Raw genomic sequence first — 53734 nt, forward strand, 5'->3', positions numbered from 1 at the left:
ATTTCCGTCTTTGAGGCATCAGTCCCTCTCTCAGGACTGTCCCTTATATCCTTGTCTCAGTTTTGGGGTGCACTCCAGGAGTAGGGGAGTAGGGTCAATGCAATGGCCGTGTCCCGGCCAGCCGCCTTTTTCCTACTCCCCTATTCCCTTACTCCCCTATTCCCTACTTCAGCATCATCCGCTGCTGGTCGCGGTTCGCGGCATAGCTGCTCTTGTCATAGGCCGTCTGCGCCTGCAGCTCTTCCTTGGTGAAGTTGGTGTAGAGATATTTCTTGCCGTTCTTGTCGGTCATGAATTTGAGTTTGTCCATGCCGACCGCCACTTCCTTGGCGCCTATGCCGAGGAAGCCGCCGACGTCGATGACCACCGCGTCCGGCTTCTTGTCCGGCGTCAGCACGACATCGCCGATCGAGCCGATCTCGGCATCGTTGGCGCCATAGACGGTGGCGCCCTTGAGATCGTCGCCACGGATGTCGCCCATCGGCATCTCGGTCAGCGTCGACTTGTCGATGGACGCCGTCTTGGTCTGGTCGGCGGCGGCAGCGTCGTTGTCGGCAGGCTTGTTCTCGGCCGCGCTCGAAGCCGGCGGCGTCGCAGGCTTTGCCTCGGCCGTCGACTTGGCAGGCTCTGCCGGCTTGGCGCCCTTGTCGGAGGTCGTATCCGAAGACACCACCGCGGGCGTGGTCGCCGCAGGAGCGTTGTTCGCGGCCGTTGTCGTGCCGGGCGCCGGATCATAGGCCTTGCGGTTGAAGTCGGGCTGGGCCTGCAGCTCCTCCTTGGTGGTCTCGGCCACCAGCCAGCGGTTGCCGTCCTTCTCCGCCCATTTTGCCTTGGCGAAGTCATAGGTGACATTCTTCGTGCCGATGCCGAGGAAGCCGCCGACGCCGATCACCAGCCACTCGGCCTTGCCGTCCTTGGCAAGCACGATGTCCTTCACGTCGCCGATCTTCTGGGCATCGTCCGCGGTGCCGTTATAGACCGAGGCGCCCATGATGTTGGTGGCGAGATTGCCGTCCGCCTTCTTCACCGGTTCGGCGGGTGCGGCCGCCGGGGCCTGCGCCGTGGTCGTGTTGTTGGCGGGCTGCGTCGCGTCGGCCGGCTGCGCCGGCGCCGGATCATAAGGCTTGCGGTCGAACGCCGGCTGGGCGTTCAGCTCGTCCTTGCTGGTCTTGGCCACCAGCCAGCGGTCGCCATTCTTCTCGGCCCATTCCAGCTTGCCGTAGTCGAAGGCGACATCCTTCGAGCCGACGCCGAGAAAACCGCCGACCCCGATTATGGCCGACTTGGCCTTGCCGGCGGAATCAAAGACGATGTCGTCGACCTTGCCTATGTTCTGGGCGTCGTCGCCGGTGCCGTTATAGACCGACTCGCCGATGATATTGGTCATGAGCGCGCCGTCCGAGCGCACGACCGGAGCCGGATTGTCGGCTGCCGGGGCCTGTTGCGCCGGAGCGGGCGTCGTCTGTGCAAAAGCGCCGGTCGCGAGCAGCGTCGCGATCGCGGTCGTCGCAAAAAGAGTGCGGATCATCATAGTCTCTCCTCGTGCCTGATCTGTGCATGGCGCTCGCTCGGCCAGCCTCTGAACGGCGGGTCGGGGAGCGGCATTGTCGACAGGTTCACAACGTCGTGACCGGGGTCTTGTTCCAACAGCGCGCGCTTCCGGGCAGCCGATTCCTAAAACCTGCGGTGGAACCTTTGCCGGCGCATCCCCGTTTCAGCCAGTGGCTGAGGGGTCTGTCGGCTCGAAGCGACTTGAAGACACGGAGCGGGGTATGCGGTTTGCTGCAGTGCTGAACCAGGACGGCGGCACCTTGCGCACCATCGACATGGAAGCATTTTCCAAACAGCTGCGTCAGACACTCGAAGCGGCGGGACATTCGGTCGAGGTCGAAATCGTTGCCGGCCGCGATGTTGCTTCGGCGCTGGAAAAGGTTATCGCCAGGCGCAACATCGACATTGTTCTTGCCGGAGGCGGCGACGGCACGATTTCCACGGCGGCGTCCCTCCTCATGAACAAGAAGAAGGCCTTGGCCATCTTGCCCGCCGGCACGATGAACCTCTTCGCACGGGGCTTGGGCATTCCGCAGACACTCGAGGCGGCACTGCTATCCTTCGCCGAGGGCGAGGTGATCGCGGTCGATATGGCGAGCGCCAACGGCCAGCCTTTCGTGCATCAGTTCTCGGTCGGCATGCATGCCAAGATGGTTCAGCTGCGCGAGAAGATGGATTTCGGCTCGCGCCTTGGGAAGATGCAGGCATCCGTGCGCGCGGCATGGGTGGCGATCAAGAACCCGCCCGCCCTGAAAGTGAGCCTGAGCGTCGGCAAGGCGGAGATCGTCACCCGCACCACCGGCATCGGCATCTCCAACAATCTGTTTGGCGAAGGCCATCTTCCCTATGCCGACAACCCGGCCGGCGGCGTGCTTGGCATCTATGTCAGCGTCGCGCGCCGGCGCCATCATCTGGCAAAGCTTTTGCTCGATACGCTGCGCGGCAGGCTGCGCCAGAGCGCGCATGTCGAAGTGCATCAGGCAGGCAGGGCTGTGCTGAAGATCCACTCGCCCACCCGCAAGTTCAGCGCGGTGCTGGATGGCGAACTGATCAGGCTCGAGCGCGAAACAACGATCGAGATTCACCCGGGCGCGCTGAAAGTGCTCGTTCCGGCAAGCCATGCACAGGCAAAGGCCGCGTGATGGGGGATCAGCCGCCCTGGACGGATTTCTGGGCCGCGGGCGGTGCTTCCGGCACGGTCTGCTGCGTCGTCGGCGATTTGATCAGCTCGCCATAGATCTCGACCGCCCCCCACGCGATGAAGGCCAGCAACAGCCCTGCGATGAGAATTCTGAGCGCGTGCCAGCCCCAATGCCCCTGGCGTGCTTTGTCTTCGGGTACGATCTTGGTCACTCTTGGCCTCCATACTGCGCGGCGGCGGGCGCTTCGGAAACGATACGTTCGGGTAACGGAGGCTGTTCGGGAAAGTTCCGCATCGGGAGACGTGCCCGCCGCGGCCGATTGCGTGAGGCTTTGAGGGAAAGGTGACCAACAAGGCTGAAAGTTTGCCGACGGACGTCAGCCGCGTCGTCATCGATGCGGAACGGCTCGCCGTGCTTCAGGGCTTGGACGCCATGGACACGGCGACCGATCCGGACTTCGACCGTATCACCGGTCTTGCGGCGGCAATCGCCGAAGCGCCTGTCGCGCTGGTGAGCCTGGTCGACAGTGATCGCCAGTGGTTCAAGTCGCGCATCGGTCTCGACGAGACGGAGACGCCAACCAGCGTCTCTTGCCCATGCCATCGCTGCCGGCGACGATCCCATGGTGGTGACCGACGCCACGCTCGATCCGCGTTTCGCCGCCAATCCCCTGGTCACGGGCAAGCAGCACATCCGCTTCTATGCCGGGGTGCCAATGGCGGTGGCCGGCGCCCGGATCGGTACGCTCTGCGTGCTCGATCACGAGTCGAGACCGTTTCCGACCGAAAACGCCCTGAGGACATTGAAGACGCTTGCCGCCCTGGCTGCGAGCCTGTTCGCGCTGAAGGACGCCACCCGCAACGGCGCCATCGCCAAGGCGGAACTGGCGCGCGAGGAAAAGCGTCGCGCCATCGCACTCGACGCTGCCTCGCTGGCTAGCTGGGCGTGGGACGTACGCACCGACATGATCGACTGCGACACGCATCTGGCCGAGCTCTTCAACCTGCCGCCGTCGAAACGGCTGAAGGCGCGCGACATCCTGCGCGCCATCGACCCGCGCGACGTTCTACCAGACCGAGACGCGTTTCCGCGACGCGCTGAGCGGCAGCGACGACTATTTTGGCGAATACCGGGTTAAGGGTCTCCATCCACCCCGCTGGATCGCCACGCGCGGACGCGTGGTCGAACGCGACGGCGAGGGCAAGCCGACGCTGATCTTCGGCGTCAACTACGACATCACCGAGCGCAAGCTGGGCGACGAGCGGCAACGCCTCCCGCTGCGCGAGCTCAACCATCGCGTCAAGAACACGTTGGCGACCGTGCAGGCCCTGGCGACGCAGACGGTTCGTCACGCAGCCGAGTGAATTCCTGGAAGCCTTCGGCGCCAGGCTGCAGGCGCTCGGCGCCGCTCATAGCCTGCTGTCCGACCGCGAGTGGCGCGGCATCGGCATCGGCGAGTTGGCGCGCATCGAGGTCGGGGCTTTCGATACCGGCGACCAGCCGCGCATCGCGATCTCAGGTCCCGAGCTTCTGCTCTCGCCGGACCAGGCGGTGGGGCTGGGCTTGATCCTGCACGAACTCGCCAGCAACGCGCTGAAATACGGTTCGCTCTCGGTGCCGTCGGGCAAGGTAAACCTCGACTGGAAGGCGCAGGGTCGCAAGGGCGCGCGGCGCCTGGTGCTGACCTGGCGTGAAAGCGGCGGGCCCGAGGTCGAGCTCCCGATCGCCAGGGCTTTGGCTCGATCCTGATCCGCCGCAGCCTTGCCAAGGTCATCGACAGCGACGTCAACCACGAATTTCGCCCCGGCGGCGTCTTTGCCGGGATATCGATGCCGCTCGAGCCGTTCTTGAAGTAAGCGGTGTCGTGGCGTGAGCAGCCGAACGGTCTACGGCATGTCCTTCGGGTCATGCGTCGGTGGCGTGGGCTTGGCGTTCTCGCGATAGATGGCGTAGGCAACGACCGCCAGGGCGGGCGCGATGACGGCTCCCAGCCCGCCCTTGCTCTTCGCAAGCGCCGGAAGCAGGGCGAGTGCCGCGGTAACGCCCAGCGCCGTCATGTCGGCCTGCCGCCGTTTTGCGCGCCGCCTGCTGCGCATGCTCGTCGTCAGCTTGTGGATGACGAGGACGAGCCCGGCAAGCACCAGGAAGCCGATGCCGAAGCCGAGGCTGGTCGCCAGCGGTCCGTAGCGCGCCGCCAGCCAGATATAGGCGGCGCCGATGAGGAAGCCGACGCCGCACAGGGCAAAAACGGCGGCAAGTCCGTAAAGGATTGCCGTCGTCCGCGCCCTGTGCACAGCGGCCATGGCCTCGCCCGAGGCGAGGGCCGAGATCAGCGAGACAAGCGTCCCCATCTGGGGCTAGCGGCGGGAAAGCAGGGCGAAGAGAAAGCCGACGCCTGCCGCGATCGCCAGCGACGTCACCGGCTTCTCGCGCACTTTGGCGATCAGCTGTGCTTCGATATCCTCGGCACTTCCCCGCATGCTCTCGAACGCGGCTTCGCCCTGGGCGCGCAATTGCTCGACGCCGCCCGCGGCGGCGCGCCGGGCCGCGCCATAGCCGTGTTGGCCGGTCTTGGCGAGCTGCTCCGTCAGTTTCTGGATATCCGCCTTCAGCTGCTCGATATCAGCCTCGAGGTCGGCGGTGGTCGCTTGATCCGTTGCGGATTTGCCTGCGGCGGTTGCCATTCTCTAACTCCTTGCGTTTGCGTTGATTTCAACGCCCGTTCAGCGCCATAGTTCCGGTCGTCGCGAGCCTAAACGTCCTAGATCAGCGGCCTGCGGTCCTCGCCGAGCCCTTCCCAGCGGGCAAGCTTCTTCAACCCGTCATAGTCGATCACTTCACAGCCGCCATCTCGCCACATAACGAGCTTGCGGTCCATCAGCTTGCGGATCGTCTTGTTGGTATGGACCAGCGAGAGGCCGAGCGTGTCGGCGATGTGCTGTTGCGTGATCGGAATCTGCACCGGTGTCTTGCCGTTGAGTCCGGCGCTGCGCGCCCGACTGGCGATGAAGGCGATGAGGTAGGCCGCTCGTTCGAGCGCGGTGCGGCGGCCGATGCTGAGCAGGTTCTCGTCCAGCATGCGTTCCTCGCGCGACGCGATCCAGGTAATGTCATAGGCAAGGCCGGGATGGTTGCGATAGAGTTCCTGCAACTGGTCGCGTTCGAAAACGCACAGCAGCATCGGCGACAAGGCCTCGATGGAATGCTGCATCTCGCCCATCAGGCTGCCTTGCAGGCCGATGAGGTCGCCGGGCATGGAAAAATTGAGGATCTGCCGACGTCCGTCGGGCAGAAGCTTGTAGCGGAACGCCCAGCCGGACAGCACGGTGTAGAGATGCGCGCTGTGGCTGCCTTCGACCAGGACTGTCGCTCCCTTGTCGACCGCAAGTTCACCGCGCTTGAAGGTGCTGATGAATGACAATTCCTGCTTGTCGAACTCACGGAATGCCGGCAAGGGCCGCAACGGGCACTTTTCGCAAGGATATTGGCGGCTGGCAGCCGGACGTGCGTTTTGGCCGGACATTTCGACCCCTCTTCGAAATTCCTGCCCTTATGGGGCGCAAGGAAACGCTTGAGACCGGCAGGGGTTCCGCGAGGCCTGTATCCCATGTCTTTTTTAAATGACATCGGGTCCAATTCCGCGCATGAGTGCGGCCAGCCGAGGAGACACTGATAAGTGCCAGCACTGCTTGACGGACTGCGTATTCTCGTCCTGGAAGACGAATTCCTGATCGCGATGGATGTCGAGCAGCTTTGCCGCGACCACGGCGCCGCGGATGTGACGATCGTCCGGAAGATCGCCGAGGTCGAGGGAGAAGCGCTGCCTTCGCGCTTCGACGCGGCGGTCGTCGATCTCATGCTCGGCGGCGTCTCGACCCTGGATTTCGCCTCGCGGCTGCGCAGCGAGGGCGTGCCCTTCGTATTTGCCTCCGGCTATTCGGATTCGGACGAGGTCAAGGACTCGTTCCCGGATATCCGGCTGGTCGCCAAGCCCTACTCAGGCGACGATCTGATCGAAGCCGTGGCCATGGCCTGCGGCCGGGTCGCCCCGGCCTGACACCATCCTTGCAATCGGAATCATAACCGATCGGCTTACGCCGCGTTCGACCCTGTGACCTGCGCCGAGATCGCGTCGGGCCCGAACTCGTCCTCTCCGGAAATCTTGAGGATCTCCTGCAGCCTGGCGCGCGCCCGGCTGACCCGGCTCTTGATCGTGCCGACCGCGCAGCCGCAGATCTCGGCGGCTTCTTCATACGAGAAGCCCGAAGCGCCGATCAGGATGATGGCTTCGCGCTGGTCCTCGGGCAGTTGCTCGAGCGCGCCGCGGAAATCCTTGAGGTCGAGCTGGCCGTGCTGGGCCGGATGAACGGCAAGCCTTGCCGTCATGATGCCGTCGCTGTCCTGCACTTCACGGCCGCGCTTGCGCATCTGCGAATAGAATTCGTTGCGCAGGATGGTGAACAGCCAGGCCTTCAGATTGGTGCCCGGCTGGAAGCTTTCATGCTTGTCCCACGCCTTGACCAGCGTTTCCTGGACAAGGTCGTCGGCCCGGTCGGCATTCTGCGTCAGCGACACGGCAAAAGCCCGCAGGCTCGGGATCGCGCCGAGCAGCTCGGTCTTGAAGTTCTGGGATACCGCCGCCATGCCTCAGTCCTTTTTCTGGGCAGGTTCGGTTTGTTCCAGCTGGCTGAGCAACTGAGCGAAACGGTCCGGCACATGGTCCGAGACCAGCTCGTCATAATATTGCTTTAGCTTGCGCGCTATCTCGGAGTTTGCCCCAAGCGGATTGCCATCCCCGTTCCGATGCCGGCCTGCGGCATCAGCCATCTGTTTTTTCGTCATTTCTTTCATAATCGCCCTAGTTTCCAGCGCCTGAACCGCTCTTCGACTTCACACCACAACGCAAGCGGAACCGTCGTCTGGTTGCCCATCCCGAGACGCGAAACGCCCGCCTGCTAATTTAGTTCCACAGCCGGCGGAACTTTTTCCGAAAGCCGGCGTTGATTTTCCGGGGCGTGCAATCAGCGTGGGCCTCAAACGTGCAACGTCATCTGAGGGAGACGTCAATAATGAGTTTGTCCGCTACCATCGCTCCGCATCTTCCGTTCCTGCGCCGCTTCTCGCGGGCGGTATCGGGATCGCAGGAGAGCGGTGACGCGCTGGTCGCCGCGATGCTGGAAGCCATCATCGCCGACACCAATATTTTCCCCGAAGCCTCGAGCGACCGCATCGCGCTCTACAAGGTTTTCGCCAGATTGTTCACGTCCGTGGCCATCCGCGTGCCGCAGGAACAGGCGCAGACCGCCTGGGAGCAGCGGGCAGCAGCCAATCTGAACGCGCTCGCCCCCCTGCCGAGGCAGGCTTTCCTTCTGGTTGCCGTCGAAGGCTTCAGCGAGGACGAGGCGGCGGAAATCCTCGACGTCGACGAGGATGAGTTTTCGGAGCTGCTTGCCCAGGCGAGCAACGAAATTTCCCGCCAGGTCGCCACCGACGTGCTGATCATCGAGGACGAGCCGCTGATCGCCATGGACATCGAGGAGATGGTCGAAAGTCTCGGCCACCGCGTGGTCGGCACGGCGCGCACGCATGCCGAGGCGGTGGCCTTGTTCGGCAAGACGCGGCCGAAAATGGTCCTGGCCGACATCCAGCTCGCCGACGGCAGCTCGGGCATCGAGGCCGTGAACGAGATTTTGTCCTCGACGCCGGTGCCGGTGATCTTCATCACCGCCTTTCCGGAACGCCTGCTGACCGGCGAACGCCCCGAGCCGGCCTTCCTGGTCACCAAGCCTTTCAATCCCGACATGGTCAAGGCCCTGATCAGCCAGGCCCTGTTCTTCGACCGTCAGGCCAAAGCCGCCGCCTGATCCCTGTCGAAGTTTAGCCCGTCGAGCGTCATGCGAGGCCTTTGCGCCGCGCGTGACGCTTGGCTGCTTGCGGTCTGAAAAGCCCCTTCAAGGGGATCGTCTTTTTCGGCAAATGGTGGAACAAACGACACCGAGCCACGTTCTTTTCCCGACGCAAGAAGGAGACGCATCATGCTGTACTGGGCGCTCGTATTTCTCGTAGTTGCGATCATCGCCGGCGCGCTTGGGTTCGGCGGCATCGCCGGCACATCGGCAGGCATCGCGCAGATACTGTTCTTCATCTTCCTCGCCTTCCTGGTGATTTCGCTCATCGCGGGTCTCTTCAGGAGAGCCTGACCGCAACACTGGAAGCCGCACCCCTCAAACGGTTTCCAGCCACCGCCGGGCGGCGCCTTGAAAGAGCACCGTCCGGCGGACCGTTTTTGGCGGGTCGTTTTTGGAGAGCCCCGCGATTTCAGGACGTTGGCTCGCGCGGAACCAGTTGCGGATTGAGCCGTTCAAAGACGAAGTGCGGGAATATTTCCAATGCCTTCCGAGGGTCCCACGAAAGACAGGGCTGAAAAGCAGGACGGCGAAGTGATCGCGATGCATCCCGCGGAAAATGGAATGCAGCTGGGGCGGGCCCTGCTTCATGCTCTGCACAATGCCGGGATTTCGGTGCTTTACCAGGATCGGCAGATGAAGACGGTCTGGGCGCGCAACATGAGAGCGCCGTGGGCGTCCGAAACCGCCGACGGCAAGGATTTGCTTTCGCGGGCGCAGGCCGAACGCATACAAGCCGCCAAGCTCAAGGTGGTCGAATCCGGCAGCGCCGATCAGCTCGAGCTCAGCATTCCGGGAAGCCAGGGTGTCCGCTGGTTCCAGCTTTGGATCGATGCCGACCGCGGCGACGCCGGCGACGTCCTCGGCGTCGTCACCACCATGGTGGAGACGACGGAGCAGAAACGCCGCGAGCAGACGCTGAAGACATTGCTGCGCGAAGTCAGCCATCGATCGAAAAATCTCCTGGCCATCATCCAGAGCATCGCCACCCAGACCGGGCGCTATACGGAGACGCTCGGCGAGTTCCTGGCGCGGTTTCGTGGCCGGCTGCAATCGCTTGCGTCCTCGCAGGACCTGGTCACATCCTCCAACTGGCGAGGAGCGGCATTGCAGGAGCTCGTATCCGGCCAGGTCGGCCGCTACAGCAGCGATCTGGCCAACAGCCTGCGGTTCGTGGGTGAGAATCCCTATCTCAACCCCAACGCCGCCCTGCATATCGGCCTGGCGATGCATGAGCTGGCCGTGAATTCCGTGAGCTATGGCGCGCTGTCCCGGCCCGACGGCCATGTCGAGGTGCGCGCCAGGCTCGAGGCCGAAGACGCAAGCGCGCCCAACCTTTTATTGATCTGGACGGAGGCGGTCGGCGACGCGCCGCGCAACGAGAAGCGCTTCGGCAGCGTGGCGCTGGAACGTGTCGTGCCGATGTCGCTGAACGGCTCCGCGACGCTGGAGATCGGCAAGGACCGCATGGAATACCGCCTCACCGTCCCGCACGGGAATTTCGAGACGGATTGATAGCACCGCCGATGGCGCGAGAGCAATTGCAGGACAAATGTGAAACAGTCAGGCTTGGCGGCTTCGCCATAGCCAGGCTCGGCGGCTTCGTTCGCCGGATTCGGGTCGGAACGGAGCCTTGCCGGCAAAGGTTTTAACCGGCTGTTCACCATAAAGTCCGATCCTGTGCTCCCGGCTGACAATGCGCCGGAAACCCATCCGCGCCCGGCGCGCGACCTGGGAGACTGAACGATGGTTGCCGACATGAACAGGCTGGAGCAGGCCGCCCGCGTCTCGATGAGCGGGTTCCAGGATGCCGAGCCGGCGCCGGCGCCGCGGTCATCCCATCTTTCGCTCCGGCTGGGCGCGATCGCGCTTCTGGCGGCAGTGGCCTTGACCGCGGCCTGGCAATTGTTCTGACCCCGCATGCGGCTTTGACGCCAAGACTTTAGCGCCGCCATTTCGCGCCGAGCGCCTCAGGCTCGGGCCCCGGAACTTTTGTTCGCCGAGAATCGTTGTTTGCGGCGAGAGGTTTGGAGCCATGGAACACATCGTCGCATTGCTCTTCGTCGTCGGCTGTTCGAGCACGATGACCGACTGCCGGGAACTCGAGGTGCCGGTCAGCGTCTTTGAAACCGCACAGGCATGTGTTGCCGAAAGGCCGTTCGCCCTCGGCGACCTGCAGGGCCAGGCGCCCCGCATCATCGGCAAGTGCCTCGCCGTCGATCCGGCGCTGGAGGACGATTACGACCAGATCGTCTGGAACGTGAAGTCCGACGGCACGCTGGCCGCATCCCTTGAGGTTTCCCGCACACTTCTCGCGTCAAACCGCGAGCACCCCGAAAAAGACTATGTTAGGCAACAGTAAAATCGAGCAGGCAAAGCAGGTTTTTTCATGCTAAATGATTGCTGGCATTGCCAAAAGTGAGGACAAATTGAGGAGCAATTCTATGCGGAAGATAATCATTGCCATGGTTGCCGTGGTCGCTGTCAGCGGTTGCACAACGACCGAGCAGGACGTCGTCGGCGGCGGCCTGATCGGCGCCGGTGTGGGCGGCCTGGTCGGCGGCGGCAAGGGTGCGCTGATCGGCGCGGCCGTCGGTGCCGGGTCGGGCCTCCTGGTTCGCAACCTGCGCAACGGCTATTGCGTGTATCGCCACCGTGACGGCACGACCTACCGGGCCCGCTGCAACTAGTTCAGTACCGAAACCGGAGGCCGGCAGCCGGCCTCCGGTTCTTTGAGTCAGATCGCTGTTCCCCGCCACCAGCGAGTCTTGCGCCGCTCACACGGCCAGCGGGATTCTGATTTCCACCTTCAATCCGTCGGCGTGGTAGTCGCGCGCGATCGTGCCGCGCAATTCGCGTGTGACATTGATATCTATCAATTTGGTGCCGAAGCCGGTCTTGACCGGCGCTTCCAGTTCCTTCTGACCCGCTTCGCGCCAGTTCAGCACCAGCGTCCGCTCGCGGTCGCGGCCTTCGACGCTCCAGTCGACCTTGAGGGCGCCCACCGAATTGCCGGCCTCGCCATATTTGAGCGCGTTGGTGGCGAGCTCGTGAAAGGTCAACCCGAGCGCCTGCGTCGTCGTCTCGTCGAGCAGCACTTCCGGCCCTGACAACACGCCTTCGGGAAGGTCCTTGCCGAACACTTGCCCGAGCTCGATGCGCAGCAGGTCGCCGAGATCGGCCTTCTGCCAGCGCGAGCGCGTCAGCATGTCCTGGGATGCGGCCATGGCCTGGAGGCGCGCCGAGAATGAAGCCGAAAACTCCTTGACGTCGGTGGCTTGCGAGGCCGTCTGCCGCGCGATCGCCAGCACGCGTGTGATCGAATTCTTGATCCGGTGCTTCATCTCCTGCAGGATCAGGTCCTTTTCCAGCAGGCTCTTTTCGGTCGCCTCGTGCAGCGCCGATTTCGCGTCATAGGCACGCTCCTGGTAGCGCGCCACCAAGGCGATGGCGCCGGCGAGCAGCAGGCCGAACAGCCCGAGCATCACCGGAATGGCGCGCGAGGACGGCGGCTCGAAGGCGCTTGTCGGCCTGAGCAGCAAGGTCCATGGGCGGCCCGCCACGACAATATCGCGGCGTGCCAGAAGCTTCGCGCCGATACGTTCCTCCGGCGGAGCCTCCGAGCGGAAAAGCAGATTGCCGGCCTCGGGCTTGCCGTCATAGACCTCGATGTTGACCGGCAGCAGCGGCGAATGGCTGAGCGCGACCTGGAACAGGTCCTGAGCGCGGAAGGCGGCATAAAGAAAGCCGGCCGTGGTGGAGCGGCTTGCGTTGATCACCTCGGGCGCCGTTTCGACGTTCAGCCGCACGAAAACCAGGAACCCGGTGAAGGTCTGCGCCACGCCGGCGCCCTGACCGAGCTGGACCATGCCGCTCGCATGCTGCCGGTCGTCGGCCATCGCCTTTTCGATCGCTGCGCGCCGTACCGGCTCGGTGAACATGTCGAAGCCGATGATCGATTGGTTGGACGTATCGAGCGGCTCGAACAGCACGATCGGCGTGCGCCACTGCTCGGTCGTCGCGGGATAGATCGGGTGCGCCGACCCAAGGTCGTGCAGGATATCGCGTTCGACCGCCGCCTCGTCGCCGGTCTTGGCGAGCCTCAGGAAGCCGATGCCGCGCAGCCCCGCGAAATTGTCGTCGATGTCGAGCGCGGTGAAGAAGGCCTTGAATTCGCCACGGGTGATGTCGCCGTTGCGGGCGTCGAACAGCGCCTGCGTCGAACGCAGCAGCGACAGATGCAGGTCGATTCGGCTCTCGATGCGACCGAGCGCATCGTCGGCGGTGCCCTCGAACTTGATCCGAGCCGCCTCCTGCGTCGCGAAATAGGCGAACCCTGCCATCGTCAGGCTGATCAGCGCAACGGCGACAAAGGCAACGATCGGAAAGAGCTTCTTCAAATCTAAGATGCGGCCCGTGGACGGTCGCGACCTTTATGGGCAAGTCTCCGCGTCAACACAATGGCGCGGCCAAATCATCACCGGGGCTGGTACATCACGCAGTCGTCAATTAGCCGGCTATCTTTCTGGCTCAGGCCGCGATCTTCAGCGCGCCTGGACCCGGAATGGCGCCGGGCGGGCATTTGCCCAGGATGATCATGCCAAGCACCTCGTCCTGGGTGACGTCGGTCGTGCGCGCGGTGCCGACCACCTGGCCGTTCTTCATCACGCAGACCCGGTCGGCGAGCTCGAAAACGTCGTGGATGTCGTGGCTGATCAGGAAGATGCCGATGCCATCGGCCTTGAGCTGCTTGACCAGTTCGCCGACCTGCGCCGTCTCCTGCGGGCCGAGCGCCGCCGTCGGCTCGTCCATGATCAGGATGCGGGCATTGAACAGGATCGCGCGGGCGATCGCCACCGACTGCCGCTGTCCGCCCGACAGCTTGATCACCGGCTCCTTGAAGCGCTGGAAACGTGGATTGAGCCGGCCCATCACCTTGCGCGCCTCGGCTTCCATGGCGACGTCGTCCAGCGTGCCCCAGCCGGTCATCAGCTCGCGGCCGAGGAAGAGATTGGCGGCGGCATCGACATTGTCGGCCAGCGCCAGCGTCTGGTAGATCGTCTCGACGCCGTATTTCTTGGCGTCGCGCGGGTTGGAGATCGAAGCCTCCTCGCCATTGATGAAGATCTGCCCGCCGTCGCGCTTGTAGGCCCCCGACAGGATCTTGATCAGCGTCGACTTGCCGGCGCCGTTGTGGCCGAGCAGCGCCATCACTTCGCCGGGGAAAAGATCGACGGAGGCGTCATCGACGGCGCGGATGCCGCCGAAGGCGATCGAGATGCTGCGCATATCGACCAGCGGGACGCCGGCGGGAGCGGATTTTTCTGCCACGATCGTTCTCCTCAGACCCGCTTGCGATAGATGGTGTCGAGCCACACCGCGACGACCAGCACGGCGCCGACGACGATGCTCTGCAGCGGCGAATCGACGCCGAGCAGCACCATGCCGGACTGCAGCGACTGCATCAGCAGCGCGCCGAGCATGGCGCCGAGCACGGTGCCGGAACCGCCGGCGAGCGAGGTGCCGCCGATGACGGCCGCGGCGATGACCAGAAGTTCGTCCAGCGTCCCCAGCACGTTTGTCGAGGAGTTCTGCCTGGCCGACGAGATCGCCGCCGCGATCGTCGCCAGCACGCCCATGATCATGAACACCTTCATGGTGATCCAGCGCGTGTTGATGCCGGCAAGATTGGCCGCTTCCGGATTGCCGCCGATGGCAAAGACATAGCGGCCGAAGCGCGTGCGCTTGGTGACGAAGGTCATGATCAGGCCGACGGCGACAGCCATCAGCACAGGTATGGCGATGCCATGCGCGATGAACAGCCCGCCTTCGGGCACGGTGATGTTGTTGGCGGCGGCGTAGCGGTTCACGATACCGATCGGCCACGGATAGGAATTGGCGAGCCACACCGCGCCCAGGATGACCGCGCAGGTGACCGTGGCGAGCAGCGTCTCGGCCCAGACCGGACGCAGCGGGAAGCGGAAGCGCTTGCGCTGCACACGGCCGTTGAAATGCATGAAGATAACCGCCAGGCAGGCGACGATGCCGACCATCCAGCTCCATTTGGCGCCGATCGAGCCCGCCGGGCCGCCGCCCATCAGCTGGAACGTGGCGTCGAGCGGCGCCACCGTCTGACCGCTGGTGACCCACCACGCAGCGCCCCGCCACACCAGCAATCCGCCCAGCGTGACGATGAAGGCCGGCACTTCGAGATAGGCGATGATGAAGCCCTGGAAGGCGCCGATGATGAGGCCGAGCGCCAGGCCGATCAGCAATGCCAGAACCCAGATCCAGGGATTGCCCAGTTCAAGCCCGACGAAGCGAACCAGGAAATGCACCTGGGCAAAGCCCATGACCATGCCGATCACCCCCTCGGCCGATCCGACCGACAGGTCGATGTTGCGCATGACGATGACCAGCACCATGCCGGAGGCCATGATGGCCACGGCCGACGTCTGAACCGACAGGTTCCAGAGGTTGCGCGGCGTGAGGAAGGTGCGGCTGTCGAAGTCGAGCGGATTGACGCCAAGCCGCAGGCTGGAAATCACATGCAGCCCGATCCAGATCAGCAGCAGCGCGCCGATCATGCCGAGCATGCGGGTGTCGAGCTCGGTCGCCTTCAGGAACCGGGCGACAGCGCCGAGTTCCGACGCGCGCGCGGTGTCCGCCGGTTGCGTAGACGTCGTGTCGGTCATGATATCCTCCCGCCGGCCTGCCGTCTGGCGCGGATGCCGGAACTCAGCCTAGAAGCTACCCGCCTGAGGCGGAACCGCAAATCTTTTTGAGAAAACGCCGCGGCCTTCAGGCCGCGGCGCAAGGGCTTTGAACGATCGTCGGCAAAGCTTAGTTGCAGACCTTGACGCTGCCGGCGGGCACGCCCGCGCAGACTTCGTCCTTCTTGATCCAGCCGGCGTCGATGACGACGTTGAGATTGTCCTTGGTGATCGCGATCGGGGTCAGGAACAGCGACTTGACGGTGTTGCCGCCAGGCGTCGTGAAGTCCTTGGCGCCGGCGATATCGCCCATCTTCTTGCCACCGGCGAGCTGCGAGGCGATCTCGGCGGCGTTCTTGCCGAGCTCGCGCGCGTCTTTCCACACCGACACGGTCTGCGTGCCGAGCGCGATGCGGTTGAGCGCCGCGTGGTCGCCGTCCTGGCCGGAGACCGGAACGGTGCCGGCGAGACCCTGCGCCGTCAGCGCCGCGACGACGCCGCCGGCGGTGCCGTCATTGGCGGCCACGACCGCGTCGACCTTGTTGTCGTTGGCGGTCAGGAACTGCTCCATGTTCTTCTGCGCGTTGGCGGGCAGCCAGCCGTCGGTATAGGCCTCGCCGACATTCTTGATCTTGCCGCTGTCGATGGCTTCCTTCAGCACTTCCATGGAGCCCGAGAACAGGAAGTCGGCATTCGGATCCGAACCCGAGCCCTTGATGAAGACGTAGTTGCCCTCGGGCTTGGCCTTGAACACCTCGCGGGCCTGCATGCGGCCGACTTCCTTGTTGTCGAACGTCAGATAGAACACGTCCTTGTTCTCGATCAGGCGGTCGTAGCCGACGACCGGGATGCCCTCGTCGAGCGCCTTCTGCACCGCCGGGCCGATCGCCGAGGCATCCTGCGCCAGGATGATCAGCGAATTGGCGCCCTGCGAGATCAGGCTTTCGACGTCGGTCAGCTGCTTGCCCGGATTGGACTGCGCGTCGGCCGAGATATATTTGTCGCCGGCGGCCTCGATGGCGGCCTTCATCGCCGCTTCGTCGGTCTTCCAGCGCTCTTCCTGGAAATTCGACCACGAAACGCCGATCACCTTGTCCTTCGCCTCGGCGACCGAGGCCAGCGTCAGCGACATGGCAACGCCCGCCAGAATGGCGGCTGCGAATTTCTTCATGATATCCTCCCTGCGCCCCGTGTGGCGCGACCCAGACTGGCCCGAAGGCCGGCACAGAGGCTTTTTTTCGAGCCTCAAAAAAATAGTGATCCAGCAAAACGACGCTGTCAACTGCGATTCTGATGGGTTTTGATGGGTCCGAGCATTTTTTTCGACATCCGCAATAAATAATGACATGGACCTTGGCTTCTGCCAGTATCGCTGGCGTGTCACCGGTAGGCCATGGCATCATCATCACAAGGCCGCGATGACCGGGAGGACGTGCGAGGACAATGTCGGTCGGGATCCGCCACGACGATTTGCGCCGGCGCAACCGCGCCATGGTGATTTCGGCCGTGCGCCGCGCTGGCCAGCCCTCGCGGACGGAGATTGCCGCCACCACCGGGCTCAGCCACTCGACCATTTCGGCGATTTCCGCCGATCTGATCCATGAGGGCATTCTCACCGAAAGCAAGGCCAGCGAGCCGACGGCGTTGAAACGCGGCCGGCCGCAGATCGGCCTGGCGCAGAACCCCGAAGCCGCCGCGGTGCTGACCGTGGTGCTGTCGCTGAACTTCCTGTCGGTCGCCGTCATCGACTACGCCGGCCAGGTGATTGCCGAGGAACAGCAGCGCCTGGACACGCTTGTCATGCCCCGCGACGAGCTGATCGGCGAATGCGTTGCGATCGTCCGGCGCCGGCTGCAGGATCCCGACCTCGACCTGGGCAGCGTCGCCCGCATCGCCATGGGCATTCAAGGCATCACCGATTCCCATTCACGCGCCATGCTGTGGTCGCCGATCACGCCGCTGACCGACATTCCCTTCGCCGATATCCTCGAAAAGGAATTCGGCATCCCGGCCACAACGGAGAACGACTGCAACATGATGGCGGTGGCGCTGCAATGGCGCGATCCCGAGCGCTATCGCGACGACTTCATCGCCATCCTGCTCTCGCATGGCATCGGCATGGGGCTGGTGCTGAAAGGCGCGCTGTTCACCGGCACGCATTCCTCGGGCGGCGAGTTCGGCCACATGATCCATCGTCCGGGCGGCGCGCTTTGCCGCTGCGGCCGGCGCGGCTGCGTCGAGGCCTATGCCGGCAATTATGCGATCTGGCGCAGCGCCATGGGAATAAGCGAGGATGCCGCGCCAACCGACGTCGGCGACGCCGACATGCGCGCCCTTGCCGCAAAGGCCCGTCAGGAGGACGGCCCCGAACGGGAGGCTTATCGCCGGGCCGGCGAAGCGCTTGGCTTCGGTCTCGGCAGCCTGTTTGCCTTGATCGACCCGGCGCCCGTCGCCATGGTCGGCGTCAGCGCGGCCGCCTTCGACCTGATCGAGCCGGCACTGAGGGAGGCGATCGCCCAGACCGCCGGCGGCCAGCACTCCAAATCGATCTCCTTCGACACCGAGCCGAACGAACTGCCGCTGATCCGTGAAGGCTGCGCCATGCGCGCGCTGACCTTCGTCGACCAGGAGATTTTCGCGCCGGGAGGCCAGGCGCGAGCGGGCAAGCACGTCGCCTGATCAACCTTGATCGTTGGTTTCCGTGCGAAGCCCCCCGCAGCTTCGTCATTCCAGGGCGAAGCAGGAGCGAAGCTCCGTCGCGAAGACCCTGGAATCCATGCGCAGCGGAGCAGAATTCTGCACCGCCGCGGCGCGTCGACGTCACGGCATGGATCCTCGGGTCTGCGCCGCGTCGCTGCGCTCCTTGCTCCGCCCGTGGATGACGAAGCACAAGCGTCTCGGCTACTGACCAGCGTAGATGTTGGAAGTGCCTAGCTGTCAGGACTTCGGCGCGCCCCGAGACTAATCTTCCCTGATCGCGTAACCCGCGCCACGGATGGTGCGAATGACGTCGGGCATGCGGCCATTGTTGACCGCCTTGCGCAGGCGCCCGACATGCACGTCCACGGTGCGCTCGTCGATATAGATCGTCTCGCCCCAGACATTGTCGAGCAGCTGGCTGCGCGAGAACACGCGGCCGGGATGGCGCATCATGAATTCGAGCAGGCGGAACTCGGTCGGGCCGAGCCTGATCTCGCTCTTCTTGCGGTAGACGCGGTGCGATTCGCGGTCGAGCACGATGTCGCCGACCTTGAGCACGCTGGACAGCACCTCCGGCTTGGCGCGGCGCAGCAGCGCCTTGACGCGCGCCATGAACTCCGGCGTCGAGAACGGCTTGACCAGATAGTCGTCGGCGCCGGTCGAGAGGCCGCGCACGCGGTCGCTTTCCTCGCCGCGCGCCGTCAGCATGATGATCGGCAGCCGCTCGGTCTCGGGCCGCATCCTGAGACGCCGGCAGAGCTCGATGCCGGAAACCGCCGGCACCATCCAGTCGAGCACGAGCAGGTCGGGAACGTTTTCTTGCAGGCGGATTTCGGCCTCGTCGCCGCGGGTCACCACTTCAACCTGGTAACCCTCGGATTCGAGGTTGTAGCGGAGCAGCACCCCCAGCGGCTCCTCGTCCTCCACCACCATGATGCGTGGCGCGATCATCGGGGTAACCTTTTCCGTCAGGCCGCTGGCGCCGCCATTGCCGTCTCGTCCTGCTTCGGACGGTTGGCGGGCAATTGCGTGCCGGTCAGCACATAATAGGCGTTCTCGGCGATGTTGGTCACATGGTCGCCGATGCGCTCGAGATTCTTGGCGCAGAACAAAAGATGCGTGCAAGCGGTGATGTTGCGCGGGTCTTCCATCATGTAGGTCAACAGCTCGCGGAAGACGGACGTGTATTTGACGTCGATGCGCTCGTCGTCGTTGCGAAGCTTGGCCAGCGCCGTGGCATCGCCCGCCGTATATTCCTGGATCACGGCCTGGACCTGGATCAGCACCATCTGCGCCATGGAATCGATCGAATGCGTGAGGTCGCGCGGCGCGGCGCTGACGCCGACCGAACCGACGCGCTTGGCGATGTTCTTGGCGAGGTCGCCGATGCGCTCGAGGTCGCCCGCCATGCGGATCGAGCCGACCACGTGACGAAGATCGTCGGCCATCGGCTGCCGCTTGGCGATCAGCGTGATGGCGCGGTCGTCGAGCTCGCGCTGGCGCGCGTCCATGATGGCGTCGTCGGAGACGACGCGCTGCGCCAGCGCATTGTCGGTTTCGAGCAAGGCCCTGGTCGCGCCGCCGACCATGGAGCCGGCGAGATCGCCCATGTCGTTGATGAGCCGGCTGATCTGCCTCAAATCCTCGTCGAAGGAGGCGACGGTATGTTCGGCCATGATGATGTCCTCGTATGTACTCAGCCGAAGCGGCCGGTGATGTAGTCCTGCGTGCGCTTCTCGCGGGGCGAGGTGAAGATCTTCTCGGTCCGGTCGAACTCCACCAGCTCGCCGAGATACATGAACGCCGTCTGCCGCGACACGCGCGCCGCCTGCTGCATGTTGTGGGTGACGATGACGATCGTGTAGTCGGCCTGCAATTCGTCGATCAGCTCCTCGATCTTGGCCGTCGACAGAGGATCGAGCGCCGAAGCCGGCTCGTCGAGCAGGATGACCTCGGGCTTCACCGCCACGGTGCGGGCGATGCACAGGCGCTGCTGCTGGCCGCCGGAAAGGCTGAGCCCGCTGGCGTTGAGCTTGTCCTTGACCTCGCTCCAGAGCGCGGCGCGCTTCAGCGCCTGCTCGACGCGGCTGTCCATCTCGGCCTTGCTGATCTTCTCATAGAGCCTGACGCCGAAGGCGATGTTTTCGTAGATCGACATCGGGAACGGCGTCGGCTTCTGGAAAACCATGCCGATCTTGGTCCTGAGCAGGTTGAGGTCCTGCGAGCGGTCGAGGATGTTCTTGCCGTCGAGCAGCACCTGGCCCTCGGCGCTCTGCTTCGGATAGAGCTCGTAGATGCGGTTGAGCACCCGCAGCAGCGTCGACTTCCCGCAGCCCGACGGGCCGATGAAGGCCGTCACGCTGCGCTCCGGCAGGGACAGGTTGATGTCCTTCAGCGCCTTCGACTGGCCATAGTAGAAGTTGAGGTTCTTGACCTCGATCTTGGCCTTCTCGACGGTCGCGTCGGGTGCGTTCAGGTCGGTGGACAACATCGGTTTCATCTGTCCTCTCTGCGTCCGGTTAGGCTGCGGGCGATGATGCTCAGCCCGAGAACCGTCAGGGTGATTATGAGTGCGCCCGTCCAGGCCAGTTGCTGCCATTCCTCATAAGGGCTGAGAGCGAACTGGAAGATGGTCACCGGCAGGCTGGCCATCGGGGCATTGAGATTGCTCGACCAGAACTGGTTGTTGAGCGCGGTGAAGAGAAGCGGCGCCGTCTCGCCGGAGATGCGGGCGATCGCCAAAAGGATGCCGGTGACGATGCCCGACATTGCCGCGCGATAGGCGACCGAGCGGATCACCACCCAGCGCGGCGCGCCGATGGCGGTACCTGCTTCGCGCAGCGCGTTGGGCACCAGGTTCAGCATGTCCTCGGTGGTGCGCACCACGACGGGAATCACCAGGATCGACAGCGAGACGGCGCCGGCAATCGCCGAGAAATGCCCCATCGGCCGCACCATCAGCTCATAGACGAACAGGCCGATGATGATCGAGGGGGCCGACAACAGGATGTCGTTGATGAAGCGCACCACCGTGGTGAGCTTCGAGAAGCGTCCGTATTCGGCCATGTAGGTGCCGGCCAGCACGCCGATCGGCGTGCCGACGATTATGCCGATGACGGTCATCACGATGCTGCCGTAGATGGCGTTGAGCAGGCCGCCGGCATCGCCGGGCGGCGGCGTCATTTCAGTGAACACGGCCGGGTTCACCCCGGCGAGCCCCTTGTAGAGCAGGGCGCCGAGGATCAGCGCCAGCCAGGCGAGGCCGATGCCCGCCGCGACGACGCACAGCGCCATCATCACGGCATTCTTGCGTTTGCGGCCTTGGTGAAGCGATTGGGCAGTCGACATCGGTCAGGCTCCCGTGCGGCTATCGATGCGCAACAGCATGTAGCGTGCGAGCGCGAGGATGATGAAGGTGATGATGAACAGGATCAGGCCGAGCGACACCAGCGAGGATGTGTAGAGATCGCCGTCGGCTTCGGTGAATTCGTTGGCGATGGTCGCCGAGATCGTCGTGCCCGGCGCAAACAGCGAGGCGCTGATGCGGTGTGCGTTGCCGATGACGAAGGTGACGGCCATCGTCTCGCCGAGCGCGCGGCCGAGGCCGAGCATGACGCCGCCCATGATGCCGACGCGGGTATAGGGGATTGTCACGCGCCGGGTCACTTCCCAGGTCGTGCAGCCGATGCCGTAGGCCGATTCCTTCAGCACCGCCGGCACCGTGTCGAACACGTCCTTGGTGATCGAGGTGATGAAGGGCAGCACCATGATGGCGAGGATCAGCGACGAGGTCAGCAGGCCGATGCCGTAGGGCGGACCGGCAAACAGGCTGTTGAGGCCGGGGATGCCTTTGAAGAGCCAGATGACGAAGGGCTGCACCGTCGTCTGGAGGAACGGCGCGAAGACGAACAGGCCCCAGATGCCGTAGATGATCGAGGGAATGCCTGCGAGCAGCTCGACCGCAATGCCGATCGGGCGCCTGAGCGGGCGCGGGCAAAGCTCGGTCAGGAAAACGGCGATGCCGATGCCGATCGGCACGGCGATCAGTATGGCGATGGCCGAGGTGACGATGGTGCCGTAGATGGGCGCGAGCGCGCCGAAATTCTCGGTGACCGGGTTCCAGGATTCGGTGGTCAGGAAGGAGAAGCCGAACTTCGACATCGCCTCCCACGAGCCGGCGATCAGCGAGATCGCGACCCCGCCGAGCAGTACCAGCACGAGGATGGCGGAAAGGCGCGTGGCCGTCCGGAAGGCCATGTCGGTGAAGGCGAAGCGGCGTACTGTCGCTTCTCTGGTCCGCAGGGCGGACGATGTCGCGGCTTCGGAAACGGCTGTCATTTAGCCCCTCGCATTTCGAAAGAGACAGGAGGGCGCCAAAGACGCCCTCCTTATTCGCTAGGAATTACATGCCGGAGTAGAGCGGCTTGCCGCTCGCGTCGACGATGTCCTTGCCCCACATCTCCTCGACGCTCTTCACGACGGCGTCGGGCATCGGAACATAGTCCAGGCCGGCGGCCAGCTCGTCGCCCTTGGCATAGGACCAGGCGAAGAACTTGAGCGCTTCGGTCGTCGCCGCGGCGTCATCGGGCTTCTTGTAGACGAGGATCCAGGTGGCCGAGGTCATCGGCCAGGATTCGGCGCCGGTCTGGTTGGCCAGGATGACGCCGTAGCCCGGCTGCGAGCTCCAGTCGGCATTGGCCGCGGCGGCCGAGAACGCGGCGGCGGTCGGCTCGACCTTCTTGCCGTCCTTGTTGATCAGGTCGGTATAGGTGAGCTTGTTCTGCTTGGCATAGGCGTATTCGACGTAACCGATCGCGCCGCCGGTCTGCGAGACGTTGTTGGCGACGCCCTCATTGCCCTTGGCGCCGATGCCCACCGGCCATTCGAGCGCGGTGTTGACGCCGACCTTCGACTTCCAGTCGGCGCTGACGTCGGCCAGGTAGTAGCTGAAGTTGAACGTGGTGCCCGAGCCGTCCGAACGGTGCACGACGGCGATCGCCTGGTCGGGCAGCTTGGCGTCGGGGTTGAGCTTCTTGATCGCTTCGTCGTTCCAGTTGGTGATCTTGCCGACGAAGATGTCGGCCAGCGTCGGGCCGTCGAGCACCAGCTCGCCCGGCTTGATGCCTTCGAGGTTGACGACCGGAACGATGCCGCCCATCACCATCGGGAACTGCGCGAGCCCGGTGGAGTCGAGGTCCTCACCTTTCAGCGGCGCGTCGGAAGCGCCGAAGGTCACGGTCTTGGCCTTGATCTGCTTGATGCCGCCGCCGGAGCCGATCGACTGGTAGTTGAGACCGATGCCGGTCTCCTTCTTGTAGGCGTCGGCCCACTTCGCGTAGATCGGATAGGGGAAGGTGGCGCCGGCGCCGGAGATATCGGCTGCCATCGCGGCGGAGATGCTAAGGGTTGATGCCGCAGCCATTGCAATCGCAACGGCCGCCGAGCGGATGAAATGTCTCATGTGGCCTGCTCCTGTTCGGAAGATGGTCTTTCGGCACCCGTTCTATCGGCGCCCGGTGAGCGCAATAGCCTTCGATTATTACAGTCGCATGACAGTTTCGTGTCAGCCCGGTAACGCCCGAAGGGGGATGCCTGGAGAGGTCCGCGGCGGCCGCGAAGGACCGGCCGGAGTTTGCCGTGGGAATCAGCAACTTGTCTGACTTTTGAATCAAAAAAATATCCCGGCGGCCGGGTCACGGCCGCCGGGAAATAAAATCCGGACGAGAGCGCGTTGCCTGAACGCCAGAGCAGATCATGGCCTGGCCATCGCCGAAAACAGGTCCGTTGGGGTAGAGTCGACGCTGTTTCTTGTTGGCGGTCGCTGCTCCCGCCCGTAACCGAGGAGCGGAATCAATGTCATGATTGTCCGAGCTTGGCGTTTGCTTTGGTATGGTGCGATCGCACCATACGCATGCGTCAGCGTCATGCGCCCGCCTGCCGGCTAAATCCGCCCTGTCTCCTGGTTTCGCGCAATTCCGCACGAACGGCTATGGCGAAGGCGCCGAGCCTGACCGTTTCACACGTTTCCTGGAATTGCTCTAACCGGCGTTGCGCCGGGTCTCCACGTCCGCTCCCAGCCAGCGCTCGAGCTTTTCGAGCAGCGCGCGCGGGCTGATCGGCTTCGGCAGATAATCGTCCATGCCGGCTTCCAGGCAGCGTTCGCGGTCGCCCTTCAGCGCGTGCGCGGTGACGCCGACGATCGGTACATGCGTGCCCATGTCCTCCTCGAGCCGGCGGATGGCGCCCGTCGCCTCCAGGCCGTTCATTTCCGGCATCGACACATCCATCAGGATCATGCGCGGATTGAGCCTGCCGAAGGCGTCGAGCGCCTTGCGGCCGTTGCCGACGATCTCGAAGCGGTAGCCGGTTTCGCCGAGTATCTGGGTGAACACCAGCTGGTTCACCTCGTTGTCTTCGGCAACGAGGATGTCGAGCCCGCGCTCCGCATCGGCGGGGCGTGGACGCGCCCGCGCCGGCGGCGGCTGCAGCATGGCGCGGTCCGACGCCGCCCGCGCCGGCCCGGCTTGCGGGGGGCTGCCGGTGCCGACGGCGGGTTGCGCCGCGGCGCTGCTATGGCGATGGCGCTGGATGGTCGCGACCAGCGTTTCCAGGAGGACGGAGGAGCGCGCCGGCTTGATCAGCTGCGCATCGATGCCGAGATCGCGATAGGTCGTGTTGGCAAGCGACTGGTCGACCGAGGTCAGCATGATGATGGGCGTATGCGCCAGGCCCGCCGTGTTGCGCACGATGCGCGCCATCTCGGCGCCGGTCATGCCGGGCATCTGGTAGTCGAGCACGACGCAGTCGACCGGCACGCCATAGGCGGCGGCGGCGATCAGCACCTTCAGTCCCTCGGCGCCGCTTTCGGCCGCGCAGGAATCGAACGTCCACGACGCCATCTGCTCGCTCAGGATCGAACGGTTGACGGCATTGTCGTCGACGACGAGCACGCGCGCGCCGGTGACGTCGACCGGCGTGATGCGCTGTCCGCCTTGCTCGGCCCTGGGCAGCGTGACCGTGAACCAGAAGGTCGAACCCTTGCCCTCGGCGCTGTCGACGCCGATCTCGCCGCCCATCATCTCGACCAGCCGCGAAGTGATGGCAAGACCGAGCCCGGTGCCCTCATGCCGCCTGGTCGAGGAGGTGTCGACCTGGCTGAATTTCTCGAACACCAGCTTCAGCTTCTCTTCCGGAATGCCGATGCCGGTATCGGTCACGGAAATGGTGAGCTTCGTCCCCGCGGGAACCCGCTCACCCGTCACGTCGACCAGGACATGGCCCTCGTCGGTGAATTTCACGGCGTTGCCGAGCAGGTTGGTGACGATCTGCCTGACGCGGCCGACATCGCCGACGAACTGGCCGTCGAGCCCCGGCTGGACGCGCACGATGAGCTCGAGGTCCTTTTCCTTCGCGCGCGTCGATACCAGCGTCGCCACATCCTCGATCGCCTCGGCGAGATTGAAGGGTGCCGGGTCGAGCACCAGCTGGCCGGCGTCGATCTTGGAGAAGTCGAGGATGTCGTTGATGATGGTGAGCAGCGCGTTGCCGGATTTGACGATGATGTCGGTGAACGTCTTCTGCTTTGGATCGAGGTCCGACTTTGCCAAAAGCTCTGCCATTCCAAGGACCCCGTTCATCGGCGTGCGGATCTCGTGGCTCATATTGGCGAGGAATTCCGACTTGGCCCGGTCGGCGAGCACGGCGCGCCGGCGCGCCTCGCTGAGCTCGGCCTCGCGCTGCTTGAGCTCGGTGATGTCGGTGGTGGAGCCGATGAGATAGAGCGAGCCATCCGAGGCGATCATCGCGCCCTTGCGCGCGAACTGGTGCCTGACGCTGCCGTCCGGCATCGTCACCGTCTCTTCTATCTCCTGCGTCTCGCCGGTGCGCAGCACGGCAAGGTCGCTGGCGACGAAGGCTTCGCCATCCTCGCCGAAAATCTCGACATCGGTCTTGCCGACGGCTTCTTCCTTGCTGAAGCCGGTGAGATCGCACCAGCCCTTGTTGACGTAGAATTGCCTGAGGTCCGAGCGCTTGGCGTAGATCGACACCGGCACATTGTCGATGAGGCTGCGGAACACCTCGTTCTCGCTCATGCTCTGCCGGAGCGCCTGCTCGCGCGCCTTGACGTCGGTGATATCGGTGCTGGAGCCGACCAGGTGCACCGAGCCGTCGATCGCCACCAGCCGGCTCTTGCGCGTCATCAGCTGCCGCACGGTGCCGTCGCGGTGGGTGACGGCCTCCTCGACCTCGCGCCCGGCGCCGGTCGCCACGACGTCGGTGTCGTCATTGCTGAAGCCGTCCGCCTCTTCCGTCGCGAAAAGCGCGCGATCCGTCTTGCCGAGCACCTCGTCCTTGGCGAGGCCGGTCAGCGCGCACCAGGCCTTGTTGACGAATTCTATGCTGAGATCGTCGGCCTTGATGAAGGCGGCCACGGGCAGCTCGTCCATCACGTGCCGGTAGAGGTCGATCTGGCGCATGGAGTCGCGCAACGCCTTCTCGCGGACCTTGATGTCGGTGATATCGACGCGCACGCCGATGAACGTCCCGTCGTCGGTGCGCATGTCATAGACCTGGTACCAGCGCCCGTCGGCATTGAGGCGTTCGTAGGCGGAGCTTGGCAAGCGGTACCGCTCGAGCATGGCGTCAAGCCAGCGCTCGGTATCGACGCCATGCAGGCCGTCGATTTCGGTGTCGCCGCTCGAGCGGAAATAGCCGACCGAATGGCCGAGAGCCAACGCCTCGCGGAATGTGCGGCCCGGTTGCCAGGCCGGCTTCAGCGCCGGCAGCGTGTCCTGCAGCTTGCGGTTGGCGAAGACGAAGCGGTCGTCGCGATCGTAGATGATGACGCCGGCCGGCAGGGATTCCAGCACGGTGGCAAGGTTCCTGCGCGCGTCCTCGGCCTCGGTCTCGCGCTGTTTCATGTCGGTGATGTCGACATAGGAGATCAGCCGTTTGCCGCCGGGGAGAGGCGCCAGCGAGGCGATCAGCGTGCGGCCGTCCTTGCGCGGCAGCTGCCTGGACCCTGCGGTTCCAGCCCGGATTTCGGCCTCCCGTTCGGCCACATGGCCTTGCCAGGCCTGGTCCTCGCCGCCGAACGGATCGGCGTCACGGCTGGCTTCCATGAGGTCGCGAAAGCGACTGCCGGCCGGAGCGCGCTGCGGATCGATCTTCCAGAAATCGTAGAATGCGCGGTTGACCACCTCCGCCCGCAATTCGGCATCGAGAACGATGACGCCGATCGGCATCGAATCGACCATCAGCCTGAGATTGGCAAGCGCCTCCGAAGTGCCGGCCATATCGTGGACATCCTCGAGAAAGGCCCCGTTGCCCCGCATATCCGCCTTGTCGAGATTCCGCGCGCTGTCCGCCCCGACAGTCCCGTCCGTATCCGCCATTCCTACCCCCAAGGCCGAACCGTGCAGGTTCGTCGGCGGAATGTGCCCGACAAGCATTAACGATCCGCTAACCATAATGATTGCAACCGCCAGCCGCCCGGTGCCGTTGAGGCAGATTGCGATCTTCGCGCCGGCTGCGGTAATCCGCCCGTTGGCGGCCGAGGCAATGACGCATTATAAGGTGCCTGAGGTGTTGCTAATGTTTGGTCGAATCGCGGCTTTCGTCCTGTGCCCGGCGCTGCTTGCAGCGGGCGGCTGCGTGCGCAGCGACGACGGCACGGTGATCGTTCCAAGCCGTATGGACGTCAGGCGTGTCTGGGACCAGACGCCGCCGGGGACGGCCGCGCCGCGACAGGTCGAGTCGGACGTGTTTCCTCTGCCGCCGAGCGTGCCGCCGGGCCCAGCTGTACGGCGCTACCCAAAGCGCGTTTCGATGGCGCCATCCCTGAACCAGGACCTGCCCGACGCGTCTGCCGGCGAGCAGAGACCGCTGGCCTGCAGGAATGTCGGCGAAAACGGCAGGCGCTACCGGGTCGTCTGCGAGTAATTGTCGCCTGGTCGGCGCTGCCGGACACCCGCAAGGCGGGGGACGACGACCGGATCAATTCGCAGGGAAGAAGGCCGGCCCGACCACGCGCACCGGCTTTGCGTCGGCCGGCACAACCGACTCGGACTGCGCGATCGAGCTGGTCGCATCCGCTCCCGCGTCCTGGGCGCTGTTTGCTGGAATGTCCGAGACCGTCCCCGGACCCGACCCCAGATCCGGTCTCGTCGTCGGCAAGGGAATGATGGCGTTTTCCATGTTTCTCGGCGTCACCGTGCGCGCCCTGAGCTCAGCCACACGCTGGGAGTAGCGCTTGACGTCGCAGGCCTTGAACTCGGGGGCATCGCGATAGCGGAAGGCGGCTGGCAGTTCGGTGTAGGGCTTGCGCGTCTCGACCGCGACCATCTGGTCGGTCTCAAGGCTCGGATCGCTCAGTGTATAGAGATCGACATCCGCATCGTCGCAGATGTAGCGGCATTGATCGACCGTATCGTTGAGGTCTCCGGCTCGCGCGAATTGCGAATTCGGCGCAGGGAAGAAATAGCCGTCCGAGCGGCGAACGCAAAACAGCATCGCATTCCCGCTATAGGCCGGAGCGGAAGCCTCGGTGTTGGACGCCTGCTGCTGCGCCTGCTGCCGCTTGGGAGCCGCCTGACAGCCAAGCGCGACGTATCTCGCCTGCAATCCGGCGGAGTCGCGGCCGGAACTGCCGATGCTGGCGATCCGACGCTGCACGTCGGTCCGGTTCCGGATGAGATCCGCGCAGGCATTGAAGAAGCCTCCGGCAGCGCTGCTGGCGGTGCATCGGCGCTGCCTTTCCAGCCCCTGGATCGCGGCAAGCTGGCGCCTCAGTTGCGCAAGCTCGGGGCTCGCCGCGTCGCGGCCGCCGGACAGCATCTGGCTTCTCAGCGCCGAGCAAGAATCGGCATAGGAAACCTGCGTTATCGCCAAGATCGCCATGACCACCAGGCATGGTATCTTGAGAAACCGCAACCTCGCCATCGGGTGCCACCCCTGTTCGAAAAACGAGTTCGACTTAATCGATGCCGGCTAATTGAGAAGATACTTATGTATAGAAAGGTTAGCCAGAAACTTTCTTATAGGACATAAGTGTTATGCTCAATATTGTGAAGCAAATATTACGCTTTCATCTCAAGATTGAGACAGCAGTCGAAAAACCATTTTCAGGCCGGCCAAGGCCGCGCCGCGGCGCGATCACGGATCGCTGATGAAACCTTTGCCCGCTGACGGACGTTGTTGGCGTTGATGTGACCGCGCAGCGCAGAGGAGACCGAAGATGTCCATTCACTTCACCGTCTCTGGCCTGACCAGGAACCTGATCCATTCGCTTGGGCTGGATCATGAGCAGGCGCCGAGGCCCCTTACCCCCGAACAGAGCCTTCTCTTGGATTGTTACCTGGCCGGGCAGATCCCGGACTCCGCCTGGAGCGATTATGTCTTCGAGATGCCGGAGCTGGAAAAACACGCTGAGGTCAGGCGCGCACGCCGTTTGACCTGAAAGCAATTCCAGGAAAAGCGTGAGACGGTTGGGCTCTGCGCCTTCGCCGTCCTCTACTTCTTCGGCGAGTTGAATTGCAGCGTGAAGACATTGCCGGCTATGCCTTGCGCCAGCGATGGCGAAAGGCTGAGCGGCAGACAGTCGTTTAGGGCCTTGGTCGCCGCATCGACATAGGCCTTGCGCGCCTTGTCGTCGCCGCCGACATGAATGGCGGTTGTCCTCGGCGGCCCGATCAGCGTTCCGTCGCGTTTGAAGCTGAAGCTGAGCGTGGCCGAGGAATTGTCGGAATTGGCCGGCGGTGTCCAGCAGGCGAGCAAGGCGGCCCCTACCTCGTTCATGCTGTTGAGCGACGCGGCGGCCGAAGGAAAGGACACAATCGACAGCGCGCCCGCCATCATCAAAAGTCTTGCCATGTCCATCGCAGGCCCTCGTTGCCGTCGCTCAGCCGCCTGACGGTATCGTACGATCCATGACGAGGATGACAACAGGATTTCAACCTGCCCGCCGGCGCTGCAATCATACTGTCGTGATTGCCGCGCGATGGCCGCGAAAAAGCAAAAGGCCGGCACGGAGCCGACCTTTCCCTTGCCTCGTCATGGCGCCAGTACATCCGTGGTCGCGGCGAGGACTGCGACCAGTAGACAGGCCTTGGGTAAACGAAACCTTAACGCCGGCGGATTGCTAGGCCTTTGCCTGCGATTTCACATGGGCGATGTAGCCGCGCACGTCGCCGGCCGGCTCCGCATAGGCCTTGCCGAGCTTCTTCTCAAGCACCGCCATGTACTCCTTCGCCCATTTGGGCAGCGCGTAGTCGATGACCGCCAGGAATTCGAGCGTTGCCGCCAGCCTAATATCGGCGATCGACGGATTGTTGCCGCCGATGAACGGTTTGCCGTTGCGGAAGAAGGAGTGAAACACTTCGAGCGGCTCGGCGATCGCGGCCATCGCCGCCTTCTGCGCTTCCGACTTCCGGTCGGGATGGGCGTCGCTGTGACCGACCTCTCCGGCATATTGCGGGAAGCCGAGCGCCGGATACGTTGCGCGCGCGACATAAGGATAAAGTGTGCCGACCAGGTAGAACATGGCGCTGTCGATCATCGCCCGCTTTGCCGGCGCCTTCGGATAGAACTTCTCCAGCCCGTGCTTGTTGGCGAGATACTGCATGATCGCGCAGCTTTCCCACAGCACGCCGCGCGGCAGGCCCTTGTCCTCGATCATCGGCGTCAGATGCGCCGGATTGCGCGCCAGGAATTCCGGCGAGCGCGTGCTGCCCCAAGCGTCTGTTTCCGCGGTATCGAGCGCGGCCGCGCGCGCGAACACCCGCACCGTCATGTTGTTGACGCTCGGCCTCAGCATGCTGAGCTTCACGCCGGGTTTCTTAGCCGGCTTCGCTCTTGCTTTAGGCGCGGCCTTCGCGGTCGCCTTGGGCGCGGCTTTTGCCATCACCTTCGCCGCCGGTTTCTTCGTACTTTTGGTTGCAGCCTTTGCCATGTCGGTCCTCCCTCTGACCTGGTTAATATGGATTTTTCGGCGCCCTGCTCTCGGACAATGTTTCACGCGACCGCTCGATCAGCGCCTGGATGGCGTCCGCGAGATGGACTTCGGCGATGTTGTAGTCGCCGCGCGCCACACGGGTCTTGTGCGCCTCCATCAGCACGTCGGCATGGGTGAAGCCGGCCGGCGGCTCGAAGCGGTAGGAGGCAAGCTCGATCAACAGTCCGAGCGGATCCTCGAAATAGATCGAATCCATGAAGCCGCGATCCTTGACGCCGCTGTGCTTGATGCCGCGCTCGTCGAGCCGCGCGACCGCCTGCAGGAAGGTGACCCGCGACACCGAGAAGGCGATATGATGGACGCAGCCGACATCGGTCGGCGTCCGCCGCTTGACCGGGCCCCGACTCTCGTCGGTGAAGACGGTGATCAGGCGCCCGTCGCCCGGATCGAAATAGAGATGGCTCTCGCTCGCCTTGTCGAGATTGGGCTGCTCGAAGATGAAAGGCATGCCGAGCACGCCCTCCCAGAAGTCGATCGAGGTCTGGCGCCCGGCGCCGACCAGCGTGATGTGATGAACGCCTTGCGACTGCAGCTTCCGCATTGGCTCCTCCCGCCTGCGCTTGCGCCTTGCTGGCTGGCGGGTCCAGGTGCCTGGCCGTGCTTGGATCAGCCCTAGGCACGCGACCGCCGCCCTGTTCTCGTTGCGCTCCGCATTCCGCATCCTGTCGGATCGCGGCTAGAGCGTCGATGAGGGGATGCTAAATCAATCCGGGACGTTGCGCCAGAAGCATCGGCCCTTCACCGCGCTTGCGAGCCACCGCCGTCATCCGCGATGATGCGGATTGGTCGCTGCCGTCCGCTTTGGGTTCGGTTGATGATCGCGGCCAGGCATTCTCTCGATTCATGGCCCCAGTTCTGCCCCTTGCAGGCGAAGCCGATCCCCGGTCCGGGCGCGATGCGCTGCTCTTTGCCAGCGGTATTGACAGCAAGCGAACCCGGATCCCGCGCGGCTGACGAGGTAACGCTTGCCACCGAAGCGATAGCGATGGCTATCAGGCAGCAGCCGCATCCGATCAGGGCGGCCAGCCGCCCGGAGAACCTCCTCGGCGACTGCGGGGAACATCTGTCTGTCACGTTCATCTTACTCGTCCACGCGCAAGCGCCTCTGCGGGCGTCCCGACCGCTTAGGTCAGGATCCAAGCCACGGCCCTGCCCGTATCGGCCGGAACACCGCCGATTCCGGCGGATAGATGAGGCGAAATGGCGCCCAGGGGTACTTCCAGGATGTGCGCGATTGCCTTGAGGGTCTTGGTGGAGGCCGTCTTTCCGGAGCGCTCTATCTGCGACAGCATGCTCGGGGTTATTCCGGCTTGGGCGGCGAGTTGCCTTCCGCTCAGGCCGCGCAGGATCCTGACGGCGCGGACCGGGTTCTCGCCGGCGGCGATCCTGTCGAGGACACGCTTGGGCAACGGACTGTTGGGGGCAGGCTCTTCGAGGTCGGCCACGCCGGCCATCGCCGTCCGCTTGAGCACGCGGTACTGGGATTCCGGCAGCACGACCATGCGCTCCTTCGAGCCTGGGTGCTTGATGAATTGGACGTTTAGCTTCATGGCAACCTTCGGCCTATCTCCTTTGGCCGGGACGGGACATCTGTCGAAAGTCAGAGGCGATGATGACGAAAGTCATATTCGTTTGCGACCGGTCCGGGCTTACGTCAAAGTGGACCGCCGCGCCCCGTGGCTGTTTTTGTGGGAACGAATGATCGATATCGGCACGGAACTACTGCCGGCCGCGCAGGCGGAAGTCATCGGGCTTGCAGTTTTGCGGGCCGACAGGACGGTTCAGCAGAAAGTGGGGCGTCTGGTCGAGTGGCTCCCCGCCCTTGGAGCGGACTGCTGCCTGTGCACGCTGCTGGTCGGCATGGAGGCCGAGATGGCGGCCTTGTCCGAGGGACGCCGCGATCTGATCGCCTTGTCGGGCGTGCGGGCCGAATTGCCGGGGCTGGACCGTCCCGTCACCGCGGTCATCCTGTGGAATGGCGACCGATCGCACTACGTCGTGATCGCGATGCCCGACTTCACGGCGCGCCAGGCCGAGATCATGTTCGAGAGCGAGCGGCGCGCCAGGCGCTTGATGGAGCAGCAGCTCGAAGCCGCCAACTCCGAGGTACGCTTCGCCTCGCTGGCCCGCACCCGGCTCCGCCTGGCGCGCGATCTCCACGACACGCTCGTGCATTCGATCATCGCATTGCTGACGCAGATCCGGCTGACCAGGCATTTCCTGGCGACCGATCCCGCTCGTGTTTCGGACGGGCTCGCGGTTGCCGAGGAAGCCGCGATAAACGGCCTGGCGCGGTCACGCGATGCCATCGCCCGGCTCAGGATGCCCGACGACCTCGAACCGGGTTCGGATGTCGAAGAGATGCTGTCGGACTTTGCGCGGCGGACCGGCACCGAGGTCTCCATGCGGATCGATGACGGAGCCCGAGCCGGGTTGCACGACCACGCGACGACGATCCGGCGCATCGTCGGCGAGGCGTTGCGCAACGTCGAGGCGCACGCGAAGGCGCGGCTGGTCCGGTTCGACGCGGTCGTAGAGAGAACCGAAACTGGTGCAAGACTCATTGTCGATGTCCGCGACGACGGACGCGGCTTTGACGCGACCGTCCCCAAACAGGGGCATTTCGGGCTGATTGGAATGGCCGAATTTGCCGAGCTCGCCGGAGGACAATCCGCGGTGGAAAGCACGCCGGGGGCGGGTACGCTGGTTCGGACATCCCTTCCCCTGACCATGTCGGCGACGAACGCCCGGTCCGGCGCCGCGGGAGTGTAGAAAGATGACCGATCCGCGCCTGCGACCCGAAAGGATACGCGTGTTGATCGCCGAGGATCAGACATTGATCCGGGAAGGCCTTGCCACGCTCCTTGCCCAGCAGAACGACGATTTCGAAATCGTCGGCGCCGCCGCCGATGGCGAGCAGGCGATCGAGTTCGCGCGCCGGTATCGCCCGGACGTCGTTCTGATGGATCTGCAAATGCCGCGCGCCGACGGCGTCACGGCAACCCAGCGTATCCTGCGCGAATTCCCGGGCACCGGCATCGTCGTCCTGACCACGTTCGAGACCAACGACCTGATTTTCGAGGCCGTCAGCGCCGGAGCCAAGGCATATCTGTTGAAGGACTCCAGGATTGACGAGATCGCGGCGACGATCCGAACCGTGGCGAACGGCCAATCCGCGCTTTCACCCGGTGTTGCCGCGAAAATTCTCGAAGAATTCAAGCGATTGCGTCCGCGCCACGCTCCGGCGAGCGCGCCGGTCCGCGGCGACCTCACCGCGCGTGAGAATGAAATCCTCAAACTGATCGTCGAAGGCAAGAGCAATGGCGAGATCGGCGCCCAACTGCACTTGGCCGAGGGCACGATCAAGAACTACGTCAGCACGATCCTGGAGAAGTGCGGGGCCAAGAACCGGACCGAGCTCGCCATAAAAACGATAGGCTGAACGACCTTCCGCAATGAACGCGCATCTGCGCCCCTGGACTTCGTCACGCACCGGAACGGCGCGGCGATCGAACGCTCAAAAAAAGGCCCGCGGCTTCGGGGTTCAGGGGAAAAAGCCACGGCAAGTCTGGTTGCCTGAGTTCCCGCTCTTGGTGGCAGGTCGAGGGAGGCGCCGGTCGACGCGTCGCTGCGGCTCCCGACGGCTAGCTCTTTGCCCGATTGCGGGCTTCGATCTCACGGAACGCCAGCATGGTCAGGACCATCTCGGCGCTGCCGATCGATGGTCGAGGCGCAAGCAGGCGTAGGAGCGCGTTGAGCTGCTCGGCGTCCATTTCGGCCAAATGGCCCTTCACGGTCCGCATGGCCTCGTCGAGCTTCGTCAGCAATTCCGCAACGATCGTCATGTCCGAAGCCTTGCCCATGGTTCGCGCGGGCGACCTTGTTGAAAGCGGAACGCTGTGCTGGAAATTTCCGCTGATCGGCCTGGATTGGCTAGCGGATCGAGAAACGATGCAGGTGGAGCGCAATCGAGGCGGCCGGACCAGGGTCCGGCCGCCTCGAACAAATCCGTTATTTCCTCGCGAGCAGGTCGCGGATTTCGGTCAGAAGCTGCACGTCGGCCGCCGGCGGGGCCGCGGCGGCGGGCTTCTCGCGCTCCAGGCGCTTGCGCAGGTTGTTCACCGCCTTGACCATCAGGAAGATGATGAAAGCAAGGATCAGGAAGTTCAGCACGACGGTGATGAAGCTGCCATAGGCGAAAACCGCGCCCTCTTTCTTGGCGTCGGCCAGCGCGGCCGAGTGGACGTTCGAGGACAGTCCGAAGAAGTAATTGTTGAAGTCCAATCCGCCGAAGATCGCGCCGACGATCGGCATGATGATGTCGTTGACCAGGGAATCGACGATCTTGGAGAAGGCGGCGCCGATGATGACACCGACGGCCAAGTCCATCACATTGCCCTTGGAGATGAATTCCTGGAATTCTTTCAGCATCCCCATCTCCTGTTAGGGCGTTTCACCGTTTCACGGAAACGGCGAACCGCCCTATCTCCTTGTTTTGACGCAATTCCAGACGGAAGGTTACGGCGAAGACGCCGAACTTAACCGCACACGCTTTTCCTGGAATTGCTCTAGCCCATTTGCCTGTTTTGCGCCGTCAGGCGAAGACGCTCTCGCGCCTGAAATGCTTGACGAGCAGGTAGTAGAAGACCGCGCGATGTTTGTTGCGATTGGTCCGGCCGTACTGGTCGATGACCCTGGCGAGCCCCGAGTCCAGGCCGGCGTCTTCGGCCAGCCCCAGTCTTTTGACGAGAAAGTTCTTCTTGACCCGTTCCAGCTCCTCCTTGTCTGAGGCCGAGACGGTGGATGCATCCTTGTCGTAGATCGCCGGGCCGCAGCCCTTCGTCACCTTGGTCAGGAGATCCATGTCCGCCGTGAGGCCGCACTTCACCTTCAGGTCCGCCGCATATTTGCTGATCAGTTCGTCTTGCTTGCTCACACGCTTGTCCTCTCGTTTTCGGCTGAACGGCGACGCTGCCGTCGAGCCGCGCGGCCTGGTTGCCGCAAAGCCATGTCTGGATTGTCTTGCTGTTCGTCGGTGTCAGCCGCGGCCCGTCGCAAGCGCCCCGTCCGGGCTGGCCTGGTCGACGGCGGCCGGAAGATGCTGCGCCAGGGCGCCGGCCACCTGATCCAGCGGAATCCCGAACTGGCTCGCCAGTTGCTGAAGACGCTGGTCGCCAAGGGCCGCCTTGATCTCGTCGGGCGCGATCGGAAGATTTGCGGCGTTGGTGCTCAGCCAGGATTCGACGCGGTCGCCGAGACCCGACTTCTGCAGCATGGCAAGCACGCCCTGATAACCGCCGACGCTGGTCAGCGCATCGGCCAGGAGGTTCGAGCCTCCGCCCTGCTGCCCGCCCTGCAACGCGCTTTGCAGACTGTCCAAAAATCCCATCCGGAAACCTCCCGTCGAAAATCGCGCACGCCGTCGCGCTGCCGTTCAGACGTGGTGGTCTAGGCCGTTTCGTGGGGTCGCGACACCTGACGAAGGTCAGGACCGAAAATGACGAAGGTCATATTCGCCAGCGGCCGATCGCATTCAAACCGGGCATCGCTCCTGGCAAGGCGGCTTCGCGTCTTTCGCGGCATAGCGGGGGGCCGCTCGGCCCGGATCCGATGCGGCTCGAAGGACGACTGGCGTCAGCGCAGTCATTGCGATAGGTGACGATGGACATGACAGCGCAAATGCCACGCCCGACGTGTGACAGCCCGCGACTGCAACAAGTCGATTGCCTGTCACACGAATTAGGATTTGATATAACGGCCGTCACAGTATCAGTGAGCGTGGAAACCACGGGGAATGAAAATGAAAGCCGCCGAGCAAGCCGCAAAAGCCACGGATGGAGCCGCATCCGCGAACGGATCGGAAGCGACAATCCATCCCGAGGCGACGATCGATCAGGTTCGCAATCTCCTGTTCGGAGGCGCGCAGCGATCGCTCGAGACCAACCTTGCCGGCCTGCGCGAGGAAATGCAGGCCACCATCAAGCAGATCCAGGCGGACTTCGCGAAGGAACTCGCGACCCTGCAGGCGCATGTCCTGGAACTCGAGCGGGAGACCGAACAGAAGCGGCTCGCCTCGCAAAGGGACATCGGCGCCGCGATTTCGGACCTTGGAGCAACCATCAGCGGGCTAGGGTCCGGCCGCGCGGGAAAGTAGCATGACGTCCGCCGCCGGCCAGAACCGCGAGATCGAGCAGCTTAGAAAACTGCTCTTTCAAACGGAGGCGGCGCGTCTCGAGGCGCTGGGGGCGGACGTCGCCCTGCTTCAGCAATACATAGGCAACCCCGACCGTCTGGAAACGGCAACGGCCGACATCCTCGTCGCGGCGTTGGAGCGCGCCGAAGTCGTTCGGCCGCGCGAACTGGCGAACGTCATCGCGCCGTCCGTGGTTTCCGCGATCCGCAGCGAGATCAGGAACTCACGCGACCTCATGGTCGACGCGCTCTACCCGATCACGGGCAGGCTGGTCAGCGCGGCCGTGGCAAACGCTTTCAAGGAACTCGTGGCGCGGCTGGAACAGCGCCTCAATGCCCTGACATCGACGGAGCTTTGGATCGGGCGCATCAAGTCGCTGGCGACCGGCCGCCCGATCAGCGAGTTCGTTCTGGCTAACGCCAGTCCGCCGCGCGTCGACCGGCTGCTGATGATCGAGCGCGGCAACGGACGCCTCGTCGCGGATTGGAAGCGCGAAGCGACCTCCGACGAGCGGGCCGACCTGTTGAGCGCGATGGTCGCGGCGATCCTGGAGTTTTCCGTTCAGGCCCTCGCGGGAGAGGGCAACCTGCAGCAGCTCGATTTCGGCGGACGCGAGATCGTGCTTCGCGCCTCGCCCCGGTTCATCCTGGCTGCCGAGTGCATCGGTCCCCTTCGCCCCGTCGACGACGCCAGGATCAATTCGCTTTTCTTCGACACGATCGAGAATATGGATCGCGGCCTCGACTGCGACGCCGCCATGCTGGGGTCCCTGGCCGCCTCCATCGAAGCCGGTCCGGCCGCGGAGCCCAAATCGCGCCGGGGCGGAAAGGTCGTCCTATTCGTGCTCGCGGCTCTCGTCGCCGCCGGGCTGGCATGGCTGGCGAGCGTCTATTTGACCCGCACGATGCTGGAGCGGCGCACGAACGACGCGCTCGTGGAACTGGCCGGCAAGGAACCGTTGCTGGAAACATTTCCGCTGCATCTGGATTTTGACCACCGCAACCGCAGCGTCTCGGTCTCCGGCATGGAGCCAGGCCAGGTGCGGACGGCTCCGCTGATCGACGCCCTGGCCAAAGCCGCCGCGCCCTATCGGGTCGTCGGCCGGATCGGAGTCGTGCCGGGCACGGAACAGGTGGCGGCGCTCAACGCCGATATCGACGCCCTGCGGCAATCGGTGACCGGCCTCCAGGCGGGCATCGACGAAAACCGCCAGGCGATCGCCGAGCTGCGGCAATCTCTTGCCGGTCTGCGGAAGTCCACCGGCGAAACCAGCGAAGCGGTTGCCGGCCAGCGGCAGTCTCTCGCAGGCTTGCAGGCCCGCATCGATGAGACGCGCGGGCCGAACCAGGAAGAGCTGCAATCCCTTGCCGGCCTGCGGGCGGGCATCGACGAAACACGCGCGGCGCTCACCGAGGAAACAAAATCCAGGAACCAGCAATTTGATGCCATGCGGTCGATCGCCGACGGCCCCGCCGAGCGGCTCGAACGCTTCATGGCCGCGACGGCGATCTTCTTTGGCGACGCCGATGCCTTTGCCGACGACAACGAGGCCGGGCAACAGATCCGCGATCTGGCCGGCCTTCTTGCGGGCAACGACCTGAGGATCCGTGTCGTCGGGCACGCGGACGATACCGGAACGGAATCGACCAACCGCGCGGTCGCCCGCAAGAGGGCCGATCAGGTGGTGAGAGGATTGACCTCGCTCGGCATCGAACCGTCGCGGCTGTTCGTGGTTTCGCGCTCGTCATCGATGCCGATTTCCGACGTGCCGAGCGAAGGAAACCGCCGCGTCACCTTCGAAAATGTGTTCCGCGCCGAGCGCCCTCAATGATGCTCAGCGCAAAGGTCATGCTGCTTGGCGATATGGGTGTGGGCAAGACGTCCATCATGTACCGCCTCGTGCATGATCGTTTCGACGGCGAATACAAATCCACGCTCGGTGTCGAGGTGCTCAGCTACGATGTTCCGGCCGATCCGGTTCGCGGCGGCGACGCGGCGCGCCTCGTTCTGTGGGATACCGACGGCGATTTCGGGACCCGTATCTTCGACACCGTCTACGTCACCGGCGCGTCCGCCGCGATCGTCGTGTCGGACGTGACGCGCCCGCAAACCGTGACGCGCATGGTCGAGCTGGTGCGCAGCTTCGAGGCGAGATTTCCAGGCAGGCCATACAGGGCCCTCGTGAACAAGATCGATCTCGCCGAAGCCCCCGGCAGCGCCGAAGAGATCGGCCAGTTGCCGCGATCGAGCGTCACGTTCGTGAGCGCCAAGAACGGCGAGGGAATCGTCGATGCCTTTGCGGAGCTCGCCGAAACGATACGGCGTAGGCAGCTTTAGAGTGATCGGCGGCCCTGCCTTGCCGACAACAATATTGCCAAATCGTATCCCATAAGATACATATGCTCATGATCGAAGTCATCACGACCAATGTATTCGACGCATGGTTCGAGAGCCTTCGTGATCGCCGGGCGAAAGCCCGGATTCAGGCGCGCATCAGCCGTGTCGAGTTCGGAAACCTTGGCGACGCCAAGCTTTTTTTCGGCATTGGCGAGCTGCGCATCGACTAGGGGCCAGGCTACAGGATTTATTTTCTGAAACGCGCAGACGTCATCGTCATCCTTCTGTGCGGCGGCGATAAGGGCAGTCAGAATCGCGACATAAAGCGAGCGCTGTAAATCGCCAAGGAGGTTTAAAATGGCAATCACGACCAGCAAGTGGGACGCGGCCAAATTCCTCGACACAGAAGACGACATCGTCGCCTACCTCGATGCCGTCATGGAGGAAGGCGATCTCTCTTTCCTGTGCAAGGCGCTTGGCGATGTCGCCCGATCCAGAGGAATGACGGAAATCGCCAAGAAAACCGGCATGTCCCGCGAAAGCCTCTACAAGGCGCTCAGCGAAAAAGGGAACCCTTCCCTTTCCACCGTAGCGGCGGTCCTCGACGCCATGGGACTTCGTCTCTCCGTCGCGCCTCGCGACCAAACGCACGCTGCATGATGCCTGGCGTTCGTCGGACATTGCGAAGTAATTTGGAAGCTTGGTACGCCCAAGGGGAATCGAACCCCTGTTCCCGCCGTGAGAGGGCGGTGTCCTGACCGCTAGACGATGGGCGCGCTCAAGAACCGGCTACATAGGCTGGCGGCCGGGAAAAAGCAACTGGGGTTTCTGGCACCCGAACCACTTTACGGATTGGGTGTGTCAGCCCTGGCGTTTCGGCTCGATCAGGTCCCAGAGATTGCCGTAGAGATCGGCGAAGACCGCCACCGTGCCATAGGCCTCGAAGCGAGGCGCTTCGCGGAACTCGACACCCCTGCCGAGCATCGCCTGATGGTCGCGGGAAAAATCGTCGGTCTCGAGGAACAGGAAGACCCGGCCGCCCGTCTGGTTGCCGATGCGGCTTGCCTGCTCTTCGCCGGATGCTTCCGCCAGGAGCAACCGCGCGCCCTGGCCCTTCGCCGGCGCGACGGTGACCCAGCGCTTGCCGCCGCCGAGATCGACATCCTCGGTGAGCAAGAAGCCGAGCCGCTCGACATACCAGGCGATCGCCTCGTCGTAATTGCCGACGACGAGCGCGACGGTCGCGACGCTGCGGCGTTCGGCAAAGACGTTCATTGGTGCGGGCTCATTTGTTGCGGATCGCGAACTGGCCGATGATGCGGCGCTCGGCAATGTCGTAGACGAAGATCGAACGGCTGCCGTCCGCCAACTCGGCATCGATCGACAGGCGGTTGCCGGAGAGCGACTGGCTGACCACCTTGGCGCCCACGGGAAGCACGATGTCGCCCGACAGCGGCGCGCCGGCCGGAGCCTGGACATTTTCGGCGGGCGCTAAGCCGGCCACCGGCGCGTTGCGGGCTTTGTAGACAAGCGCCCCGATCACCACCATAAGGGCGAGGAACAGAAGGCCGAGATTGACGATCATGAAGCGGACGAGCTTGCGGCGCACGTTCTCGGCCGCGGGGTCGAGCGGCTTTTCCTCGTCTTCTTCGGCGATCGGCCGGGCCATGGCTAAGCAATCCGCAACGGGTTTCGATGAGCGCTCATAACGAAGAGGCCCCGATATTGATAGAGGACGAATTGGCGGACGAGGAATCCGGCGAAGCTGTCGTGCTCGAAGCCGGCGCCGATGCCGTCGGCCAGCGTCTCGACCAGTGGCTTGCCGCCCGGCTCGGGCCGGAACTCTCGCGCAACCGCGTGCAGGCGCTGATCCGCCAAGGCGCCGTCTCCATAGCCGGCAAGCCGGTGCTGGAGGCCAAGCGCAAGCTGGTCGCCGGTGACCGGATCGAAATCCTGGTGCCCGCGCCGGAGCCCGCCGCGCCGCAAGGCGAGGACATCCCCCTCGACATCCTCTACGAGGACGACGAGTTGATCGTCATCAACAAGCCTGCGGGACTGGTCGTCCATCCCGGCGCCGGCAATTGGACCGGCACGCTGGTCAATGCGCTGATCCATCATTGCGGCGACAGCCTGTCCGGCATCGGCGGCGTCAGGCGGCCGGGCATCGTCCACCGGCTGGACAAGGAGACCAGCGGCGTCATGGTCGTGGCCAAGACCGACCGCGCGCACAGGGCTCTGTCGGAGGCCTTTGCCGACCACGGCCGCACCGGCAATCTCGAACGCGCCTATCTGGCGCTGGTCTGGGGCATCCCGCAACGGCCTAACGGCACCATCGACGCCGCCTTGGGCCGCGCCGCCGACCGCGTGCGCCGCGCGGTGGTGCCGGAAAGCCGCGACGACGCGCGCCACGCCGTCACCCATTTCAGCGTCGTCGAGCGCTTCGGCGAAGGGCAGCAGGCTTTCGCCGCCGCAAGCCTGGTCGAATGCCGGCTGGAGACCGGCCGCACCCACCAGATCCGCGTCCACATGGCCCATATCGGCCACCCCGTGGTCGGCGACCCCGACTATGGGCTGGCCTTCCGCACCAAGGCCAACCGGCTGCCTGAGCCCTTGAAAAGCAAGGTCAAAGCCTTCCCCCGGCAAGCCCTGCACGCCTGGCTCCTTGAATTCGAGCACCCGACCACCCATCTAACGATGAGGTTCGAAGCGCCGATGCCGGGAGACATGGAGGAACTCGTCGGCGACTTCCGGAAACTTTGAACCCCACCCGCCACGAACAAGCTGCAAACCAGCCATCAAAAAACCTGACCGGCGTTGTTCACTTCAACGTGACAGACTGTTTAGCGTTGAACAAATGCCTGTCTTTTCTGGTTTTGTTCCTATATATTGAGGTTGTCTGCGGATGAGCCTTTTGGCATCCGCGACGAATGCCCGCCGCGTTTCGGGGGCATCCACTCCAAAGAGAGAGGGGCGCTATCATGGCCCAATCATTACCCAGTATCGTTTCCGGTGAAGGCGGTCTCGCCCGCTACCTGGAAGAAATCCGCCGCTTTCCGATGCTTCAGCCGCAGGAAGAGTACATGCTCGCGAAACGTTACGCCGAGCATCAGGACACCACGGCTGCCCATAAGCTCGTCACCAGCCACCTGAGGCTCGTCGCCAAGATCGCCATGGGCTATCGCGGCTACGGCCTGCCGATCGGCGAGGTGATTTCGGAAGGCAATGTCGGCCTCATGCAGGCCGTGAAGAAATTCGAACCGGAGCGTGGTTTCCGGCTTGCCACATATGCCATGTGGTGGATCAAGGCCTCGATCCAGGAATACATCCTGCGCTCGTGGAGCCTGGTCAAGATGGGCACCACCGCCAACCAGAAGCGTCTGTTCTTCAACCTGCGCAAGGTGAAGGGCAAGATCCAGGCGCTCGACGATGGCGACTTGAAGCCCGACCAGATCGCCGAGATTGCCACGCGCCTCAACGTTTCCGAGGCCGAAGTGGTGTCGATGAACCGCCGCCTGTCGGGCGACGCTTCGCTCAACGCCCCCATCCGGGCGAGCGAAGGCGAGTCCGGCGAATGGCAGGACTGGCTGGTCGACGACCACGAGAGCCAGGAAGAGATGCTGATCGAGCAGGACGAGCTGGAGAATCGGCGCGGCATGCTGTCGGGCGCGTTGTCGGTGCTCAACGATCGCGAACGGCGCATCTTCGAGGCCCGTCGTCTGGCCGAAGAGCCGCTGACGCTGGAAGAGCTGTCGGCCGAGTTCGACATCAGCCGCGAGCGCGTGCGCCAGATCGAGGTGCGCGCCTTCGAGAAGGTGCAGGACGCGGTCAAGGCCGCGGCCAAGCGCCAGATGCAGGCGCTGCGCACCATCGAAGCGCAGCCGGCGGCTTAACCGGCTCAAGGCAGAAATCAAAAGGCGGCGCTCCGGCGCCGCCTTTTTTGTTGTTTTCTTCAAATTTGGCTCCCGGTTAGGGCGTGCTGAGATTCAGGCTAGGCCGAGTCGAAAATGGTGGGTTTCGAGAACCGGAGCGGAGCGTACTTAAGTACGTGAGCACCGGAAGCGCAGAAACCCGCAGTTTGCAGACGGGCATCGCCTGAATATCGGCTCGCCCTAGGCCGAGGGCTGCTTGGTCTTCCTGAGATAAGGCAGCACCGTCTCGTACGCCCCGAAGCGCTTGATCGCGTCCTCGTTGGAGACGGCGGCGGTGATGATGACGTCGTCGCCTTGCTTCCAGTTGGCCGGCGTCGCCACCTGGTGCTTGGCGGTCAGCTGGATGGAATCGATGACGCGCAGGATCTCGTCGAAGTTGCGGCCCGTGGTCATCGGATAGGTCAGCACCAGCTTGATCTTCTTGTCGGGGCCGATGACATAGACCGAACGCACGGTGGCGTTGTCGGCCGGCGTGCGGCCCTCCGAGCTCTCGCCGGCGCCGCCTGGCAGCATCTCATAGAGCTTTGCGACATGGAGATCTTTGTCGCCGATCAGCGGATAGTTCACCGTGTGGCCGGTGGCGGTCTTGATATCGGCCTGCCACTTGTCGTGGCTCGACACCGGATCGACCGAGATGCCGATGATCTTGACGTTGCGCTTTTTGAAATCGCCTTCCAGGCCGGCCATGGTGCCGAGCTCGGTGGTGCAGACCGGGGTGAAATTCTTCGGATGGCTGAACAGCACCGCCCAGCCATCGCCGATCCAGTCGTGGAACTTGATGGTGCCCTGCGTGGTCTCGGCCGTGAAATCCGGCGCGACATCGTTGATACGAAGACTCATGACCTATCCCTACCCTTTTTTATGAAACGGTGGCCGGCGCGGCCGGCACGCGTTCTAAGCTAGCACCATCCCCGTATCGGTCAAACGCGGGGAGCCGTAGCCGAGGCCGCTGCAGGCGATTTTTTTTCGCGAGCGCCGGCAATCCGCGGCAGGATTTTCCACTTGCGAGAGGCAGAGACGCTCAGGCCTTCTTTATCGCCAGCGTCGCCGTGAGATCTTCCATGCGCTGCGCAAGCGCGCCGAGCGCGGTGGTGAGCACGCTGTCGCTCTTGTCGGCCTTGGTCAGCGCCTCGTCGCGCGTCTTGCGCAAGGTCAGCACCTCGCTCTCCATGCCCTTGACGCGCTTGGTGAGCTCCGAAAGCTCGTCCATCACCATGATGCCGGCCATGACGGTGAGCCTCTGGTCGCCGATCTCGCCGAACGAATCCTTCAGATGCGAGACATAGCGGTCGAAGCGCTCGGCAAGGTCGATCAGGTGCTCTTCCTGGCCCTCGTCGCAGGCCATGCGGTACTGCTTGCCATCGATGGAAACGGTGACCTGTGCCATTGCCTTACCTGTCCAGAACCGCGCGGATGGTTTCCATGGCGGTCACCAGCCGCCGCGACACTTCCTTGTTGGCGTCTTCGAGACGCTCGGCGCGCGATTCGGAATTGTCGAGCTCCTGCGCCAGGCGCGAACGGTCGGCGTTCATGCGCTGCACCTCGGCCTCGGCTTCCGAATAATCGCGCTCATGCTCGAGCTTCGCCGCAACGGCGTTTTCCAGCCCTTCCATGGCCTTGCCCAGCCTGGCGATGACTTCCTTGAGGGTCGTTTCCCCGGTCATGGCCTCGTCCTATGCCCTGCCCATCACCGAATCGCGCGCATTCAGAACGCGTTACCTCGGAAAGATTAGGCGCCGGGTGAAGGGCGCGTCAACAAAGCTCTCGCGACTGTCCCCCGCTATCGCTAATGTAGGGCGCTCGATGCCATCACAAGCCCGGCAAAATCCGTCCCGATTTGTTGACTAAAAGGCCGTGCCTGCTATGTGTCGCGCACCCTTTCCCTAGGGTTCTCCCAAGCCCAACCCGTTCCCGGAGGAAGCATGAGCTCGCGCGAACAACATGACCGGATGGCCAATGCGATCCGTTTTCTTTCCATGGATGCCGTCGAGAAGGCGAACTCCGGTCATCCAGGCCTGCCGATGGGCTGCGCCGACATCGCCACTGTGCTGTTCAGCCGTTTCCTGAAATTCGACGCCAAGGCGCCGCACTGGGCCGACCGCGACCGCTTCATCCTGTCGGCCGGCCACGGCTCGATGCTGCTCTATTCGCTCCTCTACCTCACCGGCTATGAGGACATGACGATCGACCAGATCAAGAATTTCCGCCAGCTCGGCTCCAAGACCGCCGGCCATCCCGAGTACGGCCATGCCGCCGGCATCGAGACCACCACCGGTCCGCTCGGCCAGGGCTTGGCCAATTCGGTCGGCTTCGCGCTCGGCGAGCGCATCATGAACGCCGCCTTCGGTAATGACCTCGTCAGCCACTACACCTATGTGCTGTGCGGTGACGGCTGCCTGATGGAGGGCGTTTCCCAGGAAGCCATCGCGCTGGCCGGGCATCTGAAGCTCAACAAGCTGATCGTCTTCTGGGACAACAACAACATCTCGATCGACGGCCCCGTTTCGCTGGCCGACAACACCGACCAGGTCGCCCGCTTCCAGGCCTCGGGCTGGAACGCCAGCCACATCGACGGCACCGATCCGGAAGCGATCGCCTACGCCATCGAGGCGGCGCGCCATTCCGACAAGCCGACGATGATCGCCTGTAAGACCACCATCGGCTTCGGCGCCCCGACCAAGGCTGGCACCAACAAGGCGCATGGCTCGCCATTGGGTGCCGACGAAATCGCCGGTGCGCGCAAATTCTTCAACTGGGAGTCGCCGCCCTTCGAGATTCCCGCCGACATCCTCGACGCCTGGCGTGCCATCGGCAAGGGCGGCGCCAAGCCGCGCGCCGACTGGGAAGGCCGTCTGGCCAAGGCCGAGCCGAAGCTGAAGGCCGAGTTCGAGCGCCGCCTTGCGGGCAAGCTGCCGTCGAACTTCGACGCCGTCATCGCCGACTACAAGAAGAAGCTCTCGGCCGACAAGCCGAAGGTCGCCACCCGCAAATCCTCGGAAATGGCGTTGGAAGTCATCAACGGCGCGGTTCCCGAAACCATCGGTGGCTCGGCCGACTTGACCGGCTCCAACAACACCAAGACCAGCCAGACCAAGAACATCACGCCCGACGATTACGGCCAGCGCTATGTCCACTATGGCATTCGCGAGCACGGCATGGCGGCGGCGATCAACGGGCTGACGCTGCATGGCGGCCTGATCGCCTATGGCGGCACCTTCCTGTGCTTCTCCGACTATGCCCGCCCCTCGATGCGCCTTGCCTCGCTGATGGGCATCCGCTCGATCTTCGTCATGACGCATGATTCGATCGGCCTCGGCGAGGACGGCCCGACCCACCAGCCGGTCGAGCATCTGGCCGCGCTTCGCGCCATCCCGAACCACAACGTCTTCCGGCCGGCCGACGCGGTCGAAACTACCGAATGCTGGCAGATCGCGCTCGAATCCGAAAAGACGCCCTCGACGCTGGCGCTGACCCGCCAGAACCTGCCGACCTTGCGCACCGAGCATTCGGCGAAGAACCTCTCCAGCCAGGGCGCCTACGAGCTGGCCGCCGCCAGCGGCGAAGCCGTGGTGACGATCTTCGCCACCGGCTCCGAGGTCGAGATCGCGCTCGGCGCGCGCGACCTGCTGGAAAAGCACGGCCATCCGACCCGCGTCGTCTCGGTGCCCTGCTTCGAGCTGTTCGACCAGCAGAGCGACGATTACCGCAAGAAGACGATCGGCAGCGCCAAGGTGAAGGTCGCGATCGAAGCCGGCATCCGCCAGGGCTGGGACCACCTGATCGGCACCGACGGCATCTTCGTCGGCATGCACGGCTTCGGCGCCTCGGGCACGATCGAGCAGCTCTATCCGCATTTCGGCATCACCGCCGACGCCGCGGCCAAGGCGGTCGAAGCCCGTCTGCACGGCAAATAGGATTGGCTCGGGCCCGGCAACGCCGATTGACGGTTTTGCCGGGCTGGACCAACCTAATCGATTTAGATGCGACCTTCTGCGGCTGGATTCTTGCGCCTTCCGCCGTTATGAAACTGCGGACCCATCCGCTTTCCAGCCCCCAAGGGAGAGAACAATGACCGTCAGAGTTGCCATCAACGGATTTGGCCGCATCGGCCGCAACATCCTGCGCGCCATCCACGAATCCGGCCGCAAGGACATCCAGGTCGTCGCCGTCAACGACCTCGGCCCGGTCGAGACCAACGCGCACCTCTTGCGCTACGACAGCGTGCATGGCCGCTTCCCGCATGAGGTGGCCGTCGACGGCGACCAGATCTCCGTCGGCAAGGAGAAGTTCAAGGTCACCGCGATCAAGGATCCGACCCAGCTGCCATGGAAGGAGCTGGGCATCGACATCGCGCTCGAATGCACCGGCATCTTCACTGCCCGCGACAAGGCCGCCGCGCATCTGACCGCTGGCGCCAAGCGCGTCATCGTCTCGGCCCCGGCCGAAGGCGCTGACTTGACCGTCGTCTACGGCATCAACCACGACAAGCTGACCAAGGACCACATCGTCATTTCGAACGCGTCCTGCACCACCAACTGCCTGGCGCCGCTGGCGGCCGTGCTGCACGAGACTGTCGGCATCGAGAAGGGCATGATGACGACGATCCACTCCTATACCGGCGACCAGCCGACGCTGGACACCATGCACAAAGATCTCTACCGCGCCCGCGCCGCGGCGCTGTCGCAGATCCCGACCTCGACGGGTGCCGCCAAGGCGATCGGCCTCGTGCTACCCGAGCTCAAGGGCAAGCTCGACGGCATTTCGATCCGCGTGCCGACCCCGAACGTCTCGGTCGTCGACTTCAAGTTCATCGCCAAGCGCTCGACCACCGCGCAGGAGATCAACGAAGCGGTCATCGCCGCCTCCAAGGGCAAGCTGAAGGGCGTGCTGTCGGTCACACATCACCCGAACGTGTCGATCGACTTCAACCACGATCCGCATTCCTCGATCGTCGCCCTCGACCAGACCAAGGTCATGGACGGCAATTTCGTCTCGGTCTTGTCCTGGTACGACAACGAATGGGGCTTCTCGAACCGCATGAGCGACACCGCCGTCGCCTTCGGCAAGACCATCGCCTGATCCGGCAGTTCCTTTTGATCGCGTGAAACGCCCGGCTTCGGCCGGGCGTTTTTCGTTTAGTCTCGGCCGTGCACCATTGAGATTAGCCGCAACACCAGTCGCTTCATCATTCTAGGGTGAAGCCCGTGGATGACGACGCAAAAGCGGCTCCTCCATTTTTCTGATATCGCCAGAACCCAAAAAACCACGCTGTCGCCTTGCACTGGTCATGTCTTCGCCCCACTCTCTGGTAAAGCGGGAAACAGTGGGGATTCTGGAGGGGCAATAACGGATGGAGCATGCGATCTATCTCGTGACGCTGGTCGGCACGACGCTCATTGTCGCCGCCGCGTTTTCGAGCTTGATCGCCTTCCGCTTCGGCGCTCCCTTGCTGCTGCTCTTCCTCTGCATCGGGCTTGCCACCGGCGTCGATGGCCTCGGCATCGAATTCGACAATGCCCGCCTTGCTTATTTTGCCGGCTCGCTGGCCTTGGCCATCATCCTGTTCGATTCCGGTTTCGGCACGCCGCTCAACGCGCTCAGGCAAGCGGCCGGGCCGGCGCTGTCGCTGGCCACGATCGGCGTCATCCTGACCACCGGCATCTTCAGCGTCGCCGCTTCCTATTTCCTCAAGCTCAGCTGGCTGGAGTCCTCCCTGCTTGGCGCCGCCGTCGCCTCCACCGACGCGGCCGCCGTGTTCTTCCTGCTGCGCGCCGGCGAGATCCATCTGCGCGAGCGCGTTCGCGCGACGCTCGAAGTGGAATCCGGCACCAACGACCCGATCGCCATCTTCCTCACCATCACCCTGGTCGAGATCATCGCCGCGCATGCCAACCCGGAAGCCAATGTGCTGGCAACCAACCTTCTGCTCGGCTTCCTCGCCAATATGGGACTCGGCGCCGTCGTCGGCGTGCTCGGCGGCTTTGGCATCGTGCGCCTTGTCGAGCGGCTGAATCTCGACCACGGCCTGTTGCCGATCTTCGTGCTGACGCTGTCGCTGATGGTGTTCGCGGCGGCCGGCGCCATCGGCGGCTCGGGCTTCCTCGCCGTCTATCTTGCCGGGCTGATCGCCGGCAATTCCGACATCCGCGCCGTCACCATCCTGAAGCGCTTCCAGGACGGCATGTCGTGGCTGGCGCAGATCATCATGTTCCTGATCCTCGGCCTGTTCGCCACGCCCTCGCAATTTCCGGCGATCCTGGTGCCGGCGATCCTGCTTGGCCTGTTCCTGATCTTCGTCGCCCGGCCTCTGGCCGTCTGGCTCTGCCTGATCCCGTTTCGCCTGCCGCGTCCCGAGGTCGCCTTCATCTCCTGGGTCGGCCTGCGCGGCGCGGTCTCGATCCTGCTCGCCATCACGCCGCTGCTCGGCGGGCTCGAGCATGGCCGCCTGATCTTCAACGCCGCCTTCATCATCGTGCTGGTATCGCTGGTGGTGCAGGGCTGGACCGTCGGTCCGCTGGCGCGGCGCCTTGGCCTGATCGTGCCAGCCCGTCTCGGGCCGCTGGACAAGGTGGAGCTCGAATTGCCGGGCTCGGCCCATCACGAGCTGCTTGCCTACCGCGTCGCACCTGGCAGCCCGGTGGCGCGCGGCGAGCGCGTCCCGCGCTGGGCGCGGCCCTCGCTGGTGCTGCGCGACGGGCGCTCGATGCGCTTCCAGGACATGGGCCGGCTCGCCGCCGGCGATCAGGTCTACATCTTCGTGCCGGACCGCTACCCGCGCCTGCTCGACAAGCTTTTCGCCAGCCGCGCCGTGGTCGATCCGGAGGATGCCGACTTCTTCGGCGCCTTCGCCGTCGATCCCGCCCGCTCCGCCGCGGAGCTGGAAGCGGCCTACGGGCCAGGCCTGACCGAGGCGGAACAGAAGCTCAGTGTTGCCGCGCTGGTTTCGGATCGGCTCGGCGGCCGCCCCGAATACGCCGACCGCGTGGTGATCGGCCCGATCGAGCTGATCGTGCGCGATGTCGACGAAAAAGGCAGGATCACCGGCCTCGGCCTGTCCTTCGAGCCGACCGCGCCGGTGGCGCGTGTGCCGGTCTTCATGAGCGCCGGCGAGATCGGCGACCGCCTGGCCGCCCTCATCCGCAACTGGCGCAGGCCGGCGGAACAACAGGCGGCAGGAGACGTGCCGATCGACACCGTGGCTCCCGGACCGCACGGGCAGAAGGCAACCGGCGAAGGCTGATGTCTCACGCCGACATCATTTTTGCGCGCGCGCCGTCAACGCGGCACTTGCATCGTCTTTCGCGCCGGGTATGGTCCCCGCGTTTTCGCTAAAAAGGAACGATAATGGCCGGCTTCAAGACACTCGATGATATCGGCGCCGTCAGCGGCAAGCGCGTGCTCGTGCGCGTCGACCTCAACGTTCCCGTCGCCGACGGCAAGGTGACTGACGCCACCCGCATCGAGCGCGTCGCGCCGACCATCGCCGAGCTCTCGAAAAAGGGCGCCAAGGTCATTCTGCTGGCGCATTTCGGCCGCCCCAAGGACGGCCCATCGACCGAGTTCTCGCTGGAGCCGATCGCCAAGGCCACGGCTGAAGTTCTCGGCCGCCCGGTCGGCTTCGCCGCTGACTGCGTCGGCGACAAGGCCGCGGATGCCGTCGCCGCGATGAAGGACGGCGATGTGCTGCTGTTCGAAAACACCCGCTTCTACAAGGCCGAGGAGAAGAACGAACCGGCCTTCACCGAAAAGCTCGCCGCCAATGGCGACATCTATGTCAACGACGCCTTTTCCGCCGCGCATCGGGCGCATGCCTCGACCGAGGGCCTGGCGCGTCATTTGCCGGCCTATGCGGGCCGCACCATGCAGGCGGAGCTCGACGCGCTGGAAAAGGGTCTCGGCAATCCGGTTCGGCCGGTGGTCGCCATCGTCGGCGGCGCCAAGGTCTCGAGCAAAATCGACCTGTTGATGAATCTGGTGAAGAAGGTCGACGCGCTGGTGATCGGCGGCGGCATGGCCAACACGTTCCTGGCAGCGCGCGGCACCGACGTCGGCAAGTCGCTCTGCGAGCATGATCTTGCCGGCACCGCCAAGCAGATCATGATTGAGGCGGCCGAAGCCGGCTGCGCCATCATCCTGCCCGCCGACGGCGTGATAGCCAGGGAATTCAAGGCGGGTGCGCCCAGCGAGACCGTCGCCATCTCGGACGTGCCGGCCGATGGCATGATCCTCGATGTCGGCGCAAAGACCGTGCAGAGCGTCAACGACTGGATCGACCGCGCCGCCACCTTGGTCTGGAACGGCCCGCTTGGCGCTTTCGAGATCGAGCCCTTCGACCGCGCCACGGTAGCGGCGGCCAAGCATGCGGCGGCCCGCACCAAGGCAGGCAAGCTGGTGTCGGTCGCCGGCGGCGGCGACACGGTGGCGGCGCTCAACCATGCCGGCGTCGCCGACGACTTTACCTATGTCTCGACCGCCGGCGGCGCCTTCCTCGAATGGATGGAAGGCAAGCCGCTGCCCGGCGTCGAGGTGCTCAAGCGGTAAACAGTCCGGGAGCGGTAAAAGCGCCCGGGACTTTCAATCGATTCACGCTTTCCGGGGTCATTCCTTTGGCAGTAATGTTCTGCTAGCGCGGAACAAACGCACCATAGGAGAGCACCCATGAGCGAACGTCTCGAAGACATTGCCGCTGCCATCGTGGCCGATGGCAAGGGCCTGCTGGCCGCCGATGAGAGCTCCGGCACCATCAAGAAACGCTTCGACGTCATCGGCGTCGAATCGACCGCCGACAACCGGCGCGACTATCGCGAGATGATGTTCCGCTCCAAGGAAGCGATGACAAAATACATCTCCGGCGTCATCCTCTATGACGAGACCATCCGCCAGAACGCCGCCGACGGCACGCCGCTGGTCGACATCATCAAGGCGGCCGGCGCCATCCCGGGCATCAAGGTCGACGCCGGCGCCAAGCCTCTCGCGGGCTTTCCCGGCGACACCATCACCGAGGGCCTGGATGGGCTGCGCGAGCGGCTCGCCGACTACTACAAGCTTGGCGCCCGCTTCGCCAAATGGCGCGCGGTGATCGACATCGACACCGTCAGGGGCGTGCCGTCGGCCAATTCGATCGCCTCGAACACCCATACGTTGGCCCGCTATGCCGCGCTTTGCCAGGAAGCCGGCATCGTGCCGATCGTCGAGCCGGAAGTGCTGATGGACGGCGCGCATTCCATCGATGTCTGCTACGACGTTTCGAAGGCGACGCTGGTCAAGCTCTATGACGAGCTCTATGCGGCGCGCGTCGTGCTGGAAGGCTCGATCCTGAAGCCGAACATGGTCATCTCCGGCAAGAAGTCCGGCAGGACCGACAGCCCCGAGGAAATCGCCGAGAAGACGATAAAGCTGTTCCGCGAAGTGGTCCCGGCGGCGGTGCCGGGCATCGCCTTCCTCTCCGGCGGCCAGGAGGACGAGGAGGCGACGGCCAACCTCAACGCCATCAATGCCATCGGCCCGCATCCGTGGAAGCTGACCTTCTCCTACGGCCGCGCGCTGCAGGCCGCGCCGCAGAAGGCATGGAGCGGCAAGGCCTCGAACGTCGCCGCCGGCCAGGCAGCCTTCACCCACCGCGCCCACATGAACCATCTGGCGGCGCTTGGAAAATGGCAGCCGGCGCTGGAAAAGGCCGCCTGACGCTACTCTCTTTCGTGTACCGAAAACCCGGGCCACCAGCCCGGGTTTTGTTTTTTGTGCGCCGCATTCCTACCTGATGCAGCGAAACAGCGGCTGCTGTGTCGGGTTGAGCCGATGTCGAACGTCCTTGGCAGGAGAGGACAGGAGATGGTCATGCAACGCAATGCCGTGGTTTCGCGCGAAGACTGGTTCGAGGCGCACAGAAAGCACCTCGAGCGCGAGAAGGAGCTGACAAAGCTCCGCGAAGTTATCGCCGCCGAGCGGCGGCAGTTGCCCTGGTTCAAGCTGCGCAAGGACTACGTCTTCGAAAGCGAAGCGGGACCGACGCGCCTTGGCGACCTGTTCGCAGGCAAGAGCCAGCTCATCGTCTATCATTTCATGATGGCTCCGGGTTGCGACCACCGTTGCCAGGGCTGCTCGTTCCTCGCCGACCATATCGACGGCGCCAACCAGCATCTGAAGCATCATGACGTATCGCTGGTCGTCGTCGCACGCGCGCCGCTGGCCGAGATCCTGCCTTACAGGCAGCGCATGGGCTGGAAGTTCGACTGGGTGTCGTCCTATGCG

At 64.0% G+C, this 53734-nt stretch carries 58 protein-coding genes, 1 tRNA gene and 2 pseudogenes (1 of these 61 cut by a window edge); 27 read left to right on the forward strand and 34 right to left on the reverse strand.

What is annotated here, in order from left to right:
• Positions 1 to 163: 163 nt before the first annotated feature.
• Positions 164 to 1528 (reverse strand): PRC-barrel domain-containing protein, encoded by a 1365-nt coding sequence (locus tag FJ471_RS14495; RefSeq protein ID WP_140804080.1) that lies wholly within the window; start codon positions 1526 to 1528, stop codon positions 164 to 166.
• 244 nt (positions 1529 to 1772) lie between these two features.
• Here FJ471_RS14495 and FJ471_RS14500 point away from each other — a divergent pair, with 244 nt between their 5' ends.
• The gene (locus tag FJ471_RS14500; RefSeq protein ID WP_140804082.1) at positions 1773 to 2693 is read left to right on the forward strand and encodes a diacylglycerol kinase family protein; all 921 of its coding nucleotides are present in this window, start codon (positions 1773 to 1775) and stop codon (positions 2691 to 2693) included.
• Between the two features lie 7 nt (positions 2694 to 2700).
• On the opposite strand, the gene FJ471_RS14505 is transcribed toward FJ471_RS14500, so the two are convergent.
• Positions 2701 to 2904, reverse strand: a complete 204-nt coding sequence (locus FJ471_RS14505) for a hypothetical protein (protein WP_140657984.1) — start codon at positions 2902 to 2904, stop codon at positions 2701 to 2703.
• A gap of 131 nt (positions 2905 to 3035) precedes the next feature.
• On the opposite strand from FJ471_RS14505, the pseudogene FJ471_RS35575 reads away from it, so the two are divergent.
• Positions 3036 to 4549: pseudogene (locus FJ471_RS35575) on the forward strand (HWE histidine kinase domain-containing protein).
• A gap of 30 nt (positions 4550 to 4579) precedes the next feature.
• On the opposite strand, the gene FJ471_RS14515 reads toward FJ471_RS35575, so the two are convergent.
• The 3 genes from FJ471_RS14515 to FJ471_RS14525 form a co-directional block, all read right to left on the reverse strand.
• Complete coding sequence (locus FJ471_RS14515) at positions 4580 to 5044, reverse strand: phage holin family protein (protein WP_140804084.1); 465 nt, start codon at positions 5042 to 5044, stop codon at positions 4580 to 4582.
• 6 nt (positions 5045 to 5050) lie between these two features.
• Entirely contained in the window at positions 5051 to 5377 is a 327-nt protein-coding gene (locus FJ471_RS14520) for a DUF883 family protein (protein ID WP_140804086.1), read from the reverse strand.
• 77 nt (positions 5378 to 5454) lie between these two features.
• Positions 5455 to 6216, reverse strand: a complete 762-nt coding sequence (locus FJ471_RS14525; RefSeq protein WP_140804088.1) for a Crp/Fnr family transcriptional regulator — start codon at positions 6214 to 6216, stop codon at positions 5455 to 5457.
• A gap of 153 nt (positions 6217 to 6369) precedes the next feature.
• On the opposite strand from FJ471_RS14525, the gene FJ471_RS14530 reads away from it, so the two are divergent.
• Complete coding sequence (locus tag FJ471_RS14530; RefSeq protein ID WP_140804090.1) at positions 6370 to 6750, forward strand: response regulator; 381 nt, start codon at positions 6370 to 6372, stop codon at positions 6748 to 6750.
• 35 nt (positions 6751 to 6785) lie between these two features.
• Here FJ471_RS14530 and FJ471_RS14535 read toward each other — a convergent pair whose 3' ends face one another.
• On the reverse strand, positions 6786 to 7337 hold the full coding sequence (locus FJ471_RS14535) for an RNA polymerase sigma factor (protein WP_140804092.1): 552 nt from the start codon (positions 7335 to 7337) through the stop codon (positions 6786 to 6788).
• A gap of 3 nt (positions 7338 to 7340) precedes the next feature.
• Positions 7341 to 7544, reverse strand: coding sequence for a NepR family anti-sigma factor (locus FJ471_RS14540; protein WP_140804094.1), 204 nt, complete (start codon positions 7542 to 7544; stop codon positions 7341 to 7343).
• Between the two features lie 218 nt (positions 7545 to 7762).
• Between FJ471_RS14540 and FJ471_RS14545 the strand changes: the two genes are divergently transcribed.
• The 6 genes from FJ471_RS14545 (at position 7763) to FJ471_RS14565 (ending at position 11289) form a co-directional block, all read left to right on the forward strand.
• Complete coding sequence (locus FJ471_RS14545) at positions 7763 to 8557, forward strand: response regulator (RefSeq protein ID WP_140804095.1); 795 nt, start codon at positions 7763 to 7765, stop codon at positions 8555 to 8557.
• A gap of 171 nt (positions 8558 to 8728) precedes the next feature.
• The gene (locus FJ471_RS14550) at positions 8729 to 8893 is read left to right on the forward strand and encodes a DUF1328 domain-containing protein (protein WP_018429836.1); all 165 of its coding nucleotides are present in this window, start codon (positions 8729 to 8731) and stop codon (positions 8891 to 8893) included.
• Positions 8894 to 9163: 270 nt separating this feature from the next.
• Positions 9164 to 10114, forward strand: coding sequence for a sensor histidine kinase (locus tag FJ471_RS14555; protein WP_246684725.1), 951 nt, complete (start codon positions 9164 to 9166; stop codon positions 10112 to 10114).
• 231 nt (positions 10115 to 10345) lie between these two features.
• A complete protein-coding gene (locus tag FJ471_RS34785) occupies positions 10346 to 10513 on the forward strand; it encodes a hypothetical protein (RefSeq protein WP_181179398.1) in 168 nt (55 codons plus the stop codon).
• A gap of 121 nt (positions 10514 to 10634) precedes the next feature.
• Positions 10635 to 10961, forward strand: coding sequence for a hypothetical protein (locus tag FJ471_RS14560; RefSeq protein ID WP_140804098.1), 327 nt, complete (start codon positions 10635 to 10637; stop codon positions 10959 to 10961).
• Positions 10962 to 11043: 82 nt separating this feature from the next.
• The gene (locus tag FJ471_RS14565) at positions 11044 to 11289 is read left to right on the forward strand and encodes a YMGG-like glycine zipper-containing protein (RefSeq protein WP_140804100.1); all 246 of its coding nucleotides are present in this window, start codon (positions 11044 to 11046) and stop codon (positions 11287 to 11289) included.
• Between the two features lie 87 nt (positions 11290 to 11376).
• Here FJ471_RS14565 and FJ471_RS14570 read toward each other — a convergent pair whose 3' ends face one another.
• From FJ471_RS14570 to xylF, 4 genes are all read right to left on the reverse strand, one after another.
• Entirely contained in the window at positions 11377 to 12999 is a 1623-nt protein-coding gene (locus FJ471_RS14570) for a CHASE domain-containing protein (RefSeq protein WP_140804102.1), read from the reverse strand.
• Positions 13000 to 13129: 130 nt separating this feature from the next.
• Positions 13130 to 13888: an ATP-binding cassette domain-containing protein gene (locus FJ471_RS14575; protein WP_224670433.1), complete on the reverse strand. Its 759-nt coding sequence runs from the start codon at positions 13886 to 13888 to the stop codon at positions 13130 to 13132.
• A gap of 53 nt (positions 13889 to 13941) precedes the next feature.
• Complete coding sequence (locus tag FJ471_RS14580; RefSeq protein ID WP_140804106.1) at positions 13942 to 15294, reverse strand: sugar ABC transporter permease; 1353 nt, start codon at positions 15292 to 15294, stop codon at positions 13942 to 13944.
• A gap of 148 nt (positions 15295 to 15442) precedes the next feature.
• On the reverse strand, positions 15443 to 16483 hold the full coding sequence (xylF, locus tag FJ471_RS14585) for a D-xylose ABC transporter substrate-binding protein (protein ID WP_140804108.1): 1041 nt from the start codon (positions 16481 to 16483) through the stop codon (positions 15443 to 15445).
• A 272-nt stretch (positions 16484 to 16755) separates the two neighbouring features.
• Here xylF and FJ471_RS14590 point away from each other — a divergent pair, with 272 nt between their 5' ends.
• Complete coding sequence (locus FJ471_RS14590) at positions 16756 to 17991, forward strand: ROK family protein (protein WP_140804110.1); 1236 nt, start codon at positions 16756 to 16758, stop codon at positions 17989 to 17991.
• A 282-nt stretch (positions 17992 to 18273) separates the two neighbouring features.
• Here the strand turns inward: FJ471_RS14590 and phoB are convergent, their stop codons facing one another.
• The 7 genes from phoB to FJ471_RS14625 form a co-directional block, all read right to left on the reverse strand.
• On the reverse strand, positions 18274 to 18963 hold the full coding sequence (phoB, locus tag FJ471_RS14595) for a phosphate regulon transcriptional regulator PhoB (RefSeq protein ID WP_010911896.1): 690 nt from the start codon (positions 18961 to 18963) through the stop codon (positions 18274 to 18276).
• Between the two features lie 17 nt (positions 18964 to 18980).
• Positions 18981 to 19688, reverse strand: coding sequence for a phosphate signaling complex protein PhoU (gene phoU, locus FJ471_RS14600; RefSeq protein WP_140804112.1), 708 nt, complete (start codon positions 19686 to 19688; stop codon positions 18981 to 18983).
• 20 nt (positions 19689 to 19708) lie between these two features.
• Positions 19709 to 20512, reverse strand: a complete 804-nt coding sequence (gene pstB / locus FJ471_RS14605; RefSeq protein ID WP_140804114.1) for a phosphate ABC transporter ATP-binding protein PstB — start codon at positions 20510 to 20512, stop codon at positions 19709 to 19711.
• Positions 20509 to 21360 carry a phosphate ABC transporter permease PstA gene (gene pstA / locus FJ471_RS14610; RefSeq protein WP_140804116.1) on the reverse strand — a complete coding sequence of 284 codons (852 nt, stop codon included), beginning with the start codon at positions 21358 to 21360 and terminating at the stop codon, positions 20509 to 20511. Before pstA ends, pstB begins: the two co-directional genes overlap by 4 nt.
• A gap of 3 nt (positions 21361 to 21363) precedes the next feature.
• On the reverse strand, positions 21364 to 22350 hold the full coding sequence (gene pstC / locus FJ471_RS14615) for a phosphate ABC transporter permease subunit PstC (protein WP_140804118.1): 987 nt from the start codon (positions 22348 to 22350) through the stop codon (positions 21364 to 21366).
• A 64-nt stretch (positions 22351 to 22414) separates the two neighbouring features.
• Positions 22415 to 23473: a phosphate ABC transporter substrate-binding protein PstS gene (gene pstS, locus FJ471_RS14620; protein WP_140804120.1), complete on the reverse strand. Its 1059-nt coding sequence runs from the start codon at positions 23471 to 23473 to the stop codon at positions 22415 to 22417.
• 577 nt (positions 23474 to 24050) lie between these two features.
• On the reverse strand, positions 24051 to 27407 hold the full coding sequence (locus tag FJ471_RS14625; RefSeq protein ID WP_246684726.1) for a response regulator: 3357 nt from the start codon (positions 27405 to 27407) through the stop codon (positions 24051 to 24053).
• 199 nt (positions 27408 to 27606) lie between these two features.
• Here FJ471_RS14625 and FJ471_RS14630 point away from each other — a divergent pair, with 199 nt between their 5' ends.
• Positions 27607 to 27954: a hypothetical protein gene (locus tag FJ471_RS14630; RefSeq protein ID WP_224670428.1), complete on the forward strand. Its 348-nt coding sequence runs from the start codon at positions 27607 to 27609 to the stop codon at positions 27952 to 27954.
• 54 nt (positions 27955 to 28008) lie between these two features.
• On the opposite strand, the gene FJ471_RS14635 is transcribed toward FJ471_RS14630, so the two are convergent.
• Entirely contained in the window at positions 28009 to 28953 is a 945-nt protein-coding gene (locus tag FJ471_RS14635) for a DUF2865 domain-containing protein (RefSeq protein ID WP_140804122.1), read from the reverse strand.
• Positions 28954 to 29248: 295 nt separating this feature from the next.
• Between FJ471_RS14635 and FJ471_RS14640 the strand changes: the two genes are divergently transcribed.
• Entirely contained in the window at positions 29249 to 29470 is a 222-nt protein-coding gene (locus FJ471_RS14640; protein WP_140804124.1) for a hypothetical protein, read from the forward strand.
• Positions 29471 to 29523: 53 nt separating this feature from the next.
• Here the strand turns inward: FJ471_RS14640 and FJ471_RS14645 are convergent, their stop codons facing one another.
• From FJ471_RS14645 to FJ471_RS34790, 5 genes are all read right to left on the reverse strand, one after another.
• Positions 29524 to 29883 (reverse strand): hypothetical protein, encoded by a 360-nt coding sequence (locus FJ471_RS14645; RefSeq protein WP_140804176.1) that lies wholly within the window; start codon positions 29881 to 29883, stop codon positions 29524 to 29526.
• Between the two features lie 268 nt (positions 29884 to 30151).
• Complete coding sequence (locus FJ471_RS14650; protein ID WP_140804126.1) at positions 30152 to 30961, reverse strand: glutathione S-transferase family protein; 810 nt, start codon at positions 30959 to 30961, stop codon at positions 30152 to 30154.
• A 22-nt stretch (positions 30962 to 30983) separates the two neighbouring features.
• Entirely contained in the window at positions 30984 to 31565 is a 582-nt protein-coding gene (locus FJ471_RS14655; RefSeq protein WP_140804128.1) for a VOC family protein, read from the reverse strand.
• Positions 31566 to 31762: 197 nt separating this feature from the next.
• On the reverse strand, positions 31763 to 32104 hold the full coding sequence (locus FJ471_RS14660) for a hypothetical protein (RefSeq protein ID WP_140804130.1): 342 nt from the start codon (positions 32102 to 32104) through the stop codon (positions 31763 to 31765).
• Between the two features lie 44 nt (positions 32105 to 32148).
• Positions 32149 to 32574 carry a helix-turn-helix transcriptional regulator gene (locus FJ471_RS34790; RefSeq protein WP_181179400.1) on the reverse strand — a complete coding sequence of 142 codons (426 nt, stop codon included), beginning with the start codon at positions 32572 to 32574 and terminating at the stop codon, positions 32149 to 32151.
• Here FJ471_RS34790 and FJ471_RS14665 point away from each other — a divergent pair.
• Together FJ471_RS14665 and FJ471_RS14670 are read left to right on the forward strand one after the other, a co-directional pair.
• Positions 32573 to 33796 (forward strand): histidine kinase, encoded by a 1224-nt coding sequence (locus FJ471_RS14665; protein WP_181179402.1) that lies wholly within the window; start codon positions 32573 to 32575, stop codon positions 33794 to 33796. The two genes, FJ471_RS34790 and FJ471_RS14665, sit on opposite strands and share 2 nt — an antisense overlap.
• 4 nt (positions 33797 to 33800) lie before the next feature.
• Positions 33801 to 34466, forward strand: a complete 666-nt coding sequence (locus FJ471_RS14670; protein WP_140804134.1) for a response regulator transcription factor — start codon at positions 33801 to 33803, stop codon at positions 34464 to 34466.
• A 202-nt stretch (positions 34467 to 34668) separates the two neighbouring features.
• Here FJ471_RS14670 and FJ471_RS14675 read toward each other — a convergent pair whose 3' ends face one another.
• The 4 genes from FJ471_RS14675 to FJ471_RS14690 form a co-directional block, all read right to left on the reverse strand.
• The gene (locus FJ471_RS14675) at positions 34669 to 34869 is read right to left on the reverse strand and encodes a hypothetical protein (RefSeq protein WP_140804136.1); all 201 of its coding nucleotides are present in this window, start codon (positions 34867 to 34869) and stop codon (positions 34669 to 34671) included.
• A gap of 166 nt (positions 34870 to 35035) precedes the next feature.
• Positions 35036 to 35455 (reverse strand): large conductance mechanosensitive channel protein MscL, encoded by a 420-nt coding sequence (gene mscL / locus FJ471_RS14680; protein WP_140804138.1) that lies wholly within the window; start codon positions 35453 to 35455, stop codon positions 35036 to 35038.
• A gap of 163 nt (positions 35456 to 35618) precedes the next feature.
• Positions 35619 to 35960, reverse strand: coding sequence for a DUF2853 family protein (locus FJ471_RS14685; RefSeq protein WP_140804140.1), 342 nt, complete (start codon positions 35958 to 35960; stop codon positions 35619 to 35621).
• Positions 35961 to 36062: 102 nt separating this feature from the next.
• A complete protein-coding gene (locus FJ471_RS14690) occupies positions 36063 to 36413 on the reverse strand; it encodes a YidB family protein (protein ID WP_140804142.1) in 351 nt (116 codons plus the stop codon).
• 405 nt (positions 36414 to 36818) lie between these two features.
• Here FJ471_RS14690 and FJ471_RS14695 point away from each other — a divergent pair, with 405 nt between their 5' ends.
• The 5 genes and pseudogenes from FJ471_RS14695 to FJ471_RS14715 all read left to right on the forward strand — a co-directional run bounded on the left by FJ471_RS14695 (position 36819) and on the right by FJ471_RS14715 (position 40214).
• The gene (locus FJ471_RS14695) at positions 36819 to 37178 is read left to right on the forward strand and encodes a hypothetical protein (protein WP_140804144.1); all 360 of its coding nucleotides are present in this window, start codon (positions 36819 to 36821) and stop codon (positions 37176 to 37178) included.
• Between the two features lies 1 nt (position 37179).
• Positions 37180 to 39048 carry an OmpA family protein gene (locus FJ471_RS14700; protein WP_140804145.1) on the forward strand — a complete coding sequence of 623 codons (1869 nt, stop codon included), beginning with the start codon at positions 37180 to 37182 and terminating at the stop codon, positions 39046 to 39048.
• Entirely contained in the window at positions 39045 to 39554 is a 510-nt protein-coding gene (locus FJ471_RS14705; RefSeq protein ID WP_246684727.1) for a GTP-binding protein, read from the forward strand. Before FJ471_RS14700 ends, FJ471_RS14705 begins: the two co-directional genes overlap by 4 nt.
• A gap of 68 nt (positions 39555 to 39622) precedes the next feature.
• Positions 39623 to 39892, forward strand: a pseudogene (locus FJ471_RS35325) (type II toxin-antitoxin system RelE/ParE family toxin).
• A 19-nt stretch (positions 39893 to 39911) separates the two neighbouring features.
• Positions 39912 to 40214 carry an addiction module antidote protein gene (locus tag FJ471_RS14715; protein ID WP_140804147.1) on the forward strand — a complete coding sequence of 101 codons (303 nt, stop codon included), beginning with the start codon at positions 39912 to 39914 and terminating at the stop codon, positions 40212 to 40214.
• 41 nt (positions 40215 to 40255) lie between these two features.
• On the opposite strand, the gene FJ471_RS14720 is transcribed toward FJ471_RS14715, so the two are convergent.
• The 3 genes from FJ471_RS14720 to FJ471_RS14730 form a co-directional block, all read right to left on the reverse strand.
• A tRNA-Glu gene (locus FJ471_RS14720) sits at positions 40256 to 40330 on the reverse strand.
• A gap of 85 nt (positions 40331 to 40415) precedes the next feature.
• On the reverse strand, positions 40416 to 40829 hold the full coding sequence (locus FJ471_RS14725) for a VOC family protein (RefSeq protein WP_140804149.1): 414 nt from the start codon (positions 40827 to 40829) through the stop codon (positions 40416 to 40418).
• A gap of 10 nt (positions 40830 to 40839) precedes the next feature.
• On the reverse strand, positions 40840 to 41223 hold the full coding sequence (locus tag FJ471_RS14730; RefSeq protein WP_140804151.1) for a fimbrial protein: 384 nt from the start codon (positions 41221 to 41223) through the stop codon (positions 40840 to 40842).
• A gap of 26 nt (positions 41224 to 41249) precedes the next feature.
• Between FJ471_RS14730 and FJ471_RS14735 the strand changes: the two genes are divergently transcribed.
• Both FJ471_RS14735 and rpoH read left to right on the forward strand, forming a co-directional pair.
• Positions 41250 to 42314, forward strand: a complete 1065-nt coding sequence (locus FJ471_RS14735; RefSeq protein WP_140804153.1) for an RluA family pseudouridine synthase — start codon at positions 41250 to 41252, stop codon at positions 42312 to 42314.
• Between the two features lie 218 nt (positions 42315 to 42532).
• The gene (rpoH, locus tag FJ471_RS14740) at positions 42533 to 43444 is read left to right on the forward strand and encodes an RNA polymerase sigma factor RpoH (RefSeq protein WP_140804154.1); all 912 of its coding nucleotides are present in this window, start codon (positions 42533 to 42535) and stop codon (positions 43442 to 43444) included.
• A gap of 219 nt (positions 43445 to 43663) precedes the next feature.
• On the opposite strand, the gene FJ471_RS14745 is transcribed toward rpoH, so the two are convergent.
• The 3 genes from FJ471_RS14745 to FJ471_RS14755 all read right to left on the reverse strand — a co-directional run bounded on the left by FJ471_RS14745 (position 43664) and on the right by FJ471_RS14755 (position 45147).
• Positions 43664 to 44323: a peroxiredoxin gene (locus tag FJ471_RS14745; RefSeq protein WP_140804156.1), complete on the reverse strand. Its 660-nt coding sequence runs from the start codon at positions 44321 to 44323 to the stop codon at positions 43664 to 43666.
• A gap of 181 nt (positions 44324 to 44504) precedes the next feature.
• The gene (locus FJ471_RS14750; protein ID WP_140804157.1) at positions 44505 to 44870 is read right to left on the reverse strand and encodes a cell division protein ZapA; all 366 of its coding nucleotides are present in this window, start codon (positions 44868 to 44870) and stop codon (positions 44505 to 44507) included.
• A gap of 4 nt (positions 44871 to 44874) precedes the next feature.
• Complete coding sequence (locus FJ471_RS14755) at positions 44875 to 45147, reverse strand: DUF4164 domain-containing protein (RefSeq protein WP_140804159.1); 273 nt, start codon at positions 45145 to 45147, stop codon at positions 44875 to 44877.
• Between the two features lie 258 nt (positions 45148 to 45405).
• Here FJ471_RS14755 and tkt point away from each other — a divergent pair, with 258 nt between their 5' ends.
• From tkt to FJ471_RS14785, 6 genes are all read left to right on the forward strand, one after another.
• The gene (gene tkt, locus FJ471_RS14760) at positions 45406 to 47397 is read left to right on the forward strand and encodes a transketolase (protein ID WP_140804160.1); all 1992 of its coding nucleotides are present in this window, start codon (positions 45406 to 45408) and stop codon (positions 47395 to 47397) included.
• Between the two features lie 154 nt (positions 47398 to 47551).
• The gene (gene gap, locus FJ471_RS14765) at positions 47552 to 48562 is read left to right on the forward strand and encodes a type I glyceraldehyde-3-phosphate dehydrogenase (protein WP_140804162.1); all 1011 of its coding nucleotides are present in this window, start codon (positions 47552 to 47554) and stop codon (positions 48560 to 48562) included.
• A gap of 271 nt (positions 48563 to 48833) precedes the next feature.
• The gene (locus tag FJ471_RS14770; protein WP_246684728.1) at positions 48834 to 50723 is read left to right on the forward strand and encodes a potassium/proton antiporter; all 1890 of its coding nucleotides are present in this window, start codon (positions 48834 to 48836) and stop codon (positions 50721 to 50723) included.
• 104 nt (positions 50724 to 50827) lie between these two features.
• Positions 50828 to 52024 (forward strand): phosphoglycerate kinase, encoded by a 1197-nt coding sequence (locus tag FJ471_RS14775; protein ID WP_140804163.1) that lies wholly within the window; start codon positions 50828 to 50830, stop codon positions 52022 to 52024.
• 117 nt (positions 52025 to 52141) lie between these two features.
• The gene (locus FJ471_RS14780; protein ID WP_140804165.1) at positions 52142 to 53167 is read left to right on the forward strand and encodes a class I fructose-bisphosphate aldolase; all 1026 of its coding nucleotides are present in this window, start codon (positions 52142 to 52144) and stop codon (positions 53165 to 53167) included.
• Between the two features lie 153 nt (positions 53168 to 53320).
• Positions 53321 to 53734, forward strand: the 5' portion of a protein-coding gene (locus tag FJ471_RS14785) for a thioredoxin family protein (protein WP_140804167.1). The gene runs 327 nt beyond the window's last position; only the first 414 of its 741 coding nucleotides appear in the window; its start codon is at positions 53321 to 53323; its stop codon lies off the right edge, out of view.

The sequence above is a fragment of the Mesorhizobium sp. B2-7-1 genome (assembly GCF_006440735.1).
Classification (GTDB): Bacteria; Pseudomonadota; Alphaproteobacteria; order Rhizobiales; family Rhizobiaceae; genus Mesorhizobium.

Coding starts and splice junctions, on each gene's coding strand:
- FJ471_RS14495 (WP_140804080.1), bottom strand. CDS start 1,528: ATGATCCGCACTCTTTTTGCGACGACCGCGATCGCGACGCTGCTCGCG.
- FJ471_RS14500 (WP_140804082.1), top strand. CDS start 1,773: ATGCGGTTTGCTGCAGTGCTGAACCAGGACGGCGGCACCTTGCGCACC.
- FJ471_RS14515 (WP_140804084.1), bottom strand. CDS start 5,044: ATGGGGACGCTTGTCTCGCTGATCTCGGCCCTCGCCTCGGGCGAGGCC.
- FJ471_RS14520 (WP_140804086.1), bottom strand. CDS start 5,377: ATGGCAACCGCCGCAGGCAAATCCGCAACGGATCAAGCGACCACCGCC.
- FJ471_RS14525 (WP_140804088.1), bottom strand. CDS start 6,216: ATGTCCGGCCAAAACGCACGTCCGGCTGCCAGCCGCCAATATCCTTGC.
- FJ471_RS14535 (WP_140804092.1), bottom strand. CDS start 7,337: ATGGCGGCGGTATCCCAGAACTTCAAGACCGAGCTGCTCGGCGCGATC.
- FJ471_RS14540 (WP_140804094.1), bottom strand. CDS start 7,544: ATGAAAGAAATGACGAAAAAACAGATGGCTGATGCCGCAGGCCGGCAT.
- FJ471_RS14545 (WP_140804095.1), top strand. CDS start 7,763: ATGAGTTTGTCCGCTACCATCGCTCCGCATCTTCCGTTCCTGCGCCGC.
- FJ471_RS14550 (WP_018429836.1), top strand. CDS start 8,729: ATGCTGTACTGGGCGCTCGTATTTCTCGTAGTTGCGATCATCGCCGGC.
- FJ471_RS14555 (WP_246684725.1), top strand. CDS start 9,164: ATGCAGCTGGGGCGGGCCCTGCTTCATGCTCTGCACAATGCCGGGATT.
- FJ471_RS34785 (WP_181179398.1), top strand. CDS start 10,346: ATGGTTGCCGACATGAACAGGCTGGAGCAGGCCGCCCGCGTCTCGATG.
- FJ471_RS14560 (WP_140804098.1), top strand. CDS start 10,635: ATGGAACACATCGTCGCATTGCTCTTCGTCGTCGGCTGTTCGAGCACG.
- FJ471_RS14565 (WP_140804100.1), top strand. CDS start 11,044: ATGCGGAAGATAATCATTGCCATGGTTGCCGTGGTCGCTGTCAGCGGT.
- FJ471_RS14575 (WP_224670433.1), bottom strand. CDS start 13,888: ATGCGCAGCATCTCGATCGCCTTCGGCGGCATCCGCGCCGTCGATGAC.
- FJ471_RS14580 (WP_140804106.1), bottom strand. CDS start 15,294: ATGACCGACACGACGTCTACGCAACCGGCGGACACCGCGCGCGCGTCG.
- xylF (WP_140804108.1), bottom strand. CDS start 16,483: ATGAAGAAATTCGCAGCCGCCATTCTGGCGGGCGTTGCCATGTCGCTG.
- FJ471_RS14590 (WP_140804110.1), top strand. CDS start 16,756: ATGTCGGTCGGGATCCGCCACGACGATTTGCGCCGGCGCAACCGCGCC.
- phoB (WP_010911896.1), bottom strand. CDS start 18,963: ATGATCGCGCCACGCATCATGGTGGTGGAGGACGAGGAGCCGCTGGGG.
- phoU (WP_140804112.1), bottom strand. CDS start 19,688: ATGGCCGAACATACCGTCGCCTCCTTCGACGAGGATTTGAGGCAGATC.
- pstB (WP_140804114.1), bottom strand. CDS start 20,512: ATGAAACCGATGTTGTCCACCGACCTGAACGCACCCGACGCGACCGTC.
- pstA (WP_140804116.1), bottom strand. CDS start 21,360: ATGTCGACTGCCCAATCGCTTCACCAAGGCCGCAAACGCAAGAATGCC.
- pstC (WP_140804118.1), bottom strand. CDS start 22,350: ATGACAGCCGTTTCCGAAGCCGCGACATCGTCCGCCCTGCGGACCAGA.
- pstS (WP_140804120.1), bottom strand. CDS start 23,473: ATGAGACATTTCATCCGCTCGGCGGCCGTTGCGATTGCAATGGCTGCG.
- FJ471_RS14625 (WP_246684726.1), bottom strand. CDS start 27,407: ATGGCGGATACGGACGGGACTGTCGGGGCGGACAGCGCGCGGAATCTC.
- FJ471_RS14630 (WP_224670428.1), top strand. CDS start 27,607: ATGTTTGGTCGAATCGCGGCTTTCGTCCTGTGCCCGGCGCTGCTTGCA.
- FJ471_RS14635 (WP_140804122.1), bottom strand. CDS start 28,953: ATGGCGAGGTTGCGGTTTCTCAAGATACCATGCCTGGTGGTCATGGCG.
- FJ471_RS14640 (WP_140804124.1), top strand. CDS start 29,249: ATGTCCATTCACTTCACCGTCTCTGGCCTGACCAGGAACCTGATCCAT.
- FJ471_RS14645 (WP_140804176.1), bottom strand. CDS start 29,883: ATGGCAAGACTTTTGATGATGGCGGGCGCGCTGTCGATTGTGTCCTTT.
- FJ471_RS14650 (WP_140804126.1), bottom strand. CDS start 30,961: ATGGCAAAGGCTGCAACCAAAAGTACGAAGAAACCGGCGGCGAAGGTG.
- FJ471_RS14655 (WP_140804128.1), bottom strand. CDS start 31,565: ATGCGGAAGCTGCAGTCGCAAGGCGTTCATCACATCACGCTGGTCGGC.
- FJ471_RS14660 (WP_140804130.1), bottom strand. CDS start 32,104: ATGAACGTGACAGACAGATGTTCCCCGCAGTCGCCGAGGAGGTTCTCC.
- FJ471_RS14665 (WP_181179402.1), top strand. CDS start 32,573: ATGGCAACCTTCGGCCTATCTCCTTTGGCCGGGACGGGACATCTGTCG.
- FJ471_RS34790 (WP_181179400.1), bottom strand. CDS start 32,574: ATGAAGCTAAACGTCCAATTCATCAAGCACCCAGGCTCGAAGGAGCGC.
- FJ471_RS14670 (WP_140804134.1), top strand. CDS start 33,801: ATGACCGATCCGCGCCTGCGACCCGAAAGGATACGCGTGTTGATCGCC.
- FJ471_RS14675 (WP_140804136.1), bottom strand. CDS start 34,869: ATGACGATCGTTGCGGAATTGCTGACGAAGCTCGACGAGGCCATGCGG.
- mscL (WP_140804138.1), bottom strand. CDS start 35,455: ATGCTGAAAGAATTCCAGGAATTCATCTCCAAGGGCAATGTGATGGAC.
- FJ471_RS14690 (WP_140804142.1), bottom strand. CDS start 36,413: ATGGGATTTTTGGACAGTCTGCAAAGCGCGTTGCAGGGCGGGCAGCAG.
- FJ471_RS14695 (WP_140804144.1), top strand. CDS start 36,819: ATGAAAATGAAAGCCGCCGAGCAAGCCGCAAAAGCCACGGATGGAGCC.
- FJ471_RS14700 (WP_140804145.1), top strand. CDS start 37,180: ATGACGTCCGCCGCCGGCCAGAACCGCGAGATCGAGCAGCTTAGAAAA.
- FJ471_RS14705 (WP_246684727.1), top strand. CDS start 39,045: ATGATGCTCAGCGCAAAGGTCATGCTGCTTGGCGATATGGGTGTGGGC.
- FJ471_RS14715 (WP_140804147.1), top strand. CDS start 39,912: ATGGCAATCACGACCAGCAAGTGGGACGCGGCCAAATTCCTCGACACA.
- FJ471_RS14725 (WP_140804149.1), bottom strand. CDS start 40,829: ATGAACGTCTTTGCCGAACGCCGCAGCGTCGCGACCGTCGCGCTCGTC.
- FJ471_RS14730 (WP_140804151.1), bottom strand. CDS start 41,223: ATGGCCCGGCCGATCGCCGAAGAAGACGAGGAAAAGCCGCTCGACCCC.
- FJ471_RS14735 (WP_140804153.1), top strand. CDS start 41,250: ATGAGCGCTCATAACGAAGAGGCCCCGATATTGATAGAGGACGAATTG.
- rpoH (WP_140804154.1), top strand. CDS start 42,533: ATGGCCCAATCATTACCCAGTATCGTTTCCGGTGAAGGCGGTCTCGCC.
- FJ471_RS14745 (WP_140804156.1), bottom strand. CDS start 44,323: ATGAGTCTTCGTATCAACGATGTCGCGCCGGATTTCACGGCCGAGACC.
- FJ471_RS14750 (WP_140804157.1), bottom strand. CDS start 44,870: ATGGCACAGGTCACCGTTTCCATCGATGGCAAGCAGTACCGCATGGCC.
- FJ471_RS14755 (WP_140804159.1), bottom strand. CDS start 45,147: ATGACCGGGGAAACGACCCTCAAGGAAGTCATCGCCAGGCTGGGCAAG.
- tkt (WP_140804160.1), top strand. CDS start 45,406: ATGAGCTCGCGCGAACAACATGACCGGATGGCCAATGCGATCCGTTTT.
- gap (WP_140804162.1), top strand. CDS start 47,552: ATGACCGTCAGAGTTGCCATCAACGGATTTGGCCGCATCGGCCGCAAC.
- FJ471_RS14770 (WP_246684728.1), top strand. CDS start 48,834: ATGGAGCATGCGATCTATCTCGTGACGCTGGTCGGCACGACGCTCATT.
- FJ471_RS14775 (WP_140804163.1), top strand. CDS start 50,828: ATGGCCGGCTTCAAGACACTCGATGATATCGGCGCCGTCAGCGGCAAG.
- FJ471_RS14780 (WP_140804165.1), top strand. CDS start 52,142: ATGAGCGAACGTCTCGAAGACATTGCCGCTGCCATCGTGGCCGATGGC.